The organism is Kribbella sp. NPDC059898, assembly GCF_042730855.1.
Classification (GTDB): Bacteria; Actinomycetota; Actinomycetes; order Propionibacteriales; family Kribbellaceae; genus Kribbella.
Window position 1 is genome coordinate 556,879 of the sequence record NZ_JBHWKR010000004.1, and the last position, 55,489, is coordinate 612,367.

At 69.2% G+C, this 55,489-nt stretch carries 56 protein-coding genes (2 of these 56 running past the window's edge); 26 read left to right on the forward strand and 30 right to left on the reverse strand.

Translation table 11 applies throughout. The features are described from left to right. A protein-coding gene (locus tag ACFV9C_RS16650) for a hypothetical protein (RefSeq protein ID WP_380194478.1) crosses the window boundary here: on the forward strand, positions 1-1,042 show its 3' portion. Its footprint begins 359 nt before the window's first position; only the last 1,042 of its 1,401 coding nucleotides appear in the window; its start codon lies beyond the left edge, outside the window; it ends in the stop codon at positions 1,040-1,042. A gap of 79 nt (positions 1,043-1,121) precedes the next feature. Here the strand turns inward: ACFV9C_RS16650 and ACFV9C_RS16655 are convergent, their stop codons facing one another. From ACFV9C_RS16655 to ACFV9C_RS16665, 3 genes are all read right to left on the reverse strand, one after another. Next, positions 1,122-1,973: a phosphotransferase family protein gene (locus ACFV9C_RS16655; protein WP_380194593.1), complete on the reverse strand. Its 852-nt coding sequence runs from the start codon at positions 1,971-1,973 to the stop codon at positions 1,122-1,124. After that, positions 1,973-3,256, reverse strand: a complete 1,284-nt coding sequence (gene aspS, locus ACFV9C_RS16660) for an aspartate--tRNA(Asn) ligase (RefSeq protein ID WP_380194480.1) — start codon at positions 3,254-3,256, stop codon at positions 1,973-1,975. The genes ACFV9C_RS16655 and aspS overlap by 1 nt, the downstream gene beginning before the upstream one ends. Before the next feature lie 252 nt (positions 3,257-3,508). After that, the gene (locus ACFV9C_RS16665) at positions 3,509-5,962 is read right to left on the reverse strand and encodes a sigma-70 family RNA polymerase sigma factor (protein ID WP_380194481.1); all 2,454 of its coding nucleotides are present in this window, start codon (positions 5,960-5,962) and stop codon (positions 3,509-3,511) included. Between the two features lie 262 nt (positions 5,963-6,224). On the opposite strand from ACFV9C_RS16665, the gene ACFV9C_RS16670 reads away from it, so the two are divergent. Then, a complete protein-coding gene (locus ACFV9C_RS16670; protein WP_380194483.1) occupies positions 6,225-7,037 on the forward strand; it encodes a hypothetical protein in 813 nt (270 codons plus the stop codon). Between the two features lie 61 nt (positions 7,038-7,098). Here the strand turns inward: ACFV9C_RS16670 and ACFV9C_RS16675 are convergent, their stop codons facing one another. Further along, positions 7,099-8,124, reverse strand: coding sequence for an ATP-grasp domain-containing protein (locus tag ACFV9C_RS16675; RefSeq protein WP_380194484.1), 1,026 nt, complete (start codon positions 8,122-8,124; stop codon positions 7,099-7,101). Between the two features lie 9 nt (positions 8,125-8,133). Then, on the reverse strand, positions 8,134-9,342 hold the full coding sequence (locus tag ACFV9C_RS16680) for a pyridoxal phosphate-dependent aminotransferase (RefSeq protein WP_380194485.1): 1,209 nt from the start codon (positions 9,340-9,342) through the stop codon (positions 8,134-8,136). Positions 9,343-9,405: 63 nt separating this feature from the next. On the opposite strand from ACFV9C_RS16680, the gene ACFV9C_RS16685 reads away from it, so the two are divergent. Beyond that, positions 9,406-9,984 carry a winged helix-turn-helix transcriptional regulator gene (locus ACFV9C_RS16685; protein WP_380194486.1) on the forward strand — a complete coding sequence of 193 codons (579 nt, stop codon included), beginning with the start codon at positions 9,406-9,408 and terminating at the stop codon, positions 9,982-9,984. A 136-nt stretch (positions 9,985-10,120) separates the two neighbouring features. On the opposite strand, the gene ACFV9C_RS16690 is transcribed toward ACFV9C_RS16685, so the two are convergent. Further along, complete coding sequence (locus ACFV9C_RS16690) at positions 10,121-10,600, reverse strand: universal stress protein (RefSeq protein ID WP_380194488.1); 480 nt, start codon at positions 10,598-10,600, stop codon at positions 10,121-10,123. Positions 10,601-10,604: 4 nt separating this feature from the next. Continuing rightward, the gene (locus ACFV9C_RS16695) at positions 10,605-11,057 is read right to left on the reverse strand and encodes a MarR family winged helix-turn-helix transcriptional regulator (RefSeq protein WP_380194490.1); all 453 of its coding nucleotides are present in this window, start codon (positions 11,055-11,057) and stop codon (positions 10,605-10,607) included. A 66-nt stretch (positions 11,058-11,123) separates the two neighbouring features. Between ACFV9C_RS16695 and ACFV9C_RS16700 the strand changes: the two genes are divergently transcribed. From ACFV9C_RS16700 to rsrA, 4 genes are all read left to right on the forward strand, one after another. Then, entirely contained in the window at positions 11,124-11,909 is a 786-nt protein-coding gene (locus tag ACFV9C_RS16700) for an SOS response-associated peptidase (protein ID WP_380194491.1), read from the forward strand. Between the two features lie 25 nt (positions 11,910-11,934). Then, entirely contained in the window at positions 11,935-12,576 is a 642-nt protein-coding gene (locus ACFV9C_RS16705; RefSeq protein WP_380194493.1) for an alpha/beta family hydrolase, read from the forward strand. Between the two features lie 104 nt (positions 12,577-12,680). Then, positions 12,681-13,328, forward strand: a complete 648-nt coding sequence (locus ACFV9C_RS16710) for a sigma-70 family RNA polymerase sigma factor (protein ID WP_380194494.1) — start codon at positions 12,681-12,683, stop codon at positions 13,326-13,328. Further along, positions 13,325-13,606, forward strand: coding sequence for a mycothiol system anti-sigma-R factor (gene rsrA, locus ACFV9C_RS16715; RefSeq protein WP_380194496.1), 282 nt, complete (start codon positions 13,325-13,327; stop codon positions 13,604-13,606). The genes ACFV9C_RS16710 and rsrA overlap by 4 nt, the downstream gene beginning before the upstream one ends. 13 nt (positions 13,607-13,619) lie before the next feature. On the opposite strand, the gene ACFV9C_RS16720 is transcribed toward rsrA, so the two are convergent. Beyond that, positions 13,620-16,073, reverse strand: coding sequence for an ATP-binding protein (locus ACFV9C_RS16720; RefSeq protein WP_380194497.1), 2,454 nt, complete (start codon positions 16,071-16,073; stop codon positions 13,620-13,622). 256 nt (positions 16,074-16,329) lie between these two features. After that, positions 16,330-16,404: a 50S ribosomal protein bL37 gene (locus tag ACFV9C_RS16725; RefSeq protein WP_369759046.1), complete on the reverse strand. Its 75-nt coding sequence runs from the start codon at positions 16,402-16,404 to the stop codon at positions 16,330-16,332. Between the two features lie 277 nt (positions 16,405-16,681). On the opposite strand from ACFV9C_RS16725, the gene ACFV9C_RS16730 reads away from it, so the two are divergent. Further along, complete coding sequence (locus ACFV9C_RS16730; RefSeq protein WP_380194595.1) at positions 16,682-18,022, forward strand: HD-GYP domain-containing protein; 1,341 nt, start codon at positions 16,682-16,684, stop codon at positions 18,020-18,022. Between the two features lie 134 nt (positions 18,023-18,156). Continuing rightward, positions 18,157-19,302, forward strand: coding sequence for an HD-GYP domain-containing protein (locus tag ACFV9C_RS16735; RefSeq protein ID WP_380194498.1), 1,146 nt, complete (start codon positions 18,157-18,159; stop codon positions 19,300-19,302). Here ACFV9C_RS16735 and ACFV9C_RS16740 read toward each other — a convergent pair. The 3 genes from ACFV9C_RS16740 to ACFV9C_RS16750 form a co-directional block, all read right to left on the reverse strand. Further along, positions 19,264-19,938 carry a DUF5317 domain-containing protein gene (locus ACFV9C_RS16740; RefSeq protein ID WP_380194500.1) on the reverse strand — a complete coding sequence of 225 codons (675 nt, stop codon included), beginning with the start codon at positions 19,936-19,938 and terminating at the stop codon, positions 19,264-19,266. The genes ACFV9C_RS16735 and ACFV9C_RS16740 overlap by 39 nt on opposite strands. Positions 19,939-20,045: 107 nt before the next feature. Continuing rightward, positions 20,046-21,611 carry a monocarboxylate uptake permease MctP gene (gene mctP / locus ACFV9C_RS16745; RefSeq protein WP_380194596.1) on the reverse strand — a complete coding sequence of 522 codons (1,566 nt, stop codon included), beginning with the start codon at positions 21,609-21,611 and terminating at the stop codon, positions 20,046-20,048. Between the two features lie 62 nt (positions 21,612-21,673). After that, complete coding sequence (locus ACFV9C_RS16750) at positions 21,674-21,940, reverse strand: DUF3311 domain-containing protein (RefSeq protein ID WP_380194502.1); 267 nt, start codon at positions 21,938-21,940, stop codon at positions 21,674-21,676. An 85-nt stretch (positions 21,941-22,025) separates the two neighbouring features. Between ACFV9C_RS16750 and ACFV9C_RS16755 the strand changes: the two genes are divergently transcribed. Beyond that, the gene (locus ACFV9C_RS16755) at positions 22,026-23,027 is read left to right on the forward strand and encodes an endonuclease/exonuclease/phosphatase family protein (protein ID WP_380194504.1); all 1,002 of its coding nucleotides are present in this window, start codon (positions 22,026-22,028) and stop codon (positions 23,025-23,027) included. Between the two features lie 3 nt (positions 23,028-23,030). Here the strand turns inward: ACFV9C_RS16755 and ACFV9C_RS16760 are convergent, their stop codons facing one another. Continuing rightward, complete coding sequence (locus tag ACFV9C_RS16760) at positions 23,031-23,933, reverse strand: DUF2785 domain-containing protein (protein ID WP_380194506.1); 903 nt, start codon at positions 23,931-23,933, stop codon at positions 23,031-23,033. Between the two features lie 105 nt (positions 23,934-24,038). Here ACFV9C_RS16760 and ACFV9C_RS16765 point away from each other — a divergent pair, with 105 nt between their 5' ends. Next, entirely contained in the window at positions 24,039-25,517 is a 1,479-nt protein-coding gene (locus ACFV9C_RS16765) for a sensor histidine kinase (protein WP_380194508.1), read from the forward strand. 50 nt (positions 25,518-25,567) lie between these two features. Here ACFV9C_RS16765 and ACFV9C_RS16770 read toward each other — a convergent pair whose 3' ends face one another. After that, positions 25,568-25,819 (reverse strand): WhiB family transcriptional regulator, encoded by a 252-nt coding sequence (locus ACFV9C_RS16770; protein WP_130383822.1) that lies wholly within the window; start codon positions 25,817-25,819, stop codon positions 25,568-25,570. A gap of 464 nt (positions 25,820-26,283) precedes the next feature. Here ACFV9C_RS16770 and ACFV9C_RS16775 point away from each other — a divergent pair, with 464 nt between their 5' ends. After that, a complete protein-coding gene (locus tag ACFV9C_RS16775) occupies positions 26,284-26,616 on the forward strand; it encodes a hypothetical protein (protein WP_380194509.1) in 333 nt (110 codons plus the stop codon). Positions 26,617-26,619: 3 nt separating this feature from the next. Here the strand turns inward: ACFV9C_RS16775 and ACFV9C_RS16780 are convergent, their stop codons facing one another. The 8 genes from ACFV9C_RS16780 to ACFV9C_RS16815 form a co-directional block, all read right to left on the reverse strand. Next, positions 26,620-27,399, reverse strand: a complete 780-nt coding sequence (locus ACFV9C_RS16780) for an RNA polymerase sigma factor SigF (RefSeq protein WP_380194510.1) — start codon at positions 27,397-27,399, stop codon at positions 26,620-26,622. Continuing rightward, positions 27,396-27,788 carry an ATP-binding protein gene (locus ACFV9C_RS16785; RefSeq protein ID WP_380194511.1) on the reverse strand — a complete coding sequence of 131 codons (393 nt, stop codon included), beginning with the start codon at positions 27,786-27,788 and terminating at the stop codon, positions 27,396-27,398. Before ACFV9C_RS16785 ends, ACFV9C_RS16780 begins: the two co-directional genes overlap by 4 nt. A gap of 96 nt (positions 27,789-27,884) precedes the next feature. Next, complete coding sequence (locus tag ACFV9C_RS16790) at positions 27,885-28,661, reverse strand: amino acid ABC transporter ATP-binding protein (protein WP_380194513.1); 777 nt, start codon at positions 28,659-28,661, stop codon at positions 27,885-27,887. Further along, complete coding sequence (locus ACFV9C_RS16795; RefSeq protein WP_380194515.1) at positions 28,661-29,626, reverse strand: amino acid ABC transporter permease; 966 nt, start codon at positions 29,624-29,626, stop codon at positions 28,661-28,663. The genes ACFV9C_RS16790 and ACFV9C_RS16795 overlap by 1 nt, the downstream gene beginning before the upstream one ends. A gap of 6 nt (positions 29,627-29,632) precedes the next feature. Then, positions 29,633-30,544 (reverse strand): ABC transporter substrate-binding protein, encoded by a 912-nt coding sequence (locus ACFV9C_RS16800; protein WP_380194517.1) that lies wholly within the window; start codon positions 30,542-30,544, stop codon positions 29,633-29,635. A gap of 176 nt (positions 30,545-30,720) precedes the next feature. After that, on the reverse strand, positions 30,721-31,476 hold the full coding sequence (locus ACFV9C_RS16805; RefSeq protein WP_380194519.1) for an amino acid ABC transporter ATP-binding protein: 756 nt from the start codon (positions 31,474-31,476) through the stop codon (positions 30,721-30,723). Then, positions 31,476-32,291 carry an amino acid ABC transporter permease gene (locus tag ACFV9C_RS16810; RefSeq protein ID WP_380194520.1) on the reverse strand — a complete coding sequence of 272 codons (816 nt, stop codon included), beginning with the start codon at positions 32,289-32,291 and terminating at the stop codon, positions 31,476-31,478. The genes ACFV9C_RS16805 and ACFV9C_RS16810 overlap by 1 nt, the downstream gene beginning before the upstream one ends. After that, entirely contained in the window at positions 32,288-33,124 is an 837-nt protein-coding gene (locus tag ACFV9C_RS16815) for an ABC transporter substrate-binding protein (protein ID WP_380194521.1), read from the reverse strand. Before ACFV9C_RS16815 ends, ACFV9C_RS16810 begins: the two co-directional genes overlap by 4 nt. A 202-nt stretch (positions 33,125-33,326) precedes the next feature. Between ACFV9C_RS16815 and ACFV9C_RS16820 the strand changes: the two genes are divergently transcribed. From ACFV9C_RS16820 to ACFV9C_RS16835, 4 genes are all read left to right on the forward strand, one after another. Next, positions 33,327-34,529, forward strand: coding sequence for an NADP-dependent malic enzyme (locus tag ACFV9C_RS16820; RefSeq protein WP_380194523.1), 1,203 nt, complete (start codon positions 33,327-33,329; stop codon positions 34,527-34,529). A 259-nt stretch (positions 34,530-34,788) separates the two neighbouring features. After that, on the forward strand, positions 34,789-35,757 hold the full coding sequence (locus tag ACFV9C_RS16825; RefSeq protein ID WP_380194525.1) for a zinc-binding dehydrogenase: 969 nt from the start codon (positions 34,789-34,791) through the stop codon (positions 35,755-35,757). Beyond that, the gene (locus tag ACFV9C_RS16830; RefSeq protein ID WP_380194526.1) at positions 35,758-36,255 is read left to right on the forward strand and encodes a GNAT family N-acetyltransferase; all 498 of its coding nucleotides are present in this window, start codon (positions 35,758-35,760) and stop codon (positions 36,253-36,255) included. Positions 36,256-36,341: 86 nt separating this feature from the next. Next, positions 36,342-36,656, forward strand: coding sequence for a WhiB family transcriptional regulator (locus ACFV9C_RS16835; RefSeq protein WP_380194528.1), 315 nt, complete (start codon positions 36,342-36,344; stop codon positions 36,654-36,656). On the opposite strand, the gene ACFV9C_RS16840 is transcribed toward ACFV9C_RS16835, so the two are convergent. Then, the gene (locus ACFV9C_RS16840) at positions 36,653-37,879 is read right to left on the reverse strand and encodes a sodium:proton exchanger (RefSeq protein ID WP_380194530.1); all 1,227 of its coding nucleotides are present in this window, start codon (positions 37,877-37,879) and stop codon (positions 36,653-36,655) included. The two genes, ACFV9C_RS16835 and ACFV9C_RS16840, sit on opposite strands and share 4 nt — an antisense overlap. Positions 37,880-37,993: 114 nt before the next feature. Between ACFV9C_RS16840 and ACFV9C_RS16845 the strand changes: the two genes are divergently transcribed. Continuing rightward, the gene (locus tag ACFV9C_RS16845; protein WP_380194532.1) at positions 37,994-38,344 is read left to right on the forward strand and encodes an ArsR/SmtB family transcription factor; all 351 of its coding nucleotides are present in this window, start codon (positions 37,994-37,996) and stop codon (positions 38,342-38,344) included. Here ACFV9C_RS16845 and ACFV9C_RS16850 read toward each other — a convergent pair. From ACFV9C_RS16850 to ACFV9C_RS16865, 4 genes are all read right to left on the reverse strand, one after another. Beyond that, positions 38,341-39,066: an AAA family ATPase gene (locus ACFV9C_RS16850; protein ID WP_380194534.1), complete on the reverse strand. Its 726-nt coding sequence runs from the start codon at positions 39,064-39,066 to the stop codon at positions 38,341-38,343. The genes ACFV9C_RS16845 and ACFV9C_RS16850 overlap by 4 nt on opposite strands. A 13-nt stretch (positions 39,067-39,079) precedes the next feature. Continuing rightward, complete coding sequence (locus ACFV9C_RS16855; RefSeq protein WP_185759093.1) at positions 39,080-39,256, reverse strand: DUF6104 family protein; 177 nt, start codon at positions 39,254-39,256, stop codon at positions 39,080-39,082. Between the two features lies 1 nt (position 39,257). Beyond that, positions 39,258-43,034 carry a multifunctional oxoglutarate decarboxylase/oxoglutarate dehydrogenase thiamine pyrophosphate-binding subunit/dihydrolipoyllysine-residue succinyltransferase subunit gene (locus ACFV9C_RS16860; RefSeq protein WP_380194536.1) on the reverse strand — a complete coding sequence of 1,259 codons (3,777 nt, stop codon included), beginning with the start codon at positions 43,032-43,034 and terminating at the stop codon, positions 39,258-39,260. A 419-nt stretch (positions 43,035-43,453) separates the two neighbouring features. Beyond that, positions 43,454-43,864, reverse strand: coding sequence for a DUF3052 domain-containing protein (locus tag ACFV9C_RS16865; RefSeq protein ID WP_380194538.1), 411 nt, complete (start codon positions 43,862-43,864; stop codon positions 43,454-43,456). 32 nt (positions 43,865-43,896) lie between these two features. On the opposite strand from ACFV9C_RS16865, the gene ACFV9C_RS16870 reads away from it, so the two are divergent. The 4 genes from ACFV9C_RS16870 to ACFV9C_RS16885 all read left to right on the forward strand — a co-directional run bounded on the left by ACFV9C_RS16870 (position 43,897) and on the right by ACFV9C_RS16885 (position 48,772). Next, positions 43,897-44,568: a FadR/GntR family transcriptional regulator gene (locus tag ACFV9C_RS16870; RefSeq protein WP_380194540.1), complete on the forward strand. Its 672-nt coding sequence runs from the start codon at positions 43,897-43,899 to the stop codon at positions 44,566-44,568. Positions 44,569-44,702: 134 nt separating this feature from the next. Beyond that, a complete protein-coding gene (locus tag ACFV9C_RS16875) occupies positions 44,703-44,909 on the forward strand; it encodes a DUF6343 family protein (RefSeq protein ID WP_380194541.1) in 207 nt (68 codons plus the stop codon). Between the two features lie 149 nt (positions 44,910-45,058). Then, positions 45,059-46,639 carry an ABC-F family ATP-binding cassette domain-containing protein gene (locus tag ACFV9C_RS16880; protein WP_380194543.1) on the forward strand — a complete coding sequence of 527 codons (1,581 nt, stop codon included), beginning with the start codon at positions 45,059-45,061 and terminating at the stop codon, positions 46,637-46,639. Between the two features lie 57 nt (positions 46,640-46,696). Beyond that, positions 46,697-48,772: a copper-translocating P-type ATPase gene (locus ACFV9C_RS16885; RefSeq protein ID WP_380194545.1), complete on the forward strand. Its 2,076-nt coding sequence runs from the start codon at positions 46,697-46,699 to the stop codon at positions 48,770-48,772. Here ACFV9C_RS16885 and ACFV9C_RS16890 read toward each other — a convergent pair. Further along, positions 48,749-49,291: a TetR/AcrR family transcriptional regulator gene (locus ACFV9C_RS16890; protein WP_380194546.1), complete on the reverse strand. Its 543-nt coding sequence runs from the start codon at positions 49,289-49,291 to the stop codon at positions 48,749-48,751. The genes ACFV9C_RS16885 and ACFV9C_RS16890 overlap by 24 nt on opposite strands. 54 nt (positions 49,292-49,345) lie before the next feature. Here ACFV9C_RS16890 and ACFV9C_RS16895 point away from each other — a divergent pair, with 54 nt between their 5' ends. Next, complete coding sequence (locus ACFV9C_RS16895; protein WP_380194547.1) at positions 49,346-49,645, forward strand: DUF2218 domain-containing protein; 300 nt, start codon at positions 49,346-49,348, stop codon at positions 49,643-49,645. Here ACFV9C_RS16895 and ACFV9C_RS16900 read toward each other — a convergent pair. Together ACFV9C_RS16900 and ACFV9C_RS16905 are read right to left on the reverse strand one after the other, a co-directional pair. Next, positions 49,616-50,170: a DUF305 domain-containing protein gene (locus ACFV9C_RS16900; protein ID WP_380194549.1), complete on the reverse strand. Its 555-nt coding sequence runs from the start codon at positions 50,168-50,170 to the stop codon at positions 49,616-49,618. The two genes, ACFV9C_RS16895 and ACFV9C_RS16900, sit on opposite strands and share 30 nt — an antisense overlap. A gap of 51 nt (positions 50,171-50,221) precedes the next feature. Further along, positions 50,222-50,599, reverse strand: a complete 378-nt coding sequence (locus ACFV9C_RS16905; RefSeq protein WP_380194551.1) for a DUF6153 family protein — start codon at positions 50,597-50,599, stop codon at positions 50,222-50,224. Positions 50,600-50,722: 123 nt separating this feature from the next. On the opposite strand from ACFV9C_RS16905, the gene ACFV9C_RS16910 reads away from it, so the two are divergent. From ACFV9C_RS16910 to ACFV9C_RS16925, 4 genes are all read left to right on the forward strand, one after another. After that, positions 50,723-52,072, forward strand: coding sequence for a purine-cytosine permease family protein (locus tag ACFV9C_RS16910; RefSeq protein WP_380194553.1), 1,350 nt, complete (start codon positions 50,723-50,725; stop codon positions 52,070-52,072). A gap of 24 nt (positions 52,073-52,096) precedes the next feature. Then, on the forward strand, positions 52,097-53,656 hold the full coding sequence (locus ACFV9C_RS16915) for a hydantoinase/oxoprolinase N-terminal domain-containing protein (RefSeq protein ID WP_380194554.1): 1,560 nt from the start codon (positions 52,097-52,099) through the stop codon (positions 53,654-53,656). A 109-nt stretch (positions 53,657-53,765) separates the two neighbouring features. After that, positions 53,766-54,839 carry a DUF917 domain-containing protein gene (locus tag ACFV9C_RS16920; RefSeq protein ID WP_380194556.1) on the forward strand — a complete coding sequence of 358 codons (1,074 nt, stop codon included), beginning with the start codon at positions 53,766-53,768 and terminating at the stop codon, positions 54,837-54,839. Then, a protein-coding gene (locus ACFV9C_RS16925; RefSeq protein ID WP_380194557.1) for a DUF917 domain-containing protein crosses the window boundary here: on the forward strand, positions 54,836-55,489 show its 5' portion. It continues 456 nt past the right edge of the window; only the first 654 of its 1,110 coding nucleotides appear in the window; the start codon lies at positions 54,836-54,838; its stop codon lies beyond the right edge, outside the window. Before ACFV9C_RS16920 ends, ACFV9C_RS16925 begins: the two co-directional genes overlap by 4 nt.

A 55,489-nucleotide genomic window follows, 5' to 3' on the forward strand; every position in this document is an offset into this window, starting at 1 on the left:
CGGTGCAACCCTCAACCTCGCCGGAGTGACGAACGCGGCGCAGGCCGCGTCGTACCCGGCCAGTTCCTTCAGCGTCGCGACAGTTCAGGACGGGTCGGCGTCGCCGGCAGGCCCCGTCGTCATCGGGGTCGGCGCCGCCGCGAAGCTGGCCTTCACCACGGCACCACCCACAACGGGCACGGCCGGATCTCCGCTCGCGACGTTCAAGGTGTCGGTCCAGGATGCCGGCGGCAACACCGTCTCCACGGCGACCGATCCGGTCACGCTCACCGTTGCGAGCGGGCCTTCCGGGGGCACGTTCAGTTCGGCGCCCGCGACGTACACCAACGTGGCGGCGTCTGCTGGAGTCGCGACGTTCACCGGGGTCGCGCTCAATCTGGCGGGAACATACACGCTGACCGCTGCGCGGAGCGGGCTCACGCCGGCGACCAGCGGCGCCGTCGTCATCAGCGCGGCGACGGGGAGCAAGCTGGCGTTCGTCCAGGGGCCGAGCGGCGGGTTCGCCGGTACGGCGCTGGCGCCGGCGATCACGGTGCAAGTACAGGATCAGAACGGCAACGCGGTGTCCGCCGCCGGTGTCGTCGTCACGCTGACGCCGTCGGCCGGGCAGATCGACTCCGGCGCCAGTGCGACGACCAACAGTTCGGGGCGAGCCACCTTCAGCGGTGTCGTGATCAACACAGCCGCTCTCGGTCTCACGCTCACCGCGTCGGCGAGCGGGCTGACCTCGACCGCGGCCTCGGCGTCCTTCAACGTCACTGTCGCGGTCGCCGGCGGGGCCGCGCTGACCGACACGACGTCTGATGGCAGCGGTTCTGGGGTGAAAGCGGTTGCTTACTACTACTGCACCGGCTACTCCGGGACTTGCAGCAGTTCGACGTGGACGTTGATCGGGTCGTCGACCGATGCCGCCACCGGGTACCAGGTGACCTGGACGTCCACACCCACGCCTGGCGCGTACCGGATCGTTGCCACCAGCACCGACAACGTGACCAACCTGAGCCAATCCACCACCGCCACCCCGGTCACCGTCACCAGCTAGCTTTGCGGAACTTTCTCGTCGCATGGTGCGGACTTCTTTCCGAAGTACGGCGGTCCGGTGCGTCGTCCGGCGGATCCTGTCAGGCGCCGAGCAGCTCGAGTAGCCTGCGGCCGCCTCGGTTGACCAGGTCCTGTGAGTACGTCCCGCGATCGTGGACGAACTCTGCCACGGACGCGAACGCCGAGCCCGCGCAGACCGCGACCGCGGCCCGGCCGCTCGCCCGCAGTCCGGCCTCCAGGAACAGTTCGTCGACGCCGGAGGTGGCGCCGTCGCGGGTCGCGGAGGTGGCCAGTGACACCAGGTCGTACGCCCGGGATCCGCTGCCCGCGGCCTCGATGTCGACGATGCCGGTGATCCGGCCGTCCGACGTCAGCAGGTTGCCCATGTTCAGGTCGCCGTGGACGAAGTCGTTCCGGGGCAGTACGTCCTCGCGGTACGGCGCGCACAGCTCGGCGTACCGGCGTACCAGCTCGGACGCCTCGTCGTCGTACCCGAGCACGCGTTCCCACACGCCGTCCCAGCCGTCGAAGACGACACCGTGCGACCAGCCCGACCAGGTCACCTCATGATCCTCGGGGATCAGGTCCCGTTGCAGCTCACAGATCCCGATCACCTCCCGCGCCAGTGCCTCGTCGAGCACCGGCGCGCGGCCGGGGACCAGTTCCTGCAGCTGATAAGGCGATCCGGCCGCGGTCGTGCCGACGGCCAGCCAGGCGGGAGTCGGGTATCCGGCCGCACGGGCCCGGCGGACGAGCTCGGCCGCCCGCCGGACGCGCGGTGCCCACGCCGGGTCGTCGGTCCACTTCAGGACGACGTCGCCGGTCAGCACGTACGCGGTCGACTGCAGACCACCGGTCAGTTGCCGCACGACCCGATAATCGGTGCCCAGGGCAACGTTCAGTTCGGCGACAACCGACTCGGTGGTCTCCATCACGGGGTCAGGCGATGCAGGTCGCGGGGGAACAGCGTGACCTCGCGGACGTTCTCCGCCTTGGTCAGCCGGGCCACGAACCGCTCCAGCCCGATCGCGAACCCGCCGTGCGGCGGCATCCCGTGCCGGAACGCCTGCAGGTACGAGCTGTACGCCGGTGACTCGGCCGACTCGCCGCGCGCCGCGAGAGCCGCGACGTACTCCGAGTACCGGTGCAGCCGCTGCCCGCCGGTGACCAGCTCGACGCCGCGGAACAGCAGGTCGAACGAGTTCGACCAGCGCGGGTCCGACGGCTGCGGATGCGTGTAGAACGGCCGCTTCACCATCGGGTAGCCCTCGACCGCGACGAACTCGCTGCCGTGCTCGCGCAACGCCCACTCGCCGACCGCACGCTCGTCCGCGGGCGCCAGGTCCGGCTCCTCCGGGTCCGCGCCGGCGATCTTCAGCGCCTCGCTGAAGTGCAGGACCGGTACGTCGACCGGGATCTCCGGCACCGTCACGCCGAGCCGCTCCAGCGCGCCGCCCGCCCGCGTTTGCACCGCCGACAGCATCCCGGCGATCGTGGACCGCAGTACGGCGAGCACGTCGCGGTGGTCGGCGACGAACCCGAACTCCGCGTCCAGCGACACGTACTCCGCGAGGTGCCGGACCGTGTCGTGCGGTTCGGCCCGGAACACCGGGCCGACCTCGAAGACCCGCTCGAACACCCCGACCAGCTGCTGCTTGTAGAACTGCGGCGACTGCGCCAGGTACGCCGGCCCGCCGAAGTAGTCGAGCGCGAAGACGTTCGCGCCGGACTCGGTCGCCGTACCGACGATCTTCGGCGTCTGGATCTCCGTGAAGCCCTGACCGTTCAAGGCCTCCCGGAACCCGTGCAGAGCGGCCGCGGCGATCTCCCACCCGGCCCGTACGACGGGATGCCGCAGCGCGACCGGTGCGTTGTCCAGGACGACCGGCAGCCCCGCGCCGACGGTCGGACGCCACAGCTCGATCGGCGGCGTCTCTGCGGGCTCGGTCAACGGCGTGATCACCGGGTCGACGATCTCCGCGCCACCGGGAGCCTGCGCGTTCGCGGCGACCGTACCGGTCACCTCGACAACAGTTTCCTCGGTCAACGAGTCCAGCTGTTCGGGAGCACCCTTCACGACGATCTGGGCCAGGCCGGACCGGTCGCGCAGGATCAGGAAGCTGACGGCGGCGAGCCGTCGTCTTCGGTGCACCCAGCCGGCCACCGTGACGGTCTGGCCCACTGCTGAGGGGATCTCATGGCTGAGAATGCGCATTGCTGTTTCACCTCCAGGTCATTTCTCGAACCCCGGAGGTGTGGGCGAAGGGGAATCTCGCGGTGCCACCACACCTTCACCGGACCTGACAGGCCCGGCCTCTTGCATAGCAGTCGCTCGGGAGTGTCTTCGCCACCGCCGCACGCATCGCCTTCCCAGCTACCGGCGACTCTCTCGGACGTGCGGTACGGCGCTACTCGGTTCCGTCAGCGCGAACAGCAACCAGCATAAGGGACCGCGGCAACCCGAATTTCACCGGCGCGACTGCGTCGGCGGGATCTGCACGCTGTCGGTGTCCTCCCGGCCGCCGACCCGCGCGTGCACGGTGATCGCGTTGTCCGAGCCGTTGCCCGGGAAGAACGCGTTCCACTCCGAGTTCAGCGGCTTCTTGTAGTTGTCCGTCCAGCAGGTCGCGCGCCGGATGTCGCTGGTCCGGTCACAGGTCCAGCCGAGGTCGAACGACGGCAGGAACACCAGGTTGCGTCCCCACGAGATGTCGAGCTCGACCCGCTGCCCCTGCGCACCGTTGACCTTCAGGAACCTGTTGTAGACAAAGGGATTCGGGTCCTGGCCGGGCGTCGGCGTGATGATCTGCAGCAGCGACTCGTCCTGCCGGATGGCGGGCAGCACCTCGGAGTCGGTGTCGCTGACCAGGTCCGCCTGCGCGGCCACCGTGAACGTCCGCTCGGCCGCCGACGACTTGTCCGGTACGTCGAAGTCCGCTGCCAGCGGAGCCGGCTTGTCCGGGTTGGACGCCGTACACGTCGAGGTCGCCTGCGAGCACGTCCAGCCGGCCGGGTTCGCCGCGATCGGCCACTCCAGTGCCTTGCCGTAGGTGATCTTCAGCGTCACCTTGGTCCGGTTGGCGCGCGGGGCGACGGTGAGGATCCGGTGGTGCACGTCCGGGTCGGCCTTGCCGTCGAGGATCTTCAGCAGGTTCTCGTCGGTGCTCGCCTTCGGCTCCACGGTCGCCGCGTCGGAGTCGTACAGCCGGCCGGTCTTGGCGCTGACCGTGAACGTGCGGTCCGCGGCCGAGCCGCCGGTCGGGGCGTCGAACGTCACCGACATCGGCTGCGGGTTCGCGGAGTTGGCCGCCGTACAGCTGCCGGTCGACTTCACACACGTCCAGCCCGGCGGGTTCGTGCCCAGCGGCCACTCGAGCTCCGCGCCGTACGTGAGCTGAATCACCACTGGATTCGGGTTCTTCGCCGGCGGCTTGATCGTAATCACAAACCGCACCCCAGACCCCGCCGCCTTCGCGGCGCCGGCCCGCGGCGTGCCATCGGCCGGCTGCAACGCAGGCGCCCCTCCGCCCTGTCCCGCCGCGGGCGCACCGCCCTGCTGCGCCGCGGGCGCCCCTCCGCCCTGTCCGGCGGCAGGCACGCCCGCACCCTGCCGCGCCGCCGGCATACCTCCGCCCTGCCGCGTCGTCGGCGCGCCGCCGCTGCGCGGGATGCTGATGGTCACCATGCCGGGGTAGTGGATCGGCGTGGTGGGCGTCGGCTTCGGGGGTGTCGGCTTGGTTGGTGGTGGGGTCGGGGCCGTGGTGGTCTGCGTCGGTGTCGGGGTGGGCGTCGGTGTGCTCGGCGCAGTGGTGGGCGCCGAGGTCGGAGCGGTTGTCGGGTTGGACGCCGGCGGCTGCGTGGGCTGTGTGGCCGGCGGCTTCGCGGTCGGTTTGACCGGTGGTTTGACCGGCGGCTGCGTCGGATTGTTCGTCGGGTTCGCCGGCGGGACCGTCGGCTGGGACGGCTGCGAGGGCTGGTCGATCGCGGCCGGTGGCGTGTGGTTGCCGGTCAGCGCCATCGCCGCGAGCGCCGCGGCGACCGCGACCACCACGACCGCACCGCCGGCGACGGCGGTCCGGGTGCTGTTCTCGGTGACCTTCTTCCAGCCGGTGACGACGAAGCCGACCAGCCCGATCTTCGCGCCGGAGGCGGCGGCCAGGTAGCCGAGGCCCGCGGTGCCCAGCAGGGCCGGGGCGAGCAGCGCCGGCAGCGCGCTGTTGACCTCGACGAGCTCGAGGTACACCGCGGTGCACTTCGCGCACTCGTCCAGGTGCTCGCGGACGTTCTTGTTCTCGCGCTTGGTCAGGCCGCCGCGGACGTACGCCCCGAGGCGCTCGGTCGTCCAGCGGCAACGGTCCCCGGCGACGTCGGCCAGGTGCTGCTGCAGGTACGCCTGCCGCAGGCCCTCGCGGGCGCGGTACGCCAGCGCGGACACGCCGTTCGCGGTCAGGCCGAGCAGCGGCGCGATCGCGGCCGGCTTCTCGCCCTCGACCTCGGTGTGCCAGAGCACCGCCTGCCAGCGCTCCGGCAGACTCGCGAACGCCTTCGCCGCCGCGCCGCTCTCGAACCCGGTCACGGTCGGGTCGTCGAACGTCTCCGGCTCCCGCTCGTACGACGCGATGTCGTCGGTGGACTGCACCTTCTTACCGGAGCGGATCCGGTCGACGTGCACCCGCCGTACGGTCGTCAGCAGATAGGCGCGGAAGGAGACGTCCGGGCCGCCGCCCGCGCGCAGCGCGTCCAGCACCTTCGCGAACGCGTCACTGGCCAGGTCGTCGGCGTCGTTGGCCGGCACCAGCTGGCGAGCCATCCGCTCGGCCGCGTGGTGGTGCCGCGCGTACAGCTCGCCGTACGCCTCCAGGTCGCCGTTGCGGACGCGCGCGATGAACTCGGCGTCACTCGGACCCTCTGGCGTCTCCATCCATCTCCCCGCTAACTCTGTGTACGACGACGTGACGGATCGTCACGTACCGCCGGAGACAAGGCTCCCACGTAGGACGGCTCTGTGCATCATCCATGACGCGGAAACTGTGCCTCTTTCCTTACGACACCGCCAGTGCAGAAGTTACGCCAAAAAAATTTCTGGAAATCCGCGTCATGAACTCATCCGGCCGCTGTCTCTTCGGCGTACGACGCTTCCGGCCGACCGGTCGGGAGACTGACGGGGCTAGTTGAGGAGGACCATGTCGCTGTTCGCGGACATCCGTCGACGGTTCGACCTGCGTCCGGCCAAGTCCCTGAACCTGGCGGGGTCGCCCGCCCGGATCGCGCCGGAGGCGTCGTCCACCGCACCACCGAGCGGGCGGAGGGAACCGCTCGGCACAGCTGGTACCGACCACAGCGCCTATCTCGCGATCGCGGAGGCGCTCCGTGACGGTGCCGATGTCGTGCCTGCGTCGGACGAGACCGGACGCCGCCTCGCGGCCGACGGAGTCTCGCTGGTGGAGGCACTTGATGGGCTGAGTGCGCTGTACCGCTCGATCGCGGGGGGCGAGCCCGCTTTCGCCGCGGTACGCGCACTCAGTTCCAGCTGGGCCGAGGCATCTCTTGTCTACCTGCACTCGCTGTCCTGCGAGGACCCGCTGACCGGGCTGTCCAGCCTGGCGCACCTGCGGTCCCGGCTCGGAGAGCTCTACCGAGAGGCGGAATTCCGTGGAACTTCCGTACCGCAAACCCACGCACTGGTGGTTGTCGAACCGCTCACTGCGGAAGGCACATCGCCGTTCGACCGCGAGCTCCGGCTCGTCGACGTCGCGGAATGCCTGCGGATCGTCTTCTGCGGCGGTGACGTACTGGGCCGCGTCGGCTCACGCCGCGCGGCGGCGCTCGTCGGCCGCGAGCCGAACCTGCCGGAGCAGGTCGCGACGGTACGAGCCCTGATCACCCAGTGGCGGCTGGACGCCGACGTACCGCAGCTGGCCCGGATCTGGATCGAGGGCCTGCCCGGTAGCGACGCGATGGCCGGGAGGCTCCTCGACGAGCTGGCCAGAACCTGAGACCTGCGTCCGGCCGCCAACAGGGGGGCGGCCGGGCGCACTTTGACCGGCGGCGGATCGCCTAACACGGGGTGGGCGATCCGCCGCCGCTTGCCGTCAGCAACCGTTCGACGAGCTCGGCGTACCCGATCCCGGCGCCCTTCGCGGCGACCGGGACGAGGCTGCCCGGTGTGAGACCGGGGAGTGCGTTGACCTCCAGGCAGTACGGCGTACCGGACGCGTCGCAGCGGAAGTCGGCCCGGGAGTACGTCGTACCGAACCCGAGTGCCCGGTGTGCGCGGAGCGCGAGCTCCTGCAACTGCTCCGCGAAGTGCGTGGGGATGTCGGCGGGGCAGACCTCGCGGACCGCGCCAGGCTGGTACTTCGCCTCGTAGTCGAACACCGGCGTGGTCAGTTCGATCTCGACCACGGGCAGGGTCGTCGCACCGATCACCGCGACGGTGAACTCGCGACCGCTCAGGAACGGCTCGACCAGCACCTCGCCGTCGGCGCGCAACTCCTCCAGCGCATCGACCTTGCGTACGGCGACACTCGACCCGTCGGCGACCGGCTTCACCACCACCGGTCCGCGGGCGAGCAGATCCTTGACCGCGACCGGCGGCTCGGGCTGCTCCGCCGCGTTGTAGAGCACGCGCGGCGGCACCGGAATCCCGGCCGCCTCGAGTACCGCCTGGCTCCGGCCCTTGTGCCAGGCAACCGCACAGACGTCGTGGCCCGCTCCGGTGAACGGAACTCCGGCCAGCTCGAGCAGCGCCTGGACGTGACCATCCTCACCCCAGCCACCGTGCAGCGCGACGAACACCCGATCGGCCCGCCGAAGCTCCTCCAGGACACGCCCACCGGTCAAAGCGGCGTACATCCGCTCCCTGAGGGCGGCCCGCTCCGCCGCCGACGGTGGCACGGACGGTACGGGTACGGCGGCATCGTCGACGGACACGCGCTCCGCCAGCACCGGCTCCGGCGCCGCCGGGTCGATCAGCATCGCCTGGTGGCCGCGCTCGGTCAGCGCCTTCGCGACCGCCCAGCCGGACGACCGGGACACGTCCCGCTCGGAGCTCTCCCCGCCGCAGAGGACCACGACTCGCATGACGTCTCCTTACTGCTCGTAGCTGTCGAGGAACCGGCCGATCCGGCGGATCGCCACCTCCAGGTCACCAGCTTCGGGCAGCGTCACGATCCGGACGTGATCGGGGTCCGGCCAGTTGAAGCCGGTGCCCTGGACGATGTGGATCTTCTCCCGGAGCAGCAGGTCGAGCACGAACCGCTCGTCGTCCTTGATCCGGTGCACCTCCGGATCGATCCGCGGGAACGCGTACAACCCGCCCAGCGGTTTGACGCAGGACACGCCGGGAAGTTCGTTCAGCGTCTGCCAGGCGGTCGTCCGCTGCACCTCGAGCCGGCCGCCGGGGCGGACCAGTTCGTCGATCGTGTTGTCGCTCAAAGCGGCCTCGATCACGTGCTGGGCGAGCGCGTTCGGGCAGAGCCGCATTCCGGCCAGCATGGTGAGGCCTTCGAGGTAGCTGGCCGCGGCCGCGCGGGGACCGGAGACGATCAGCCAGCCGGCCCGGAAGCCCGCGATCCGGTGGCTCTTCGACAGCCCGCCGAACGTCAGGCAGACCAGGTCGGGAGCCAGCGCGGCGAAGTGGTGGTGCGTCGCGCCGTCGTACACGATCCGCTCGTAGATCTCGTCGCTGAAGACCATCAGTTCGTGCTTGCGGGCCAGCTCGGCGATCTGCCGCAGGACGTCGGGGGAGTAGACCGCGCCGGTCGGGTTGTTCGGGTTGATCACCACAATCGCCTTCGTCCGCGGGGTGATCTTCGCCTCGAGGTCGGCGAGGTCGGGCTGCCAGCCGGAGTCCTCGTCGCAGCGGTAGTGCACCGGGACGCCGCCGGCGAAGCGGGTGACCGCGGTCCAGAGCGGGTAGTCGGGGCTCGGGATCAGTACCTCGTCGCCGGTGTCGACCAGCGCCTGGATCGCCATCCCGGCCAGCTCGGACACCCCGTTGCCGAGATACACCGAGCGCTCGTCGATGCCCTGGAAGCCGCGGTCGGCGTAGTACGCCGCCACCGCCTGCCGGGCCGAGCTGATGCCGCGGGCGTCGGTGTAGCCGTGGGCCTGCGGGAGCCGGGCGATCAGGTCCGCGAGGACCGCGTCCGGAGCGGCGAACCCGAACGGTGCCGGGTTGCCGATGTTCAGCCGGAGGATGCTGTGGCCGGCGGCCTCGAGTGCGTTGGCCTGCTCGACCACCGGGCCGCGGATCTCGTAGCACACGCCGGTCAGCTTGGTGGACTGCCTGAACTCCATGGACCGCATCGTACTTGGTTATTCCAAGTACGTGCTTGGGAGGTCCAAGCTATGGTGGACGGCATGCCTCGCCGGAGCTATGCGCAGTACGACGCCGTCGCCCGTGGTCTCGACGTGATCGGCGAACGTTGGACGCTGCTGATCGTCCGGGAGTTGGCCTTCGGCCCGCGGCGGTACACGGATCTGCACGCCGACCTGCCCGGGATCAGTACCGACGTACTCGCGGCCCGCCTGAAGGAGCTGGAGGCCGACGGGGTCGTCGAGCGGCGGAACTTCGCGCCGGCCGCACCCGTCCGGGTCTACGACCTGACCGATCGCGGGCGCGAACTGGTGCCGGTGGTGACGGCGCTGGCCGCGTGGGGGAGTCCGCTGCTGGCGGCGCACCAGGAGACGGACGCGGTCCGGCACCACTGGTACCTGCTTCCGCTGGCCGCGCTGGTGCGGGACCTGGGCGGGGTGGTCGAGCTGCGGGTCGAGGGGAGCAGTTGCCGGATCGACCTGGCGTCGATGACCGTCGTACCGGAGGCTGTGCCGGATGCCGTGGTGACGATCCCGGCGAAGGCCGCCGACGAACTGCTGGCCGGCCGGACAACGCTGGCCGCCGCGATCGACGACGGCCAGGTGACCGTTCAGGACTCCTGAACCGCCGGCACCGCTTCCGCCTGCGGCTCCAGGTGGACGCGAACAGGCTGCCGACCGGCGGCTGGTTTCCGATGCCCGCGGCAACGGCCTGCGGTACGCCGTGCGCGTGCAGGCCGTCGGTCAGCGTCCGCGACGGTTACGGCACGACTACGACGACCGGGGCGTCCTTGCGGCAGGTGAGCCGGTGACCGAGGGAGCCGGTCAGCCGGTGCCAGCGCTTCGCCGACCGGCCGACCACGACCAGCCGCGCGTCAACCTCCCGGGCGACGTCGGACAGGGTTCCGAGCGCGTCGCCGAACTCACTCACGAAGCTCAGCTGTACGCCGACTTCCTGCGCGCGGCGTTCCGCCTCCGCCTCGATCTCGGCGGCCAGTTGCCGGCGGTTCTCCTGTGCGGCGCCGTAGTCGTACGGAACGCCGAGGGCGGCGGTGGGATCGGCGTACGGCATCACGTAGACCGCGACCAGGCGGCCGTTGGTGCGCAGCGCCTCGCCGGCCGCCCAGGCGAAGGCGTCCCAGCTGGTGCCGGAACCGTCCAGGCCGACGACGATCGCCGGTTCTCCTAGATGACGGTTTTGCGGGAGGGGAGTGCGCCGGGCTTCGGCGTCGTAGTTCATGTGGTCACCTCTTCGGCAACGGGGTACGGCTGTCCTGGTCCTCGCCGGCCAGCTGGATCAGGCGGAGGAGTGCGGGGGTGGCGTCGTGCAGGGCGGCGGCGTCCTGGTCGTCGAGCTTGTCGATCAGGTCGGCGATCGTGACCGCGCCCTCGGCCCGCATGTCGCGGAGTCGGCGACTGCCGGCGGCGGTGATCGCGACGAGCACGACCCGCGCGTCGGCGGCGTCCCGGCGGCGCTCGGCCAGGCCCTGGTCGGCGAGCTGGGTCACCAGCGCGGTCATCGACGGCTGGGTCACCTCTTCGCTGACGGCCAGGTCGGTCAGCCGCCGCGGGCCGGTGCGCTCCAGTGTTGACAGCACCGACGCCGCGGTCAGGCTCAGCGTCCGCGGCCGGCGCCGGATCGCGACCGTGGCCAGCCCGAACAGCGCCTCGCCGATCGTGGCGGTCCGAGTACTCATACGATAAGTATAGGCACAGTTATATAGATCGGACTATGTGATCTGGCCCGGTCTAGGCTGGGCGTCATGTGCGGTAGGTATGCCTCCAGCCGGTCTCCGTCCGACCTCGTCGCCGAGTTCGAGATCGAGGCCGGCAACGTGCGCGAGTCGGTCGAGGAGCTCGGCGAGAACTACAACGTCGCCCCGACCAACCAGGTGATCGCCGTGGTCGAGCGCAAGGACCGCGAGCAGCCGGACACCACGGTCCGGAAGCTGACCACGGTCAAGTGGGGGCTGGTGCCGTCCTGGGCCAAGGACACCTCGATCGGGAGCCGGCTGATCAACGCGCGGATGGAGACCGTCGCGGAGAAGCCCGCGTTCAAGAAGGCGTTCGCCACCCGGCGCTGCATCCTTCCCGCGGACGGGTACTACGAGTGGTACACCGCCGAGGAGAAGGTGAACGGCAAGCCCGTCAAGCAGCCGTACTTCATCCATCCGCCGGACGGCAGCGTGCTCGCGATGGCCGGGCTGTACGAGATCTGGCGGGACAAGTCGGTCGCCGACCCGGAGCAGGACGCGGCGTGGCTGTGGACGTGCACGGTGCTGACCACGTCGTCCACCGACGACCTGGGCCGGATCCACGACCGGATGCCGTTGCTGGTCGAGCGCGAGCGGTACGACGCTTGGCTCGACCCGCTGTCGTCGGATCCCGACGACCTGCTCGAGCTGCTCGTCCCGGCGGCGCCCGGCCGCCTCGAGGCGTACGCCGTCTCGAAGGCGGTCAGCTCGGTGAAGAACAACGGCCCGCACCTGCTCGACCCGCTGCCACCCGACGGCGAGGACCCACAGGACACCCCGACCACACTGTTCTGAGTTTTCATGCGGTCCTGATGACAGGATGGGGCGGGTGACCGACGAACGGATTGTGGGGACGCCGCACGGTGAGGCCCGGATCGTGGCGCACCGCGCCCGCCGCCCGGTGGCGACGCTGGCCCTCGGTCACGGTGCCGGGGCCGGGATCGAATCGGGCGACCTGGCCGCGCTGGCCGCACGGCTGCCGAAGCAGGACATCAACGTGTTCCTGATCGAGCAGCCCTGGCGGCGCGCCGGCCGCAAGCTCGCGCCGGCGCCGAAGGTGCTCGACGAGGCGTGGATCGCGATCATCGGGCAGCTCCGGGTCCGGACGCCGCTGGTGATCGGCGGCCGCAGCGCCGGCGCTCGGGTCGCGTGCCGGACCGCGAGCGGCCTCGGCGCTTCCGCCGTACTGGCGCTGGCCTTTCCGCTGCATGCCCCCGGGAGGCCGGAGAAGTCGCGCGTCGACGAACTGCGCGGCGCCGGCCTGCCCACCCTCGTCGTGCAGGGGGAGCGGGACCCGTTCGGTACGCCGGAGGAGTTCCCGCCGCTGACCGAGATGGCCGTCGTACCGGACGCCGACCACTCCTTCAAGGTGCCGAAGCGCGCCGAGCTGGACCAGCAGGAGACGTACGACCTGCTGGTCGAAGCTGTGTTCGAGTGGGTCGGCCGCGAGGTGTCCGGGTAGCACCCGGGAATGCCCCCGTGGCCGGGCGTGTTGTGACGAACATGATGGCGACGAGAGAGGCTCCGGCGAGGACTTCTGGGAAGACCCCGGTATTCTCGATCACGATGCCGACTCCCACCACGACCGAGACACCCGAGCAGCGGACCGCGCGGTTCGAGCGCGAGGCGCTGCCTTTCCTGGACCAGATGTACGCCGCGGCGATGCGGATGACCCGTAATCCGTCGGACGCCGAGGACCTGGTGCAGGACACCTTCGCGAAGGCGTACAGCTCGTTCCATCAGTTCACGCCGGGCACCAACCTGAAGGCGTGGCTCTACCGGATCCTGACGAACACCTTCATCAACGGATACCGGAAGCGTCAGCGGCAGCCGACGCAGTCGCCGACCGAGGAGATCGAGGACTGGCAGCTGACCGCTGCCGAGTCGCACACTCCCGGCGGCCTGAAGTCTGCCGAGGCGGTCGCCCTCGAGCACCTGCCAGACTCCGACGTCAAGTCCGCCCTGCAGGCCATCCCGGAGGACTTCCGGCTGGCCGTGTACCTGGCCGACGTCGAAGGCTTTGCCTACAAGGAGATCGCCGAGATCATGGGCACCCCGGTCGGCACCGTCATGTCGCGGCTGCACCGCGGCCGGCGCCAGCTGCGCGACCTGCTCGGCGACTACGCCCGGGATCGCGGCCTGATCCCGCCGGACGACAGCACGGACGCAGGCCCGTCGGCCCCCGACGCGACCGCGGAGAAGGAGGAGTCGTGAGCTGCGGCGAGCCCCACGACGTCGACTGCGGAGAGATCCTGCAGCGGGTCTACGTGTTCATCGACAACGAACTCGAGGACGCGAGTTCCGACGAGATCCGCCAGCACCTCGAAGAGTGCGCCCCCTGCCTCGACGAGTACGACCTGGAACGCTGCGTCAAAAAACTGGTCCACCGCTCCTGCGGCTCCGACCACGCCCCCGACGCCCTCCGCCAAAGAATCCTCCTCCGCCTCACCCAAATCCAAATAGAAACCACCACCATCACCACCACCGACTGATTTGACAATCGGGTCAGATCGCGAAGGTCGTGATCTCGTAGTCCGCGTTTTCTCCACGGTGGAGTTTTTCCAGTAGCCCGCGTGCGTCCGTCAGGTAAACCTTGGGCGAGTTCTGCAGCAGCGTGGCGGCCTTGTTCAGGTGCTCGATTGCGGACCCGGCGTTGTTGCGTGCGGCCTCGATTCTCGCCAGCTCGACGTACAGGCGCCCTTCTCGCTCAAGATCGTGAGTGATCAGCGTGGTCCGCAGGCCGGCCTGGACGTGGTTGACGGCGTTGCCGAAGTCTCCCTGGCCGGCGTGTGCGATCGCGAGAATATGGTGCGCCTCGGCCTGGAAGGTCGCGTCGCCCGCCTGCTCGACAAGAGCCAGGCCGGCGAGACCCATCTGGACTGCCTCCTCGTGCCGCCCGACCTGCACGTGCGCGAAGGCTGCATTGGCGTACCGTTTGAAGGCTGCTCGGGTATCACCGGCGCGCTCGGCCAAGGCGATGCCCTGGGCGAAGGCCTCGTCCGCCCGGTCGAAGTCTCCGGTGCGGTCGTAGAGGCTGCCGACGGCGATCAGAGCTACTCCCTCCAGAGTCGAGTCATGAATCGTTCGGCTCAGGGAGAGGGCGATCCTCCCGTACGCCAGCGCGTCGTCGATCTGCCCCTCCATGCCGAGCAGATAGGCGAGGGACGAGCAGCACCGAGCCTGACCGAAGAGATCGTCGATCCCGGCGAACATCTGCAGAGCGACCTGGATGGTTGCGATCGCCGCGCCGACAGCACCGTTCTCGGCGTCCGGGATGGCGCTGTCGTGCTGCAGCCAGGCAGCCACGGCGGACCGGCCGTGCCGGCGGGCGAGTTCCACGGCGCCGGCGCTCAGCTCGCGCATCTCCTGCCAACGTCTTCGGGACTCGAGATAGCCGAAGAGCGCAAGCGGCAGCTCGGCGAGCAATGCACTGTCCCTGCTGGCAGACTGACGGATCTGCCGGTAGCGGTCCATCACATTGCGCTGCTCCGCGTCCAACCAGCGCATGGCAAGTTCCCGGCGGCTGAAGCTCGGAAGCAGCCCACTGACTCCAACAGTCGCCAACGGCAGCCGTGGGCTGGTCGGATGCGTGAAGGCTTGTGCTGCCCAGCCTGCCTCGACGTAGTACCGCAGAACTCGGTCAAGCGCGTCGTCACGCTCGGCCGGTGTCCCACTGCGCTCGGCGATCTCCCGACCGTAGGCGCGAATGAGGTCATGGAAGCGGTAGCGCGCGGGGGTCAGAGACTCCACCAGATTCAGGTCGACCAGGCGTTCGACGATGGCCCCCGCCCGGCCGAGAGGAACCTTGAGGAGTGCGGCCGCAACTCCGGTGGTGATGTCTGAGCCGTCCGGAATCGCCAGCCAGGGCAGGGCGGCGGCGGCCTGGCGGTCGAGGTCTCGGTCGCTGATTTCGAGGAAGTGCACGGAGCTGGCGATGCTGGCGCGTACGCCGGTCTCGTCGGAGCCGAGGCTGTCGAGGCGGCGTTCCTCGTCCTTCAGGAGGTCGACGAAGTGCTGGATCGGCCAGGTCGGCCGGGTTGCGAGGCGGCCGCCGACCAGGCGGATCGCCAGCGGCAGCCGGCCGGCGTACCGGGCGAGGACCTGCGTGGCGTCGGGCTCGGCGACGACTCTGGTCTGACCGATCACACCGGCCAGCAGGTCGACCGACTCCGATTCCGACAAGGCGTCGAGGAGGATCTGCCGGGCGGCCGGGAGATTCGCGAACGAACCCCGGCTGGTGATGATCGCCGATGATCCCGCATGTCCTGGCAGCAACGGCAGCACCTGTGTGACGTCCGCCGCGTTGTCGAGCAGCATGAGCACGCGCCGGCCGGCCAGCTGGCTGCGCAGCAAGGCCGTTGCCTCGTCGACGTTGTCGGGGATCGAGGCCACATCGGAACCGAGCGAGCGCAGCAGGTGACGCTGGGCGTCCGTCGGAGTCATCGGCTCGCCGGGGCCGTAGCCGCGGAGGTTCAGATAGAGGTGGCCGTCGGGGTAGCTGTCGGCCAGTTTGTGCGCGGCGTGGACGGCCAACGTCGTCTTGCCGATGCCGCCCATCCCGGTGATCGTGACGAGCCCGACGGACGACGGATCCCGAAGTACAGAAAGGATTGCGCTGATCTGCGCGGTGCGGCCGGTGAAGTCCGGGGCGGCGGGCGGCAGTTGCCAGGGCGTCGGCGCCTGGTCGGTCGCCGGATCCTTGGGCGGCGTCCGTGGCGTGCCGAGCTTGCCGCGGGCAACGGTGCGGAACTGGTCGGCTTCGATGGGTGTCAGGGCGAGTGCCTGGACGAGGGCGCGGACGGTGTCGGCGCGTGGGCGGCTGCGGGTGCCGCGTTCAAGGACGCTGATCGCCTGCTCGCTCAGGCCGGCGCTTTCGGCGAGGGCGGCCTGGGTGAGGCCGGCGCGGGTACGGAAGGTACGGAGCAGCTCGCTCAGGGTCGGCGTAGCCGGCTCGTTCACTCCCACCCTCCTCGATATCGGTCAGTACCGGAAACTTCCGGAGCTAACTCTAGGGGGGATCCGCCACCGCGTGCTGGCGGTTGTCCACAGGGAGCTACCGAAGGCCCAACGATCGTTTGAAAGATCGCATTCAGTATGCGGCCGAAGACTCTCCGAATACAGGACCTCTGATTAGCTGGTCTGGTGTAAACCTGTGACCAAATCGCAAAGACCCCGGATTTCTCCGAGGTCCTCGCTGTCTGTAGCCGCCTTGCGTTCAGGCGTTCGGGCGCTTGCCGTGGTTAGCGCCCTTCTTCTTGCGTGCACGGCGCTTCCGGCCGGTCTTTCCCATTCCTAAGCCTCCTTGAAACAACTCCAAAGAGTCACAGTCTCTCATACCTGCTCCGTCTCTGCCTGTCGGCGGCGGCGAACCGTCTGCCTTACAGTGTTTCGGCGTAGCCATGCTGAGCAGAATTCAAGTCGAGTCAGCGATGTGCTGTCTGCCCCCTGCGTTCCCACATTCGGGAGCGTATGACTCCTGCACGCTGATCGGAGGTGACATAGCATGTTCGGCGATGAATGGGACTGGTGACCGACCGCGAAGGCACCTGACGCCGGCCTCTCGCCGCGTGGGGTTGCGCCTGTTCGTCTGGGTCGTAGCCACTGTCGCGCTGGGCGTCTGCGTTGTGGTCGCTTTCACCCTGTCCGACTACCTCACGGTGGTCGGCCTCTGCTTCTTGGTTCTGTTCGGGAGCGCGTTGCGCTCATCGCACGGCCCGGCACAAGGCGCCTCGCTGGGATCGATCGTGCTGATGGCGGTTTACATCATCGCCGGGCCTGCGGCCGCCGTGGTTGTGGCGGGTGTGGGCTCGCTCGCACAGGCCAAACGAGTTCCGCCGATGAAACGTGTCTTCAACAGCGGGCAACGTATCCTCTCCGCGGCCGGCGGCGCAGTTGCCTTCGTCGCCGTTCACGGCCCAGTCGGTGAGTCGGCCCTGCGCGACGTACCGCGAGCCGTCCTCGCGGTGACATTGACCGGAATCGCGTACCACGTCGTCAATGCTGTGCTGCTGTCGGGTGTCCTGTGGCTCGAGCGCGGCGCCACGGTTGTGCGCGCGTTCCTTCGGGAGGCCGTCCTGGCAACGGCGCTGCCGATGCTGGGCTACGGCTATCTGGGCTTGATCATGGCATTCATGTGGCTTGGTGGCCTGGGGCTGGTTGCCGGCATCCTCACCCTGGTGCCCCTGGCCGTCGCTCGCTGGGCGCTCTCGCAGGATGCTGCTGAGCGCGCCGCTCAGGCAGCGACGATGCGGGCGTTCATTCAGGTGATCGAGACGAAGGACCTCTACACCCGGGGGCATTCCGAGCGGGTCAGCGAAGGCGTCGGGATGCTGGGGCGGCACTTGGGGTTGCCGGCCCCGCGGCAGCAGGCGCTCGAGCACGCCGGCTTGCTGCACGATGTCGGGAAGGTCGGCGTACCAACGAGCATCATCCGAAAACCTGGCCGGCTGGACGACTCCGAGATGGACGCGATCCGGCTGCATCCGGCCCGCGGGGTCGAGCTGATCGGCAACATCCCGTTCCTGGAGGAAGTGAAGTCCGCGGTTCTCCATCACCACGAGAAGTACGACGGAACCGGCTACCCGGCCGGACTGAGCGGGACCAACATTCCGTACTTCGCCCGGATGATCGGGATTGTCGACGCGTTCGACTCGCTGACTTCGACCCGTTCGTACCGGCCCGCGCGCAGTGTCGAGGAAACGGTGGCGATTCTGCTGCAGGACCGCTACACACACTTCGATCCCGACCTCGTGGACGCCTTCGTCGAAGTCGTCCGGCGGGACGGATGGCAGCCCGCGGCGGTCGAGCAGCCGGCGCCGAATGCGCAGCTCGAGGCGCCGATCGACCATGACGATCTCAGCCTCGGCAGTGGTGGCGGTGCTACCGGTTCTGCTGCTGGACCGACATGAGCATTCCCCGCGAGGCGGAAGGGGCCCAACCGCGTAGCTCGGGCAGCGGCGTGGTGATCCAGATCGCAGGCGCTGTCCTCGGTGTCACGGCACTCATCCTGACAGTGAGGCGCGGGGTCACGGGGTGGCCGTTCGTGCTCACGTTCGGGGTCTTGATCGCGGTCGGAGAGATGGTTCAGTTCCGGGTCGATCGCTCGCGTAACCGGGCTCCGATCGCCACGAGTGCCGCCTTGGGCTACTGCCTGCTGCGCGGACCGCACGTCGCGATACCCCCGGATGTCGCCCAGGTAGTTGCCGTTACGGCGGCGGCGACCGCCATCGGCGTACTGCCGCGGATCCTGGCGGGGCTGTGGTGGGACGCAGTGGTCTCGTGCCGGCGGCTGTTGTCGGTGGGGGCGGCCGCTGTGGTCTTCGCCGCGATAGCGCCGAACCACCTGTACTGGAACGGTACGGCATCGCATGCGGTGCCGTTGGGCGGCGCGATGTTGCTCGCGGTTTCCACTGCCGCGGCGCTGGATGCGATCGTCGGTGCCGGCCAAGCGACGGAACAGTACAGCAGGCCGTTCCCCGCGGCTGTGCGGGACGAGTTGGGGGTCACGGCGCGGATCGGGATGGCGATGGCGATCAGCGGCATGCTGCTTGCCGCCGGGACGTCGATCGCCGGGCTCTGGGGGCCACCGCTCGTCCTTGTGCCGTTGTTGTTCACGCAGTTCGCGTTCAGGAGGTACTCGTCGGCGCAGCGGACTTATCGGACTACGGTGCGGTCGATGGCTCGGAGTACGGAGATTGCGGGGTTCAGTAGTCCGGGGCAGAACGCGCGGACGGCGGCGCTGGCGGTGGCGATCGGGAACGATCTGGGGTTGACGCCGGCGCGGATGGAAGCGTTGGAGTATGCGGCGCTGCTGTCGGGGGTGGGGCAGTTGGCGTTGGCGGATCCCAGTCCTGGTGGGGCTTCGTTGTTGCGGACGCGGGCGGAGCGGCAGCGGGCGGCGGAGATCGGGGCGGCGGTGATCGAGCGGTCGGGGGTGCTGGATCATGTGGCCGAGATCGTGCGGCACTCCAACGATCCGTACCGGCACGGGCGGGCGAACGACTCGTCGATTCCGGTGGAGAGCGGGATCGTCAACGTTGCGCTGGCGTACGAGCAGCTGGTGGGGGAAGGGTCGGGGCAGTCGCCGGACAAGGCGATGGAATCGATCGGGCTGGGGATCGGGGCGGAGTACGACCCGGTCGTCGTGGAGTCACTCCGGCGGGTGATCGGGCGCGGCTTCCGCTTCTGACGGTTGGCGGCCGGCTTCTGCGGAGGAGAGTTCGCGGCCGGCCTTGGGGGAGAGCTGGAGCAGGGCCGGCGTACCGGCGCAGGGTTCCAGGTCGTCCCAGACCGGGGCGGTCGAGGCGGGGACGCGGCCGTTGGCGCCCATGCCGGCGTACAGCAGGAGGCCGGCGCCGGCGGCGATCAGTACGTCGCCCGGGCTGATCGCCTGACCAAGACCGGGCAGGGCCACGGGTACGACGTCTCCCAGCCAGGGCAGGCGGGTCGACGTACCCGCGATCTCGTGGCGGGCGTCGGTGATGGCCGCGTTGCCGACCCCGGCGCGTTCCAACGCGCGCAGGGAGACGGGCATCGCGCCGTTCAGGGCAACGACGACCGCGTTGCTGAAGAAGCCCAGTGCCAGCAGGCCGACGCCGGGGTGCCGCAGGTTCAGGCGGAGGAAGACCGCGATGCAGACCGCGGATCCGATCAGCCCGACCGGGTACGCCGTACCGCCGAAGAGGGCGCCGAGGAGTTGGCCGATCGCCGCCGCGGCGAGCCAATGGATGCCGGTCACCGTGTTGCCGGCCAGGTTGCCGAAGCGGCCGCCGGTCGCGAGTGCTGCCCCGCACGCGAGCATCATGACGAGGAGGACCAGCAGCACGGGGGTGATTCTGCCGAATCAGCGGCCCGAAACCGGGCAAGCTGACCCCGCAGCGTGTCGATTTAACCGCAAATGGTGACGGCAGCCGAAGCTGCCGTCACCATCGCTCACGACTTGGCGGGTTCGATCACCTCGGCGACACCGGGGTCGCCCCGGTCCGCGGTGTAGTCCGACGGGTGCGTGGTGTCCTGCCCGTCCGCGACCTTCAGGGCGCGCAGTACGAACGTCAGCACCACGACCACGATCACGTTGATCACGAACGCGGTCAGCGCGATGTACGCCGGCGTGTTGGTGAACGGGATGTTCGCCAGCGATCCGCCGAAGTGCTTCTTCGTCGCTGGGTTCACCACGTTGTACGCCGAGATCGTGCCGAACACCATCGCCACCGCCCAGCCGGCCAGCAGCGCCCACTTGTGGAACCAGCGGGTGTAGAGCCCGACCACGATCGCCGGGAACGTCTGCAGGATCCAGATCCCGCCGAGCAGTTGCAGGTTCAGCGCGATCGTCTTGTCCATCCCGAGCACGAACGCCAGCGCGCCGACCTTCACCAGGAGGGACGCGAGCTTGGACACCTTGGCTTCCTGCGCCGGGGTGGCCTCGGGCTTGATGAACGCGCGGTAGATGTTGCGGGTGAACAGGTTGGCCGCCGCGATCGACATGATGGCCGCCGGCACCAGCGCGCCGACCGCGATCGCCGCGAACGCGATGCCCGCGAACCAGGACGGGAACTCCTGGTCGAACAGCCGCGGGATCGCCAACTGCGGGTTCGCCAGGCCGTCGAGGCCCTTCACGTTCACGTTCGCCTTGATCGCCATGAAGCCGAGCAGAGCCAGCAGCCCGAGGAGCAACGAGTACGCCGGGAGGATGGCGGCGTTGCGCCGTACGACGTTGCGCGTCTTGGTGGACAGCACCGCGGTCACCGAGTGCGGGTACATGAACAGCGCCATCGCGGAACCGAGGCCGAGCGTCCAGTAAGACACGTAGCCCGCGTCGCCCGGGATGAACGACCCGGTCGGCTTGCCGGTGACCGGGTTCGGTTTCGCCATCTTGTCCTGCGCCGCCTTGAAGATCCCGTCCCAGCCGCCCAGCACGTGCGGCAAGTAGAAGATCGCGACCAGGATCACGACGTAGATCAGGAAGTCCTTGACGAACGCGATCATCGCCGGCGCCCGCAGACCCGACGAGTACGTGTACGCCGCGAGAACGGCGAACGCGATCAGCAGCGGGAGGTCCTTGGCCAGCGTGTTGTTGCCGCCGAGGCCCATCGTCTCGAACACGGCCTGCATACCGACCAGCTGCAAGGCGATGTACGGCATCAGCGCGAGGATGCCGGTGACGGCGACCGCCAGCGAGAGCAGCTTGCTCCCGTAGCGCCCCTGCACGAAGTCCGCCGGTGTCACGTACCCGTGCCGGTGGGACACCGACCACAACCGGGCCATGAAGATGAACACGATCGGATACGCGACGATCGTGTACGGCACCGCGAAGAACCCGCTGATCGCACCGGTGGCGTACATCGCGGCCGGTACGGCGATGAACGTGTACGCCGTGTACAGGTCACCGCCGAGCAGGAACCAGGTGATGAACGTACCGAACCCGCGGCCGCCCAGACCCCACTCGTCGAGGTTGTCGAGCTGGCCGGTACGGCGCCAGCGGGCCGCCATGAAGCCCATCACGGTGACGCCGGCGAAGATCACGACGACGATGGTCAGCTGCACCCAGTCGACCTTGGTGTTCACTGGTCACCGTCCTTGTCCGGGTCGCCCAGGCCCTGCTCGGCCCGGCGCCGGCGCTCCTCGGCGCGGAGCAGGCGGTAACTGATGCTGACCAGGATCGCGGACAGGAAGACCCAGAGCAGTTGGTACCAGTAGAAGAACGGGAAACCCCACAGGTGCGGGTCCTTCTTGGCGTACGTCGGCACCAGGAGCGGTACGACGACAGCCACCACCAGGAGCACACCGGAGATCCAGTACGCGGGTCTGATCGCGGACAATCGGGACACTGCAAACCTCCTCGGAGGGACATACAGGCGCAACGGAGCACGCTACCGTTCGTCCGGACAAGCGACCAGACCATCGGGTGTGTGCATGCGTAACACTGCGGTACCTATTGTTCGTTCGCTGCGCTCACGAAGGGCATGGTTCGTACGGCGGCTCGTGCTGTCCGTGCTGTTCCTCGTCGTCGTTGCCGTGCCGCTGTTCCCGGAACTGTTCGGGCTCGACGAGCTGACCCCGTTCACGCAGGTCGCGGCGTTCCGCCCGCAGGCCCTGGTGGTCGTTCTGGTGCTGGCCCTGGTGATGCTGGTACGCCGCGGTTGGCGGATCGCGTCGGCGTTGATCGGCGTACTGGCGTTGATCGGTGCGGCCCTGTCCGCGCCGCGGCAGTTCTCGTCCGCGCGGCCGGCGCCGGCCGGGGCGCGGGTGCTGACGATCATGGTCGCGAACGTCTTCGGCGGTGGCGCCCGGGTCGCGGACGTGGCGCAGCTGATCCGCGACCGGAAGCCCGACCTGGTGTCGTTGCCCGAGGCACAGGCCGACGTCCGCGAGCGAATCCGCGCGTTGCTGCCGGACCAGCAGTACAAGGGATACACGGACCAGACGAGCAGTGCCGCACCGAGCGCGACGAGTGTGCTGGTGTCGCCGGCGCTCGGCGACGTGACGTTCGCGTCCGAGACCGGTACGACGTTCGGGAACATCGTCGTGACGGGTGGGAACCTCGGGGACATCCGGCTGATCGCGTACCACGGCTACCCGCCGCTACCGGACGCCGTGGCGACCTGGGCGCACGACCTGCTGAAGGTCCGCGAGTGGTGCTCGCAGGACCCGCCGACGGTGATCGCGGGCGACTACAACGCCACCGTCGACCACGCGGACTTCCGGGCCGCGCTCGGCGGTTACTGCCGCAGCGTCGGCCCGTCGGTCGGCGGCGGGCTGCAGGGCACCTGGCCCGCGGATCAGCCTGCCGTACTGCGGACGCAGATCGACCACGTGGTGGTGACGCGACAGTTCGAGCCCGGGGACTTCGCGACGTACCCGATCCGCGGCACTGACCACCGCGCCGTGGTCGCGACGGTCACGCTGCGGCCCTAGGCCCTAGGAGGTCGTCGCGGGCCGATAGATGTACGGCTGCGAGGCCTGCACCGCTTCGGTCAGCATCAGCAGGAGGTCCGCGCGGGCTTCGATCGGGCGGCCGAACAGTTCGTCGTCGCCCGGGATCGGGAAGCCCTTCACGCCGATCGCGAGCTGGCTGAGCAGCACGTGCAGGACGCCGCGGGCGTTGAACACATTCGGCGACGGCCACTCCGGCAGCGTCTCGTGCATCAACGGCTGCTGGCCCGCTGTCGCGGCGATCGGCTTCAGCCAGCGCTCGAGCTCGTCGCTGGTCAGCATGTTCCGGTGCAGGACCGTCATCACCGCGTGCGCGACCCGGTCGTGCTCCTCGTGCACCCAGCGGTACGGCGTGTCCTTGACGATCCGGTCCGCGAGCACGTCGAGCAGCGCCCGCAGCACGCCCGCGTCGCAGTGCCGGGACCGCGCCAGCGCACCGATCGCGTCGGCGCCGTGGGCAACGGCATGCGCCCACCCGCAGTCCTGCACGTAGCCGCGGAGGTCGCGCTCGCGCAGCAGCCAGGTCGCCAGCCGGTCGCCCCAGCGCATCACCACCTCGTCGTGCACCAGGAACTCGGCGTTGTCGCGGTGGATCACCTCCGCCAGCGTCAGCGCGGTGAACGAGCGGCGGAAGACCGTGTCGGTACCGTCCTCACCGAGCCCGTAGTTCAGGCCGGCGCACAGGCCGTCCCCGAAGCCGGGCAGCAGATCGTCGTACACCCCACGCTCGAGCCAGGTGGCGAGCGTCGGGTAGGCGAGGGCGTCCCGGACCTGCGGATTGGTGCTGGCCAGGCCGCGGACGAGCTCCTCGGTGAGATCGGTCAGCGTACGGTCGTGCGGTACCGCGTAGTCCGCGGCCATCACGTCCTGCCAGTACGTCGACTCCACCCGAGCATCCTTTCATCTGTCGCCGTTCAATCAACACCCACACACGCCAACTTGTCGAGCGGACCACCGATCGCCCTGGTATAAGCCGATCGATACCATCGGGGCGTGCCGTCTTTGACCGATGTGGCGCGCAACCACACCACGCTCGACCAGGCCGACCTGGACCGCCTGCAACTGCTCGTCTCGGACTGGCAGATGCTCGCCGACCTGTCGTTCGCCGACCTGGTGCTCTGGCTCCCGGACACCGAGGGGCTGGGCTTCTGGGCCGGCGCGCAGATGCGCCCGACCACCGGGCCGACGGCGTACCTCGACGACATCGTCGGCAGCTTCATCCCGCGCGGCCGCCGGCACCTGCTGGACCAGGCGTACGACGGCGGCCGGATCTGCCGCGAGGGCGACCCGGAGTGGCGCGACGACGTACCGGTCCGGGTCGAGACGATCCCGGTCCGCCGGGGCTCCCGGGTGATCGCGGTGATCGCCCGGAACACCAACCTGCTCGGCGTCCGGACCCCGTCCCGGCTGGAGATCGCGTACCTGCAGAGCGCGACGGACCTGGCCCGGATGATCACCGACGGCATCTTCCCGTACGGCGGCGAACGGCTGCTGTCCACCACCCCACGGGTCGGTGACGGCTGTATCCGGGTCGATCGGCACGGGATGGTGACGTTCGCCAGCCCGAACGCGTTGTCGGCGTACCGGCGGATGGGGCTGGTGACCGATCTGGTCGGCTCCCGGCTGAAGGACGTCACCGCGGAGTTGCTGCATTCCGGACGCAAGGTCGACGACGTGCTCGCGTCGGTGGTCACCGGGCGGGCCGCCAAGGAGATCGAGATCGAGAACGCCGACGCGACGCTGTTCCTGCGCGCGATCCCGTTGCGCTCGGACGGTCAGCACGTGGGGGCGCTGATCCTGCTCCGGGACGTGACGGAGCTGCGCAGCCGGGAACGGGAGCTGGTCACCAAGGAGGCGACCATCCGGGAGATTCATCATCGCGTCAAGAACAACTTGCAGACGGTCGCCGCGTTACTCCGGATGCAGGCCCGGAGGATCACGGTGCCGGAAGGACAGGACGCGCTGGCCGAGGCGGTCCGCCGGGTCGGGTCGATCGCGATCGTGCACGAGACGCTGTCGGAGTCGTTCGACGAGCACGTGGACTTCGACGACGTCGCGGACCGGGTCGGGGCGATGGTCGCGGACGTGTCGACCGTCGCGACCACGGTGGAGACCCGGCGTACCGGGTCGTTCGGCGTGCTGGACTCCGAGGTCGCGACGCCGTTGGCGATGGTGCTGACCGAGCTGATGCAGAACTCGGTGGAGCACGCGTTCGGGGCCCGGGACTCCGGCGCGGCGAGCGGGACGATCGAGCTGGTCGCCGAGCGGGCGCTCGGCCGGCTGCACATCGACGTACTCGACGACGGCAAGGGTTTGCCGACGAACTTCGACACCGAACTGTCCGGCAATCTCGGCCTGTCCATCGTCCGCACCCTGGTGATCGGTGAGCTCGACGGGACCCTGGAGTTCGGCCCGCGGCACGACGGCAAGGCGGGCACCCAGGTCACCCTGGACATCCCGGTCGGGGACTAGAAACACAAAGGCCCCGCGGTGCGTTCCGCGGGGCCCCGAAGAGGACTTGCTCAGGCGGTGCGGATGCGTTGCCGGGCGTTGCGGCGCTTCAGCGCACGACGCTCGTCCTCGCTCAGGCCGCCCCACACACCGTGGTCCTGGCCGGCTTCCAGCGCCCATGCCAGGCACTGCTCACGCACGTCGCAGCGTCGGCACACCTGCTTGGCCTCCTCGATCTGCATGATCGCGGGCCCGGTGTTGCCGATGGGGAAGAACAGTTCCGGGTCCTCGTCGAGGCATACGGCCCGGTGGCGCCAATCCATGGCGGATCCCATCTCTCTCAGTAGTTGACGTATGCTGCCGGGTAGGTCTGTGCCCGATCAGCGGTGCTGTACTCGTCGGTTCGTGAGGCACGGGGGTTTGGTGCCGCGTCTGTTGTGAACGCTTTCACGAACGAGACCATGTTCCCAATCTTGGCGGATCGAAACAAGGGTTATTGAGTTGTCGATCCGATCACAACGCTTCCTTAACACTCCGAACCGGCACACAGCGGCTCTCTCCATCCGGTTATCGGACGAAGCGGCCCATCTGCAAGTACCCGTTCACTGCAGGTAACCGTTCCAACCATCTTTTGGTTACGCAGAACCTCAAATCCCTGTGGGGCCGGGGTTTCGCGTGCCGCCCGGGACGACGGCACTAAGCTGATGAAGTGCCGACCGACTCCCCAGTTGCCGCAGTCCCGAGACCGCTCAAATTAGCGGCGGCAGTGGTCGCTGTGGAAGGGGTTGTGCTCATCGTTCTCGGAATTGCCCAAGCCTTGACGGTCGACAGCTCCCGCCTGGTGCTCGGGCTCACCACCACCGGCTTCTTCCTGGTGTACGGCGTGGGCCTCGTCTTCGTCGCCGTCCGTGGTCTCTGGAAGGCCGCGCGCTGGAGCCGCGGGCCGACAGTGTTCACGCAACTGATCCAGCTGCTGATCGCGTACAGCCTGTGGGACGGCGGTTCCAAGGGCGTCGCCGCCGGCCTCGCTGTCCTCGCCGTCGCGATCCTGGTGTGCGTTTTCCAGAAGGCGTCCACCGAGGCCCTGACCGCTGGTGACTCCAACGATCACGTGCTCTAGCCCTTACTCCTTGAGCAGGCCGCTGCGGAGCTCGGTGAGGGTGCGGGCGAGCAGCCGGGAGACGTGCATCTGCGAGATCCCGATCTCCTCGGCGATCTGCGACTGCGTCATCCCGCGGAAGAACCGCAGCGTCAGGATCCGCTTCTCCCGGGTGTCCAGCTGGGCCAGCAACGGCTTCAGCGACTCCCGGTACTCGACGCTCTCCAGCGCCTCGTCCTCGCCGCCGAGCCCGTCCAGCACCGTGGTCGCGTCGGTCTCGTTCTGATCGGGAGCGTCCAGCGACAAGGTGTTGTACGCGTTCGCGGACTCCAGGCCCTCGATCACCAGGTCCGGCGACAGTCCGAGCCGGTCGGACAGCTCCGCCACCGTCGGCGCCCGGCCGAGCTCCTGGGTCAGCTCCGCGGTCGCGGCGGTCAGCGACAGCCGCAGCTCCTGCAGCCGCCGCGGCACCCGGATCGCCCAGCCCTTGTCCCGGAAGTACCGCTTGATCTCGCCGAGGATCGTCGGCGTCGCGTACGTCGAGAACTCCACCCCACGGTCGGAGTCGAACCGGTCGATCGCCTTGATCAGCCCGATCGTCGCCACCTGGACCAGGTCGTCGTACGGCTCGCCGCGGTTGCGGAACCGGCGGGCCAGGTGCTCCACCAGCGGCATGTGCAGCGCCACCAGCCCGTCGCGCGCCGCCGGATACCCCGGATCCTGCGAACCGGCCGCCATCTGCTGGAAGAAACCGGCGGTGCGGGTCCGAAGATCAGGCGATTCCTGGGCCTGTTCCTCTGTCACAGGCTCTCCGTGGCGGAGGCGGTGGCCGTCACGGTGATCGTCAGCCGGCCGTCGATGGTCTCCGCGGCGGCGGACTCGACCAGCGCGGTCAGCACGGTCCAGCCGAACGACGTGGTGTCGGGGCGCCAGCCGTTCGGTACGACGGCGCTCGTCCGCACCGTCAGCTGCGGCGGGGCGATCTGGAACACGCACTCCAGCACCCCGTCCGCGGACTGCGGCAGCAGCAGCGCGCACGCCTCGTCGACCGCGATCCGCAGGTCGTCGATCGCGTCCAGCGTGAAGTCGTTGCGGGCCGCGAGGTTACCCACCACCGACCGCGGTACGGCGATGTACGCACTGTCCGCCGGGATGCTCAGGCGAACCTCGGCGGCTCCTCCGGTGCTACTCACATCGTCTCCCTCGATCGACCCCACTCGCGGTACATCATCCAACCTCAACGGGTTTGATGCACGGCGAACGGGGGTCGATCGAGACGAGACGGCGTCCTACGGGTGTTCGTGCTCCGAGCGCAGCCGGGCCAGGAACGTCTGGGTGCGGGAGTGCTGCGGGTTGCCGAGCACGTCCTTGGGCGGGCCGGCCTCGACCACCACGCCGCCGTCCATGAACACGACGGTGTCCGCGACGTCGCGGGCGAACGCCATCTCGTGGGTGACGACGATCATCGTCATCCCGTCCAGCGCGAGCTCGCGCATCACCGCGAGCACCTCGCCGACGAGTTCCGGGTCGAGCGCCGACGTCGGCTCGTCGAACAGCATCAGCTTCGGCTGCATCGCCAGCGCCCGCGCGATCGCGACCCGCTGCTGCTGACCGCCCGACAGTTGCGCCGGGTACGCGTTGCAGCGGTCGGCGAGGCCGACCCGGTCGAGCAGCTTCATCGCCCGCTCCTTGGCGCCCTTCTTGGATTCCCGCCGGACCTGGGTGGGCGCCTCGATGATGTTCTCCAGCGCGGTCTTGTGCGGGAACAGGTTGAACCGCTGGAACACCATCCCGATCTCGCGCCGCTGCGCCGCGATCTCCTTGTTCTTCAGGCGGTACAGCTTGCCGTCGCGGTCGGCGTACCCCATCAGCTCGTCGTCGACCCAGATCCGGCCACCGTCGATCGTCTCGAGCTGGTTGATGCAGCGCAGGAAGGTGGTCTTGCCCGACCCGGACGGGCCGAGCAGACAGACCACCTGGCCGCGTTCGACGTCCAGGTCGATGCCCTTCAGCACCTCGTTGTGGTGGAAGGACTTGGTCACGTTGACCGCGTGTACGAGCGGCATCAGGCCCCTCCCGCCCCGGCCGGGCGCGCGGCCCGCGGCGCCTTGGTGGTGCCGAACCCGCGGCCGAAGTGCCGCTCCAGGAAGTACTGCCCGACCATCAGCACACTCGTCGCGGCCAGGTAGTACAGCGTGGCCGCGACCGCGATCGGGAACGTCTTGTAGTAGTTGCTGCCGATCGACTGCAGCTGGTAGAACAGCTCGCCGATCACCGGTACCGCGACCAGCAGCGAGGTGTCCTTCAGCATCGCGATCGTCTCGTTGCCGGTCGGCGGCACGATCACCCGCATCGCCTGCGGCAGCACGACCCGGCGCATCACCTTGCCGCTGTTCATCCCGAGCGCCTGCGCGGCCTCGGCCTGGCCCCGGTCCACGCTCATGATCCCGGCCCGGGCGATCTCGGCCATGTACGCCGCCTCGGACAGCCCGAGCCCGATCACACCGGCGACCAGCCCGGTGAACACCTGGTTCGCGTCCAGGTTCAGGAACCGCCAGTCACCGGACAGCCCGAACCAGCCGATCAGCTTCCAGTCGAACGGGAACCCGAACGAGATGCCCTGCGGGAACAGGATCCCGAGCGTGCCCATCGTGAACAGCAGGATGTACCGCGGGATGCTGCGGAAGAACCAGGTGAACACCCAGGAGACGCCCGACAGGATCGGGTTGTCCGACAGCCGCATCACCGCCAGCAGGACGCCGCCGCCCACGCCGACGACCATCGACAGCGCGGTGACCAGCAGGGTGCCCTTCAGGAACCCGTTGATCACCGGCTGCTGGTTCATCGCCTGGAAGACGAACTTCCAGTCGAAGGCGCTGTTGGTCACCAGCAGGTGCAGCAGCATGGCCGTCAGGACCGCGATCGCCGCGATCGCGACCCAGCGGCCCGGATGCCGCACCGGTACGGCGACGATCGCACCCGGCCGCTCCGGAGCGGCGTCCTGCGGCCGGGTTTCGGTCTCAGTGCTCATGAGCGATCACGGGTTGACGGCGAAGTCGGTGATGGCGCCGGAGTCGTTGTTCCACTTCTGCAGGATCGACTTGTAGGTACCTTCGGTGTTCAGCGCCTGCAGCGCCTGGACGATGGCCTGCGCGAACGCGGTCTCCGACTTCGGGACCACATAGCCGTACGGCGCCGCGCCGTAGATCTGGCCGAGCTGCTCGAGCTGGCCGTTGGTCTGCTTGATCGCGTCCAGGACGACGGGGGAGTCGGCCAGCATCGCGTCCGACTTGCCCGACACGAGGTCGGCCGTGGCCTGGTCCTGCTTGTCGCGCGGCAGTTCCTTGAAGGCCGGCTTGCCCGCCGAGGTGCACTTCTTCAGGCGGACCGGCAGGTCGTCCTGCTGCTGGGTCGTACCGGTCTGGACGCCGATGGTCTTGCCGCACGGGTCGTCGGCGTTGACACCCTTCGGGTTGCCCTTCTTCACCGCCCAGAGCGTGCCGGCGCTGAAGTAGCTGACCATGTTGACCTGCTTCTTGCGCTCGGCGTTGATGGTGAACGACGAGATGCCCATGTCGTACTTGCCGCCCTGGACACCGGTGATGATCGTGCTGAACGTGGCCGGCTGCCATTCGACCGTGACGCCGAACTTCTGCGCCACCGCGTCGAACAGGTCGACGTCCATGCCGACGACGTTCGTACCGCCCTGCAGGAACTCGTTCGGCCGGTAGGTCGCGTCGACGCCGACGACGATCTTCTTCGCGGCCTTGATCTTCGCCGGCAGCGAGCCGCTCAGGTCCGGCCCATTGCTCGACGGTGCGCTGGAGGGGGCGCTCGACGGAGCAGTCGACGGGGACGAGCCCCCGTTCTCGAGGGAGTTCGAACCGCAGCCGGCGGCCGCGAGAACCAGGACGCCGGACAGCACCAGCGCCCTACGCAGGACAGACATCTAGGTCCTCCAAAACCGGGCACCGTTCGGCACGGTGCCGTGTGTCCGCATCTTGACACAGCGGCCTGCGGACAGCGCACGGACCAACCCGGAACAGAGACCTATTCGTAGTCTGACCGCCGGGCCTGCCGCGTGTCCGGCGTACGACCGGACACGCAGCGTCACTGAGAGTGCTCTCAGTCGACCGGTTCCACGTGCGTCGGATCCAGCACCCGGCGCAGGAAGGTCCGGGTGCGCTCCTCCCTCGGGGCGCCGATCACGTCCGCGGGCGGGCCCTGCTCGACGATCACGCCGCCGTCCATGAACACCACCCGGTCCGCGACCTCGCGGGCGAACGCCATCTCGTGCGTGACGACCAGCATCGTCATACCGTCCAGCGCGAGCTTGCGCATCACGGTCAGCACGTCGCCGACCAGCTCCGGGTCGAGCGCGGACGTCGGCTCGTCGAACAGCATCAGCGCCGGGTCCATCGACAGCGCCCGGGCGATCGCCACCCGCTGCTGCTGACCGCCGGACAGTTGCGCCGGGTACGCGTCGATCTTGTCGCTCAGCCCGACCCGCTCCAGGTTCGCGCGGGCGACCCGGTCGGCGTCCGCCTCGGTCCGCTTCAGAACGGTGCGCTGGGCAACGGTGCAGTTCCCCAGCACGGACAGGTGCGGGAACAGGTTGAACTGCTGGAACACCATCCCGATCTGCTGCCGGGCGGCGTCCAGGTGGCAGTCCGGGTCGGTGATGTCCTCGCCGCGGACGATCACCTGACCCTCCTGGGGCGTCTCCAGCAGGTTGACGCAGCGCAGCAGCGTGGACTTGCCGGACCCGGACGGGCCGATCACGCACACCACCTCGCCCTGCTCGACGGTGAAGTCGATCCCGCGCAGGACGTGGTTGCTGCCGAACGACTTGTGCAGATTCTTGATCTCTACCAGTGCCATCAGCGCGTCCTCGCCGTACGGGCTTCGAGCCGGCGGGCGAGGATGCCCAGCGGCAGGGTGATCACCAGGTAGCAGAAGCCGCAGACCACGATCGGCGTCAGGTTCGAGTCGGTGTTCGCCAGGTCCCGGCCGAAGCCGGTGAGCTCGTACCCGTCCGCGGCGACGCCGATCATGAACACCAGCGAGGAGTCCTTCACCAGCAGGATCAGGTCGTTGGTCAGCGGCGGCAGCACGATCCGGAACGCCTGCGGCAGCACGATCTTCCGCATCGCCAGCCCGGCCGGCATACCCAGCGACCGGGCCGCCTCGACCTGCCCCTTCGGGACCGCCTGGATGCCGGCCCGGATGACCTCGGCCATGTACGCCGACGCGACGATGCCGAGCGCCAGCCACACCACGCCGTACGGGTCCCAGGGGATCGTCAGCCCCGGGAACGCCAGCGGCAGCAGGCTGAACGCGATGAACACCACGATCGCCGGCAGCCCGCGGAAGAACTCGATGTACGCCGTCGCGATCCAGCGGTACGGCGCCACCTGGCTGAGCTTCATCAACGCCAGCAGGGTGCCGCCGGTCAGGCCGATCACGAACGCGCCGGCGGTGTACTCGAGCGTCTTCACCAGCGCCAGCAGCACGCCGTTCTCGAACGTCGACCTGATGAACGCCGGCCGGAAGAACACGCTGGCGATCTGGTGCCAGTTCGCGGCGAACACGGCGGCGACGATCAGCGCGACGAGGATCGCGTACTGGATCCAGCGGGAGCGCTGGGCCCGCTGCCGCGGGCTCAGTCCCTTGCGTTCAACGGTTTGGGTACTCACTTCTTCGGCTCAACCCCGAACCACTTCTTGTAGATCTCGGTGTACTTGCCGTCGGTCTTGGCCTTCTTCAGCAGCTCGTTGAACTTGGCCACCAGCTTCGGGCCGCTGCCGTCCTTCAGCGCGCCGAACCCGTACTGCTCGCCGGTGTTGAACTCGGCGACCACGGCCATGTCCTGGTTGTCCTTGACGTAGTCGTACAGCACGCCGTTGTCGTTGATCGCGGCATCGACCCGGCCGGACTTCACGTTGTTCTCCTGCAGCGCGAGGTCGTTGAACGGGATGACGGTGTAGCCGTTCGCCTGGGCGTTCTTGTCGGCGTACGTCTTGCCGGTGGTGTCGGCCTGCGCGCCGAGCTTCTTGCCGCGCAGGTCGGCCAGCGACTTGATGCCGGAGTCCTTCTTCGCCAGCAGCACCTGGGTGGCGTCCATGTACGGGTCGGTGATGCTGATCGCGGCCTGCCGGGCCGGCGTGATCGTCATCGCGCCCATGCCCATGTCGCACTTCTTCGCCTGGAACGCGGCGCCCGAGGTGACCTGCGCCCACTCGATGTTCACCACGTCGTACTGCACGCCGAGGTCCTGGGCGACCAGGTCGAGCAGGTCCACGTCGAAGCCGACGACCTTGGTGCCGTCCTTGTACTGGAAGGGCTTGTACGGCAGGTGTGTGCAGATCGTGAGCTTGCCCGGCTTCACCAACGTAATGCCGGCAGCCTTCGCCTTGTCGTCGGATCCGCTGCTGCCGGAGCCGCCGCAGGCGGTCAGCGCGAGCGCGAGTACGGCGACCGAGGCGACGGCCTGCGCCCGGCGCTTGCGGAGAGTGGGGACGATGTTCATCGCGGATTCTCCTCGACAGGGGTTGTGAATCCCCGCATCCTGGCACACGCCGGGACGATGTGGGGCCCCTCACAGCAGACCAGTTGGCGCTGTGGTTTACTCGTGGCAGACGGGTGACCCCCTGGCAACGGCGCCGTTCGACGCACCCTCATCGAACGCCCACACTTCACGTTCCGCTCGCTCTTTCCCGAAGGGTCCCCGCATGGTCGCCCAAGCTGTTGAGCCCGTTGTCCCCTCTGATCCGTACGCCGGTGACGCCGTCTTCGAACTGCACCGCGGCGGCAAGATCGAGGTCACGTCATCGATCCACGTCCGCGACGCCGACGACCTCTCCAAGGCGTACACGCCCGGCGTCGCGCGGGTCTGCACCGCGATCGCCGAAGACCCGTCGCTGGTCCGCCGGTACACCTGGAAGTCCAACGTGGTCGCGGTCGTCACCGACGGCACCGCCGTCCTCGGGCTCGGCGACATCGGGCCGGCCGCGTCGCTGCCGGTGATGGAGGGCAAGGCCCTGCTGTTCAAGGAGTTCGGCGGCGTCGACTCGGTGCCGATCGCGCTGGACTGCACCGATGTGGACGAGTTCGTCGAGACGGTCGCGCGGATGGCGCCGACGTTCGGCGGGATCAACCTGGAGGACATCTCCGCGCCGCGCTGCTTCGAGATCGAGCGCCGGCTGAAGGAACGGCTCGACATCCCGGTCTTCCACGACGACCAGCACGGTACGGCGGTCGTCGTACTCGCGGCGCTCCGGAACGCGCTCCGGGTGACCGGCAAGGCCATCTCGGATATCCGGGTGGTGATCTCGGGGGCCGGTGCCGCCGGCGTCGCGTGTGCGCGGATCCTGCTGCAGGCGGGTGTCGGCGATCTCGCGGTGGTCGACAGCAAGGGCGTCCTGCACGAGGACCGGTCCGACCTCAACCCGGTGAAGTTGTCGTTGGCCCGTGACACCAACACCGGCGGGCTGTCCGGCCGGTTGGTGGACGCCCTCGTCGGTGCCGACCTGTTCCTCGGGGTGTCCGGCGGCACGGTCCCCGAGGAGGCCGTCGCGCAGATGGCTCCCGACGCGATGATCTTCGCCCTCGCCAACCCGAACCCCGAGGTCCACCCCGACATCGCCCACCGGCACGCCGCGGTGGTCGCCACCGGCCGCTCGGACTTCCCGAACCAGATCAACAACGTCCTGGCCTTCCCCGGCATCTTCCGCGGCGCCTTCGACGCCAACGCCAGCCGCATCACCGAAGGCATGAAACTCGCCGCCGCCAACGCCCTCGCCGACCTGATCTCCCCCGAGGACCTTCGCCCGGACTACATCATCCCGTCCCCCTTCGACCCCCGAGTAGCCCCCGCCGTCTCCACCGCGGTGGCCCAAGCCGCAGCCGCGGACGGCGTAGCCCGCCCCGCCTGACCCACCCACCCCACGCGACCGACCCACCCACTCCCGCGGCCCCACCTACCCCGCGCGACCCACCCACCTTCGCTGGCGGCTTGCACCTCAAGGTGGTGGGTTGCCCCCTGATATTTCGAGTGGGCAACCCTCCACTTCAGGGGATGCCCCTTGGAGTGGAGGGTTCGCTCTTGGTTGGGTGGCGGGTGGGCTGGCGGGGTGGGTTGGTGGGTGAGGTCGGTAACTGACGTGGGGTGGACCAGCGCCTAGGGTGGTTCGCATGCTTGCTGCTTATGCTGCGAAGTTCGACGCCGAGGATCCGATCGCCGCGCTGGAGGTGGGGGAGCGGCCCGAGCCGACCGTGCCTGACGGGTGGGTGACGATCGACGTACGGGCGACTGCGCTCAACCACCACGATCTGTGGTCGTTGAAGGGTGTCGGGCTGGCCGAGCAGAACCTGCCGATGATCCTCGGCTGTGACGCGGCCGGCGTGGACCCGGACGGGAACGAGGTCGTCGTCCACGCGGTCGTCTCGGACCCGGCGTGGAAGGGTGACGAGACGCTCGACCCGAAGCGGTCGCTCCTCAGCGAGCGGTACCAGGGCACCCTCGCGCAGAAGGTCGCCGTACCGGCCCGGAACGTCGTACCGAAGCCCGCCGGTCTGTCCTTCGAGCAGGCGGCGTGCCTCCCGACCGCGTGGTTGACGGCGTACCGCATGCTCTTCACGCAGTCCGGCCTCAAGCCGGGCGACACCGTGCTCGTGCAGGGCGCCGGTGGTGGTGTCGCGACCGCGCTGATCACGTTGGCGCGTGCCGCCGGGATCCGGGTGTGGGCGACCAGCCGGGACGAGGGCAAGCGGGCCAAGGCGCTCGAGATCGGCGCGCACGACGCGTTCGAGTCCGGCGCGCGGCTGCCGGAGCGAGTCGACGCGGTGATGGAGACCGTCGGCCAGGCGACCTGGTCGCATTCGCTGAAGTCGCTCAAGCAGGGCGGCACGCTGGTGATCTCCGGCGCGACCAGCGGCCAGGCGCCGAAGTCCGCCGAGCTGAACCGGATCTTCTTCCTGCAGCTCCGCGTCCAGGGCTCCACGATGGGCACCCGCACCGAGCTCGCCGAGCTCGTCCAGTTCATGGCGAACGCCGGCATCGCCCCGCACATCGACACCGTGCTCCCGCTCGCCGACGCCCGCACCGGCTTCGAGAAAATGAACAAGGGCGACGTCTTCGGCAAGATCGTCTTTACTGTCTGAGTGCAACCCGAGATCCGGCCCGCCACGGTCGACGACGCCGAGGCGGGGGCGTGGTGTCATCTGCTGTGCTGGCGGGAGGCGTACGCCGGTCTCGTGCCGGCCGGCCTACTACTTGAGCGAACGTCTGACATCGACCGGCGCATCTCCCGGTGGCGTGCACACCTGAGTGAGGGCCGGACACGGTGGATCGCGGTGAATCCGGCAGTGCCTGTCGAGGATCGCGTCGCCGGCTTCGTCGGCACCGGTCCGGGGCGGGACGACGACGCGCCGGTCCCGTTCGAGCTCGAGGCGATCTACACTCGCCGGGCGTTCTGGAAGACCGGTCTCGGCACCCGCCTGCTGGACGTTGCTGTCGGCAAGCAGCCCGCGTTCCTCTGGGTCTTCGAGGGCAACGCCCAGGCGCGCGCCTTCTACCAGCGCCACGGCTTCACACCCGACGGCACCGCGAAGTACGACCCGTACTTCGGCCTCCAGGAGATCCGCATGGTCCGTCACTAAGTTTCATGCCTGAAACATTGGCGTCGCACCGAGGCAACGAGCTGGGGTGAGGCTGTTCCTACCGCCTGAGCGACGAGGAGCAGCTGATGAGGCCTACTTTGACGGTGATCGTTGACCCGGCCGACAACTGGATGGCCAAAGCCGCGTGCGTCGGGCAAGCGCCGTCGTACGACGAGACGGCCAGCCAGTGGGAGCAGCGGAAGGCGCAGGCGATCTGCCTGACGTCCTGCCCGGTGATCGACCAGTGCCGCGAGTGGGCCCGCCGTACCAAGTTCACCGGCACCGCGGCCGGCGAGAAGTTCCTCGCGGGTCGCCGTCGCGGTCGCCCCGGCCCGCAGGAACGCCGTACCCGCCCGCCGGTTCTGACCCCCGACATCCTCGGCGACCAGCAGGCGAGCTAGACCTCGACGAGCTCGCGGTCCTCGGCGACCTCGGGGGTACGGCGGAACGGGGCCGTCACGGTGGGGATGAGCTGCTTGCGGTTGTGGACGGCCGCGCCGATTGCGAGCAGCAGGTAGATCGCGCTGATCACGTAGCGGCCCGTCTGACCGGGTACGGCGAACTGGACGGCGAACAGGCCCAGCAGCGTGAAGGCCGCCCAGCGGGGGAAGCGCAGGTTGAGCAGGATCGCGATGCCGAGCAGGGTCTGCGTCGCGGTCAGCAGGAACTCCTCGATCTGCCGTCCGTCCAGGTGCAGCGCGGCGCCACCGCCGCCGATGCCGTACGCGATCGGCAGGCTGCCGATCAGCAGGGTCCACTGATTGACCTTCGCGGAGATCAGTAGGCCGAGCGCGGCCGCGCCCTTGCCGCGCCAGGCGAACAGGATCGCGACGATGAACTCCGGCGCCTCGGACGCCAGCGGCGCCAGCCACTGCACGAGCAGGAACTGGTCGATCCCGAGCGTCTGACCGCCCGCGACCAGCGAGTCCGCGAACGGCTCCGCGGCCGCCAGGATCACGCCGGCGGAGACCAGGAACATCGCGGTCACCAGGATCCGGCGCTGCAGCTGCGGCAGCGCGCCGATCGTCGCGGCCGGCCCGATCAGGTCCGGCTCGTCGTCGTGATCGGCGGTCGCCGCGCGGTACAGGTAGAACGCGAAGAACGCGAGCAGCAGTACGCCGAGCACCAGGTGGATCTGCCCGGTCAGCGGGATCACGAACGCGACCACGCCGGCGACCGCGAGGAAGCCCAGCTCGCGCCGGTACCCGGACTCGAGGACCAGGGCCTTCACGGTGCGCCCGCTGCGCCGCGAGGCGACGTACAGGCTGATCAGTACGACGACGGACCAGCCGAGGCCGAGGAGCAACCGGTTCGAGCCGGTCATGTTGGCGGCGGCGTACTGCACGTAGTCCGGGTTCGAGCCGGCGGTGTGCGCGAAGTACAGGTCCACGGCGTACTCGGGGAGGACCGCGATCACCGCGAGCAGGGCGATCGCCAGCCCGCCCGAGATGTCCATCTCCGCCGCTTCGGCGGCCCAGGCGAGCACGAACGACGCGGCGACCACGGCGAGGCCGAAGATCGCGATCGAGGCAGCTGCCGGGGGATGGGTGCCGGTGAGGCGCAGGACGACCGCGGGGATCGCCACCAGGAGCAGCAACAGCACGGGGCGGATCGCTCGGAACATGGTTCCATCCTGCCTCGGTTTTGATACTTTCGCAATTGCGAAAGTGTGAGACCGTCCTCACCTCGGCCCGGCGCGCTGTCCGGACAGCGGTCCAGCGGTCACAATGACTGCGCGATGACGAACCCTGAACCGACGAAGGCGCAGCTCGAATCCGCCGCGGGCACCTTCGCCATGCTCTCCGCCCCGGTCCGGCTGCACCTGGTGTCGCTGGCCGCGCAGGGGGAGTACGACGTCGGAACCCTGGCGGACCGGGTCGGCGTGAGCATCGCCACCGCGAGCCAGCACCTCGGCAAACTCCGCCTGGCCGGCATCATCACCGCCCGCCGCGAGGGCCGCCGGCACATCTACACGGTCGACGACCCGCACGTCCTCAACATGGTCGACCAGATCTTCGAACACATCGCCCCCGACGGCTCCCTGGCGCCGGACCCGCCGCGCCGGGTCCCGCCACCACACACCGACTAAAGCACGTGCCGCAGGTACCTTTCGGGGGCCTGCAGGTACGCCTTCCAGTTCTGGACGAGTCTGAGGTCTTCCCAGATGGTGCGGCGGATGCCCCAGTCGCCTACCTCGAGGATGGTGGCGTTGGGGAGAGCGGCGATGACGGGGGAGTGGGTGGCGCACAACACCTGCGAGCCGGATTCGGCGAGGCGGTTGAGGACGCCGACGACCGCGAGGCTGCTGGAGAAGGAGAGGGCGGACTCGGGTTCGTCGAGGCAGTAGAAGCCCTGGCGGGTGAATCGGTCGCTGATGAGGGTCAGGAAGCTCTCGCCGTGGCTGAGCTCGTGGAACGCCGCGTCAGGTGGGCCGGAGGTCCGAGGGTTCTGCTCGAGGTAGGTGTAGAAGCCGTGCATCGTCTCCGCGCGGAGGAAGAACCCGGCGCGTTTGGCGCCGACGCCGCGGGTCAGTTGGAGGTCGGCGGCGAGGGGAGACTCCGTGGCGCGCGTGGTCAGGCGCGCGCCGGTCGAGCCGCCCTCCGGTGACAGGCCGAAGGCCATCGCGACCGCCTCCACGATGGTGGACTTGCCCGCGCCGTTCTCCCCGACGAGGAACGTCACGCCCGGCTCCAGGTCCAGCCCGTCGGTCAGCAGTTGGTGTACGGCGGGAATCGTGTGCGGCCAGGCCCCGGAAACGCGAACGCCCTCCGCCGCGGCGACCCGTCGTACGGGCTGCGTGGCGAAGGGCATTCGCTCAGGATAGCTACTCGTCCTCGTCGTCCAGCCGAGCCAGCCAGGTGGCGAAGCGCTCGACGGGCGTCTCGAACTCGGGGTTCAGGTCGACGAACTCACGGAGCCGCTCGGCGACCCACGCCAGCGTGACGTCCTCCTCGCCACGCCGCTTCTCGAGCTCCTCGATCCCGCGGTCGGTGAAGTACATGTCAGCTGAAGGCCTGCTTCAGCAGCGTCGCCTGCTCGGTGCCGTGCACACCGTGCGAGCCGACCGCCGGAGCGGACATCGCCGGCCGGGACACCCGGTAGAACGGCTTGCCGCCCAGGTGTTCGGTCAGGTTCAGCGCCATGAACGGCCACGGACCCTGGTTCGCCGGCTCGTCCTGCACCCAGCGGATCTCGGTGGCGTTCGGGTACTTCGCCAGCTCGGCGACAACCTCGTCGGCAGGCAGCGGGTACAGCTGCTCGACCCGGAGGATCGCGGTGCTGATCTTGTCCGGCTCGACCTTCTTCCGCTCGGCGAGCAGGTCGTACACGATCCGGCCCGAGGCCAGGATGACCCGCTCGACGGCGGCCGGGTTGGCCTCCGCCTCGGAGTCGCTCAGCACCGGCCGGAACGTGCCGTGGGTCAGCTCCTCCGGCTGCGACACGGCCTCCTTGCGCCGCAGCAGCTGCTTCGGCGTGAAGACGACCATCGGGACGTGCTCCTCGCCGAGCGTGTGCCGGCGGAGCAGGTGGAAGTACGACGCCGGAGTCGACGGCTGCGCCACCGTCATCGCGTCCTCCGCGCACAGCGCCAGGAACCGCTCGATCCGGGCCGAGGTGTGGTCCGGGCCCTGGCCCTCGTAGCCGTGCGGGAGCAGCAGCACGACACCGGACTTCTGGCCCCACTTCGCCTCACCGGACGAGATGTACTCGTCGATGACCGACTGCGCGCCGTTCACGAAGTCGCCGAACTGCGCCTCCCAGAGCACCAGCGCCTCCGGCCGCGCCACCGAGTACCCGTACTCGAATCCGAGCGCGGCGTACTCGCTGAGCAGCGAGTCGTAGACGAAGAAGCTCGCCTGGTCGGCGTCCAGGTGCTGCAGCGGGACGTGGTCCTGGCCGTTCACCCGGTCGATGATCGCGGCGAACCGCTGGACGAACGTACCGCGGCGGCTGTCCTGGCCGGCCAGCCGGACCGGACGCCCGTCCAGCAGCAGCGAACCGAACGCGGTGATCTCCGCGCTGGCCCAGTCCAGCGGGCCCTCGGTGATCGCGTGCGCCCGGCGCTGCAGCTGCGGCTGCACCTTCGGGTGCACGGTGAAGCCTTCCGGCAGCGTGGTGTACGCGTCGGCGATCTTCTTCAGCACCTCCGGCGTGATCGCGGTCGCGTCCGGACCCTCGGGCTTGTCCGGGTACTCCGGCGCCGTCACGTACGGCGGCGGGGTGTCCGGCTCGTTCTTCGCGTCCCGGACCTCGGCGAACACCCGCTCGAGGCGCTGCTGGAAGTCCTGCATCGCCTGCTCGGCCTCTTCGATCGTGATGTCGCCACGACCGATCAGGGCCTCGGTGTACAGCTTCCGGACCGAGCGCTTCTGCTCGATCAGGTCGTACATCAGCGGCTGCGTGAAGCTCGGGTCGTCGCCCTCGTTGTGACCACGGCGGCGGTAGCAGACCAGGTCGATGACGACGTCCTTGTTGAACGCCTGGCGGTACTCGAACGCGAGGTCCGCGACCCGGATGCAGGCCTCGGGGTCGTCGCCGTTCACGTGGAAGATCGGCGCCTGCACCATCCGCGCGACGTCGGTGGAGTACATCGACGAGCGGGACGAGGCCGGCGAGGTGGTGAAGCCGACCTGGTTGTTCACGATCACGTGGATCGTGCCGCCGGTGCGGTAGCCGCGCAGCTGGGACAGGTTCAGCGTCTCCGCCACCACGCCCTGGCCGGCGAACGCCGCGTCACCGTGCACCAGCACCGGCAGCACCGGGAACGCCGCGCCGCGGTCCAGCAGGTCCTGCTTGGCCCGGACGATGCCCTCGAGCACCGGGTCGACGGTCTCCAGGTGCGACGGGTTCGCCGCCACCGAGACCTTGATCTTGTCGCCGAACTCGGAGACGAACTCGCCCTCCGCGCCCAGGTGGTACTTGACGTCGCCGGAGCCCTGCACGGTCCGCGGGTCGATGTTGCCCTCGAACTCGCGGAAGATCTGGCCGTACGACTTGCCGACGATGTTCGCCAGCACGTTCAGCCGGCCGCGGTGCGCCATCCCGATCGCGACCTCGTCCAGCCCGGCGCCGGCGGCCTCCTCGCAGAGCTCGTCGAGCAGCGGGATGGTGGTCTCCGCGCCCTCCAGCGAGAACCGGCGCTGACCGACGTACTTGGTCTGCAGGAAGGTCTCGAAGGCCTCGGCCTCGTTCAGCTTGGCCAGGATCCGCAGCTGCTCCTCGCGGGGCGGCTTGGTGTGCGGGCGCTCGACCCGCTCCTGGATCCACTTGCGCTGCTCCGGGTCCTGGATGTGCATGTACTCGATACCGGTGGTCCGGCAGTACGAGTCGCGCAGGATGCCGAGGATCTCGCGGAGCTTCATGAACCGCCGGTCGCCGCCGCCGAACGAGCCGGTGGCGAACTCGCGGTCCAGGTCCCACAGCGTCAGGCCGTGGGTGGCGACGTCCAGGTCCGGGTGGCTGCGCTGCTTGTACTCCAGCGGGTCGGTGTCGGCCATGATGTGGCCGCGCACCCGGAACGCGTGGATCAGCTCCAGGATCCGGGCCTGCTTGCTGATGTCCTCCTCGTGGCTGTGCGGGAGGTCGGCGGCCCAGCGGATCGGCTCGTACGGGATCCGCAAGCTCTGGAAGATCTCGTCGTAGAAGCCCTCGCCGCCGAGCAGCAACTGGTGGATCCGGCGCAGGAACTCACCCGACTGGGCGCCCTGGATGATCCGGTGGTCGTACGTCGAGGTCAGCGTCATCACCTTGCTGACCGCGAGCTTGGCCATCGTCTCCTCGGCCGCGCCCTGGTACTCCGGCGGGTACTCCATCGCGCCGACGCCGATGATGCAGCCCTGGCCGGTCATCAGCCGCGGCACCGAGTGCTGGGTGCCGATGGTGCCCGGGTTGGTCAGGCTGATCGTGGTGCCCTGGAAGTCCGGCAGCGCGAGCTTGTTGTCCCGGGCCCGGCGGACGATGTCCTCGTAGGCCATCCAGAAGTCGGCGAAGTTCATCGACTCGGCGGCCTTGATCGACGGCACCAGCAGCTGCCGGGTGCCGTCCGGCTTCTGCATGTCGATGGCCAGGCCCAGGTTGATGTGGGCCGGCTGCACGTGCGTCGGCTTGCCGTCGGTCTCGTCGTACGACGCGTTCATCTCCGGCAGCGTCTTCAGCGCCTTGACCAGCGCCCAGCCGATCAGGTGCGTGAACGAGATCTTGCCGCCGCGGGCGCGCTTCAGGTGGTTGTTGATCACGATCCGGTTGTCGATCAGCAGCTTGACCGGCACCTGCCGGACGCTGGTCGCGGTCGGGACCGTGAGGCTGGTCTCCATGTTCTGCGCGGTGCGCGCCGGGGCGCCGCGGAGGATCTGCCGCTCGGCGTCCGCGCTGGTCGCGGGGGCCGGCTTGGGCTGGGCGCTGGGCGGCTGGTTCACCGTGCCTCCGGTCGGAGCGGCGGCCTTCGCGGCCGGGGCCTGAGCTGCTGGAGCGGCCTGCGCGGGGGCCGGTGCCGCGGGCGTTGCCGGTACCGCGGGGGCCGGGGCGGGCGCGGGGGTGGTTCCGCGGCTCGGCGCCTCCGGGGTCTTGTTGTCGGACACCGCGTCCGGTCGGGGAGCGTCGGCCGGGGTGGTCGTCACCGGCTTCGCTGCACCGTCGGGGTTGTACGTCTTGAAGAAGTCGTGCCACGCCGGATCCACCGAATTCGGGTCCTGCTGGTACTTCTCGTACAGCTCGTCGACCAGCCATTCGTTCGCACCGAAGGCTGCTAGGGGATTGGTGTCTGATGGCTCGGTGGCCACTTGGCAGTTCGCCTCTTCCGATTTCGGGTCCGGTACCACTGGTGGTTAATGCTGATGTTATGGGTGGTGTCCCAAGCAAAGGCTAATAGCACGCGGAGTACTTCCACAGCCGGGGACCACCGGACCAGTGTGTCGAGTGGTCGGGCCTCGGTGGCACGATCCATCGGCGCCTGAAACACTGCCCACAAAGGTGTTTCAGGCCACACGCCCTCCGCTCACCCCGCCCGGATGCGGAGAGCGACGGTCATAGCTCCGGGACGCCTTGCAGTGGTGGCTTTCCGGCGCCCGGTCCGGGATCGCCGCGGCGGCCCGCTGAGCGCGGTTGCCCACTGTATGCAGCTGTGCACTCGCCGCCCGTGATGATCGGAGGTGTGGTCAATGTCACGCTCCGAATCAGTCCACCTGGGCATGATTGGCCTTCATCGGTTGCTGAGCCGGCGGACCAGCTTGAGGCCCGACCAGGTCGCGTCGATCGCGCAGACCTTCACGTCGACGACTCCCAGCGGCAGGGCCAGCTCGCGGATGCCGTTCTCGTCCAGGTCGGTCGGCACGCCGGAGGACCGCTTCGGCCAGGCGGCCCAGATCATCCCGGCGGTGACGGTCTTCGGGAGCAGTACCGGCAGCCGCCTTGCCAGCCGGGTCCGGTCGGGGCAGAACATCAGGACCACGTCGTACGGCGCCCGCCCCGGCCGGCGCGCCACCGTCGTACCGTCCGGCAGGCCCTCGACGACGAAGCCGGCCGGGGCGTTGTCGAGCAGGACCAGGTGAGCAGCCGTGATTCCGAGCTTGGCGGCCAGCGGCTTCCCCGAGTAACCCGGCGTCGAGGTCATCCTCGGATGCTAGCTGGCGGCATACTTGGGAAATGGCGCTGACGGATGAGGCGATCGTCAAGATCAAGGGGATGATCACCTCGGGGGAGCTCGGACCGGGGGATCGGCTGCCGAAGGAGGCGGACCTGGCCGCCCGGCTGGGGCTGTCCCGGAACTCGCTGCGGGAGGCCGTCAAGGCGCTCACGCTGGTCAACGTGCTGGACGTCCGGCACGGCGACGGGACGTACGTGACCAGCCTCGACTCGGCGCACCTGCTGGACGCGCTGAGCTTCATGGTCGACCTGCACCGCGACGACTCGGTGCTGCAGTTCTTCGAGGTACGCCGGTTGCTCGAACCGGGCGTCGCCGCCCTGGCCGCGACCCGGATCAGCCCCGAGCAGGTGACCGAGCTGCGGCTGCTGTGCAGCGACCTCGCGCCGGACGCCGGGGTCGAGGAACTGGTCGCGAACGACCTGCGGTTCCACCGCGGGATCGCCGAGGCGACCGGGAACCAGGTCGTCTGCTCGCTGCTCGACGGCGTCTCCGGCGCCACCCAGCGGGCCCGGATCTGGCGCGGCGTCACCCAGGCCGGCGCGGTCGAGCGGACGCTGTCCGAGCACGCCGCGATCCTGGACGCGATCGAGAGCGGCGACGCCGAGGCGGCCCGGGCCTGGATGACCGCCCACATCGCCGGTGTCGAAACCTGGCTCCGCAAGGCCCCCTAGGGCTAAACCGGAGGTATGGCAGTACTGATGCCACGCCTCCGGCGCGGCGGGTCATGGGGCTGTAACTCCCGTCCTTCCCTCGTCGCTCCGGTCGCTGCGCTCCCTCCGCTCCTCAGTCCAGGACGGGAGGCCCCATGACCGGGCCACCTCCACCCCGCAGTGCGCTGACGTTGCGGATCGTGCTGTCGGTGTTCGGGGTGGCGGTGTTCGCGGCGGCGACCGTGCTGGCGGTCGGGTTCGGGCTGCCGTTCGGGTGGGTGGTCGTGTTCGGGCTGCTCACCGGGGTCGCACTGGTCGATCTCGTGGTCGTTGCCTGGCGCAAGCACTCCGAAAACGGTTGAACGGTCCGGCCGGAATCCGTAAGCTTTCGGTGTCACATTCCCGACGACAGGGGTTCGAGTTGTCGAACTGAGGTCCTCTCCGTAGCCGATCGATCGCCGCCGTTCTGGCGTGCGGTCTCGTCCGAGACCTCAGTAGGAGTCGACACCTCATGAGTTTTTCCCTGTCCTGTACCGACCTGTCCTTCGCCTGGCCCGACGGCGAGGTGCTGTTCGACGGCCTGACGTTCGTGGCCGGCCCGGTCCGCTCCGGACTGGTCGGCCGCAACGGCGCCGGCAAGTCGACGCTGCTCCGGCTGATCGCCGGGCGGCTCACCCCGCAACGCGGGGCGATCCGGGTCGCCGGCGAGCTCGGGTACCTGCCGCAGGACCTGACCCTGGACACCTCGCTGCGGGTCGACCAGGCGCTCGGCATCGACGCCGTACGGCGGGCCGTGACCGCGATCGAGTCCGGTGACGCGTCCGAGCAGAACTTCGCGATCGTCGGCGACGACTGGGACGTCGACGAACGCGCCGAGGCGCTGCTCGGCAAGCTCGGCCTGGGCGCGATCGGCCTGGACCGCAGCGTCGGCGAGCTGTCCGGCGGCGAGACGATCCTGCTCGGGCTCGCGGCCGAGCTGCTCGGGCGTCCCGACGTACTGCTGCTCGACGAGCCGACGAACAACCTCGACCTGCGGGCGCGGCGGCACCTGTACGACGCCGTCGACCAGTTCCGCGGTGCGCTGCTGATCGTGTCGCACGACCGGGAGTTGCTCGACCGGGTCGACCAGATCGGCGACCTGCGCAAGGGCGAGGTCACCTGGTACGGCGGCAACCTGAGCGCCTACGAGGAGGCGGTCGCGATCGAGCAGGAGGCCGCCGAGCGGATGCTCCGGGCGGCGGAGGCCGACGTACGCAAGCAGAAGAAGGACCTCGTCGAGGCGCGGATGAAGATGGATCAGCGCCGGGCCCGGGGGCAGCGGGCCTTCGAGCAGGGCGGCATCCCGAAGATCATCGCGGGCGGACTGAAGCGGTCGGCGCAGGTGTCGGCCGGCAAGCACCTCGGGATGCAGTCCGAGCGGCTCGAGTCTGCGCAGGAGGCGCTCGCGGACGCGGAGGACAAGGTCCACGACGACGACGCGATCCGCGTCGACCTGCCGAAGACCGCCGTACCCGCGGGCCGGATCGTGCTCCGGCTGGAGGATCACGGACTGCGGACCGGGGCGCACGTCGACCTGGAGATCCGCGGGCCGGAGCGGATCGCGCTGACCGGGCCGAACGGTGCCGGCAAGACCACGCTGCTGCAGTCGATCGTGGCGGGGGAGCTGCCGGTGGTGCCGTTCCGGTACCTGCCGCAGCGGCTGGACCTGCTCCGGGAGGACCTGTCGATCGTCGACAACCTGGCGCTGCTTGCGCCGGCGACGGAGAACCAGGAGCGGCGGGCGCGGCTGGCGCGGTTCCTGTTCCGCGGGCGGTCGGCGGATCAGCTGGTCAGTACGTTGTCGGGCGGGGAGCGGTTCCGGGCGACGCTGGCGGCGTTGCTGCTGGCGGAGCCTCCGCCGCAGCTGCTGATGCTGGACGAGCCGACCAACAACCTCGACCTCGCGAGCGTGGGGCAGCTGAAGGACGCGCTCGCGTCGTACAGCGGGGCGCTGGTGATCGCGAGCCACGACGTACCGTTCCTGCGCGAGATGGGGATCACGCGCTGGGTCGAGCTGACACGGGAGGGGCCTGCCGACATCGATCCGCTCTAGCGGCCGTGCTCGTCCGCGCTCTTGAATCTGATACCCCCTAGGGGTATGATTCACGGCATGGACGAGCACGAGCAGCATCAGCACGGTGGTCACGAGGACCACCTGAGTCATGGCGGGCACGAGGCGCACGGTGGTCACGGCGGGCACGGGGATCATGCGGCGCAGTTCAAGGACCGGTTCTGGATCAGCCTGGTGCTGGCAGTGCCGGTGGTGTTCTTCAGTCCGATGTTCTCCGACCTGCTCGGGTACATGCCGCCGGAGTTCCCCGGGTCGGCGCTGATCGCGCCGGTGCTCGGCACGGTGATCTTCCTGTACGGCGGGCAGCCGTTCCTGACCGGCGGCTGGAGCGAACTGAGGACGCGCCGCCCCGGGATGATGCTGCTGATCTCGATGGCGATCACGGTGGCGTTCGTCGCCTCCTGGGTGACGACGCTGAAGCTCGGCGGGTTCGACCTGGACTTCTGGTGGGAGCTCGCGCTGCTGATCGTGATCATGCTGCTCGGGCACTGGCTGGAGATGCGGGCACTGGGTGCCGCGTCCGGTGCGCTGGACGCGCTCGCCGCGTTGCTGCCGGACTCGGCCGAGAAGGTGACCGACGACGGCGTGGTCGAGGTGTCGCTGCACGAGTTGCAGGCGGGCGACGTCGTACTCGTACGGTCCGGCGGACGGGTGCCGGCCGACGGTACGGTGGTCGACGGGCAGGCCGAGGTCGACGAGTCGATGATCACCGGCGAGTCGCGGCCGGTGTCGCGTGCCGTCGGCGACCCGGTCGTCGCCGGGACCGTTGCCACCGACAACGCGCTGCGCGTCGAGATCACCGCGGTCGGCGACGACACCGCGCTCGCCGGCATCCAGCGGCTGGTCGCCGAGGCGCAGGCCTCGTCGTCGCGGGCGCAGGCGCTGGCCGACCGGGCGGCGGCGTTCCTCTTCTACTTCGCGTCGATCGCGGGACTGATCACGTTCGTGGTGTGGACGCTGCTGGGCAAGCTGGACGAGGCCGTCACGCGGACCGTGACCGTGCTGGTGATCGCCTGCCCGCACGCCCTCGGGCTGGCCATCCCGCTGGTGATCGCGATCTCCACGGAGCGGGCCGCGCGGGCCGGCGTACTGGTGAAGAACCGCTTGGCGCTGGAGCGCATGCGGACCATCGATGCGGTCCTGTTCGACAAGACCGGCACCCTGACCAAGGGCGAGGCGGCCGTCACCGGAGTCGCCGCTGTCGGTGCAGTCTCTCAGGACGAGTTGCTGGAACTGGCCGCGGCGGTCGAGGCGGACAGTGAGCACCCGTTGGCGAAGGCAATCGTTCGGGCGCATGCCGAGCGTGTGCCGGTCGGTGCTGGACGTGTGGTGGCCACCGAGTTTCGGTCGTTGACTGGGCGGGGGGTGCAGGCGGTGGTGAACGGGGCTGAGGTTGCGGTTGGTGGGCCGGCGTACCTGCGGGAGAACGGGCTGACCGAGCCGGCCGTGCTGGAAGCCTCCGTAGCGGAGTGGAAAGAGCGGGGTGCCGCGGTGCTGCATGTGGTGCGGGACGGGGAGGTACTCGGGGCGGTCGCGCTCGAGGACGAGGTCCGCGAGGAGTCCCGGCAGGCGGTCGCGGCGCTGCACAAGCGCGGCGTGAAGGTCGCGATGATCACCGGTGACGCGCACCAGGTGGCCGACGCGGTGGCGCGGGAGCTCGGGATCGACGAGGTGTTCGCGGAGGTGCTGCCGCAGGACAAGGACGCGAAGGTCGCCGAGCTGCAGGCCCGCGGGCTGAAGGTCGCGATGGTCGGCGACGGCGTGAACGACGCGCCCGCACTGGCCCGGGCCGAGGTCGGGATCGCGATCGGCGCCGGTACGGACGTCGCGATCGAGTCCGCCGGAGTGGTGCTGGCCGCGGACGACCCGCGGGCGGTGCTGTCGGTGATCGACCTGTCCAAGGCGAGCTACCGCAAGATGTGGCAGAACCTTGTCTGGGCGACCGGCTACAACGTCATCACGGTCCCGCTGGCCGCCGGCGTACTCGCCTTCGCCGGGGTGGTCGTCTCACCGGCCGTCGGTGCACTGCTGATGTCGATCTCGACGATCGTCGTCGCACTCAACGCCCAGCTCCTCCGCCGCCTCGACCTCTCACCGCGCCGACTCGTCCCGTAGCCCACTCAGCGTCACCGCCACCAGGCGCCGTACCGCCGCTTTCGACGGTACGGCGCCTGCGGCGTCGAGGGCATGTACGGCGTACGCGGCGAGCTCCTTCTTCGGTACGTCGCTCCGCACGTCCCCGAGGCGCTCCGCGACGAAGTCGATCAGGTGGTCGCGGGCGTGGTCGACGTGCTGCTCCCGGTGCAGGGACGGGGCTGCCGTCGGCGGGTGCTCGTGACGGATGAAGGCGTACGTCTCCAGGACGTCGTCGATCCGGTGCGTGCGCTCCCACACGTCTTCGAGCTGCTGCAGATGCGCGGTCACCTGTCGCCGATGCCAGGCGGACAACACCGCGTCGACGTCGCCGTAGTACTTGTACAACGTCGCCCGGCCGACTCCTGCCCGCTGTGCCAGCTCGGCCATGCTCACCCCGGTCAGTCCGCGCTCGCCGACCAGCGCGGCGGCCGCGTCGAGGATCGCTTCGTGGACCGCGGACCGGTGCGCGGCGATCGTGTGCTCCCACAACTTAGGCATAGCTGGATTGTATGCCTATGATCGAGACACAGTGTCTCGAAAAAGGAGTCCGTCGTGTCAGCTCTCGAAGCCCACGTGGAAACCCCACGCGCCGACCGTTACCGCACCCAACTCACCAGCCACCTCTCTTACGGCCCTGGCGGACTCCAGGTGCTGTCCGAGTCCGCGGACGAGCTCGTCGTCGACCTCGGCACCGCGACCTGGACCATCCGCTCCACTCCCGAGCAGCTGATCCTGCGTCTGGACGCGAGCGACCCGGGCGCCCTCGAACAGCAGAGCACCCGGGTCGCGCAGCGGATCGAACAGCTAGGTCACCGCGACGGACTAACCGTTCGCTGGGAGTCTGCCGAGTAGCTGCTGCATGCTGGTGATCTCGGTCGTCTGAGCCGCCTCGATCTGCTTCGCGAGGGCTACGGCCGCCGTGTCCTTGCCTGTTGTTTCCTCGGTCTTGGCCATCGTGACCGCGCCCTGGTGGTGCTTGATCATCATCGTCACCCACATGCGGTCGTACATGCTGCCGGTCGCCTTCGTCAGGTCGTCCATCTCCTGCGGGCTCATCATGCCGGTCATCGTGTGACCGGCATGTTCGCCGGGTGTCGGGACGGGCTTGCCCCAAGCGGTCAGCCAGCCCGACATCAGCTTGATCTCCGGGTCCTGGGCCGCCTTGATCGCGGTCGCCAGCTTCTTGACCTCCGCATTGGTTGCCTTCCGCAACGCCCCGTCGGCCATCTCGACGGCCTGCTGGTGGTGCGGGATCATCTGCGACGCGAACATCACGTCCGCGTCGTTGTGACTCGCCTCAGGCGCTGCGGACTTTCCACAACCGACGGCGGTCAGCAAAAGAAGTAGTACAACGGTCGTTCGATAGACGTGCGTCATCACATTCCTTGGTTTGTGGTGTAGGTACGGCGGAACAAGGCGCACGTCGGCCTATATCCGCAGTACTCCCAAGGAAGACAGCACCACCCGCGGCGGCGACCGCTCGCCCAGCACCCGCGTCAGCCGGCAGGCCGGCAGGCCGACCGCGCGCCAGACCAGCAGACTCCGCAGCCCGAGCAGGAGCGACAGCAAGAGGACCAACCCGGTCAGCACGGCCAGGCACGCGCCGCCCATGTCCGGCATCTCGTCGCCGGGCAGCACCTGCACCTCGGCCGGATGCTCCATCGCGACCATCGACGGACCGGGCATCGCCATCGCGGCGTCGTGGTGGGAGGTCAGGCCGTGCATCGCGAACACCCCGGCGACCACGGTGAGTACGCCGAGTATCCGGAGCAGTCGCGCTCCGCGGTCGTGTATGCGTCCGGCCATCGCGACAAGAGTACCGACCTGGGCGAGATGCACAGTCAGCACGCGCCGGGTGTGCACACTGGACGGTGAGGCGGGCCGCCGGCAGTCGTACGTTCGGTGAAATCCCAGAGCTGGAGGTCCACGATGGCCGGTTCTTCTGTTGGTGCTGACGACTACGCGCTCGCCCGGGTGCCCGAGCATGCGCGCTACTCCTGGTGGTCCGTGGCGACACAGCGGTTCGGGCAGATCTCGGCGCTCAGCCAGTTCCTGCTCGGCGCGACGCTCGGGTTCGGGATGAGCTTCTGGCACGCGTTCTGGGCGCTCACGCTCGGCGCGGTGATCCTGGAGCTGGTCGCGATCCTGATCGGCGTGATCGGTGCGCGGGAGGGGCTGCAGACGTCGGTGATCGCGCGCTGGACCGGGTTCGGTCAGGCGGGGTCGTCGCTGATCGGGCTGGCGATCGGGATCAGCCTGATCGGGTGGTTCGGGATCCAGTCCGCGGTGTCCGCGGCCGGGCTCAGCCAGCTGATCGGCGTACTCCCGACCTGGGGCTGGTCGCTCGTCTTCGGTCTCGCGGTGACGCTCGTCGTACTGCGCGGCTTCCATTCGATGGCGTGGGTCGCGTACTTCACCGTCCCGGCGTTCCTGCTGCTCGTCGGCTGGTCGATCATCAGCGAGCTGTCCAACCACAGCCTCGGGTCGCTGGTGAACGCGGCCCCGCCGGGTCCGCACCTGAGCCTGCTGGCAGGTACGACGCTGGTCGCGGGCGGCTTCATCGTCGGCGCGGTGATCACGCCGGACATGACCCGGTACAACCGCACGGTCGGCGACGTGGTCAAGCAGACGATCCTGGGCGTGACGCTGGGGGAGTACGTGATCGGGCTGGTCGGCGTACTGCTCGCGCATGCCGTTGGTTCGGCCAACGTGATCACGATCGTCACGTCGTCGGTCGGCTGGGTCGGCACGCTGGTGATCATCCTCGGCACGCTGAAGATCAACGACTGGAACCTCTACAGCTCCGGTCTCGGCGTGGTGAACTTCATCGGCACGGTGTTCGGCCGGCGGGTCAACCGGGCGGCCGTCACGCTGGTGGTCGGCGTCCTCGGCAGTGTGCTCGCGGCCGGCGGGATCCTGGACAAGTTCACCGAGTTCCTGACCGTGCTCGGGGTCGCGTTCCCGCCGATCGCCGGGATCATGGTCGCGGAGTACTTCGTGGTCAAGCGCTGGCGGCCCGACCTGGACGCCTCGCGCGCCGGCGGCACGCTGCCCGCGACCGCGCCCACGTGGGTGCCTGCCACGATCGTGATCTGGGTCGGCGCCGCACTCATCGGCAAGTACGTCGCCTGGGGCCTGCCGAGCATCAACTCGCTTCTCGTCGGCTTCCTCGCGTACGTCGTCGCCGGCAAACTCGGCCTGATCCGCGGCATCGGCACCAGCCGCACGATGGAACCCGAACCCACCACCGACCCCACCGCCCTGCCTGCAACCAACTGATCTGCCCCAACGGGAGGAACCGGAATGCGTATCGGTATCGATGTCGGTGGGACCAACACCGACGCCGTGCTGCTCGACGGCACCAGCGTGCTGGCGGCGAACAAGTCCGCGACCAGTGCGGACGTGACGGCCGGCATCATCGACACCCTGGACCGGCTGCAGGCGGAGCGATCCTTCGACCCGGCGCAGGTGCAGGCCGTGATGATCGGCACCACGCACTTCATCAACGCGCTGATCGAGGCCCGCCGGCTCGCCCCGACCGCGGCGCTGCGCCTCGGTCTCCCGGCGACCGCGTCCCTGCCCCCGCTGGTCGACTGGCCCGAGCGGCTGGTCGGGGCGATCAGCGGGCGGAGCTACCTGGCGCACGGCGGGCACGAGTTCGACGGCCGGCACATCGCGGAGCTGGACGAGGACGAGCTGCGCCGGCACGCCGACGACATGCGGCAGCACGGCGTACGGTCGGTGGCGGTCTCGTCGGTGTTCTCGCCGGTGAGCAACGAGTTCGAGCTGCGCGCCGCCGAGATCCTGCGCGCCGAGCTCGGCGACGACGTGGCGATCTCGCTGTCCCACGAGATCGGCCGGATCGGTCTGCTGGAACGCGAGAACGCGACCATCATCAACGCCGCCCTCCGCGAGCTCGCCGCGTCGATCGTCGACGGCTTGGCCGGCGCCGTCAAGGGTCACGGCATCTCCGCTCCGCTGTACCTCAGCCAGAACGACGGCACGCTGATGGACGTCGACTTCGCCCGCCGGTACCCGGTCGCCACGTTCGCGTCCGGCCCGACGAACTCGATGCGCGGCGCGGCGCTGCTGTCCGGGCTGGACACGTGTGCGGTGGTCGACGTCGGCGGGACGACGAGCGACGTCGGCGTACTCACCCACGGGTTTCCGCGGGAGGCGACCACCGAGGTCGACGTGGCCGGCGTCCGGACGAACTTCCGGATGCCCGACGTACTCAGCATCGGCATCGGCGGTGGAAGTTTGGTGGCCGACGGCAACGGTCAGGTGACGGTCGGGCCGCGGTCGGTGGGGTACCGCCTGACCGAGGAGGCGCTGGTGTTCGGCGGGAAGACGCTGACCGCGACGGACATCGCGGTCGCGGCCGGGCGGGCCGAGGTCGGTTCCCCGGGCGCGGTCGCGGACCTCGACCCGACGCTGGTGAAGGCCGCCCTCGCCCGGGTGGCCGCGGACATCGCGGACGCGGTGGAACGGATGCGTACCTCGCCGGACCCGCTGCCGGTGGTGGCGGTCGGCGGCGGGTCGATCCTGCTCCCGGACGACCTGCCCGGCAGTCTCGCCGTCCACCGGCCGGAGAACTTCGCGGTCGCGAACGCGATCGGCGCCGCGATCGCGCAGGTCGGCGGCGAGGTCGACCGGGTGTACGCGATCGACCCGGGCCGCCGCGACGCGGTCGTCGACGAGGCCCGCCAGGAAGCCGTCGACCGCGCGATCGCGGCCGGCGCCGACCCCGCGGCCGTCCGCATCGTCGACTTCGACGAGGTCCCGATCCCGTACCTCCCCGGGAACGCCACCCGCATCCGCTGCAAGGCCGTCGGCGATCTGCGCCTGGGAGAAACCCGATGACCGCGAATCTGCAGCCCATCACAATCGCCACCCAACCGCCCGCCCCCACGGGAGGCGCGGCCGACTCGACGATTGTGATGGCCCTGGGATCCGGAGTGGAGTGGTTGGGATGAAGTTGCGGGCTGAGGATTTGGGCGCGCTTGCGCGCGGGGCTGCTGTGTTGGGGACCGGGGGTGGTGGGGATCCGCATATCGGGCGGTTGCTGGCGCAGCAGGCGTTGAAGGAGCATGGGCCGGTGGAGGTTGTTGCTCTCGGCGACCTTCCGGACGACGCGTGTGTGTTGCCGGTCGCGATGATGGGTGCGCCGACGGTGATGGTGGAGAAGCTGCCCTCGGCCGACCAGATCTCGGTCGCCGTGCAGACTCTCGCGAAGTACGTCGGGAAGACGCCGACCCACCTCGCCTGTATCGAGGCCGGCGGCGTGAACTCGACCGTACCCGTCATCGCCGCCGCCCAACTCGGCCTGCCGCTGGTGGACGGCGACGGGATGGGCCGCGCGTTCCCCGAACTGCAGATGGTGCTGCCGACGCTGGCCGGGATCGAGGCGACGCCGATGGCGATCGTCGACGAGAAGGGCAACCGCGGAGTCTTCGACACGGTCACCAACGAATGGGCCGAACGCCTCGCCCGTTCCGCGACCGTCGACATGGGCTGCTCGGCGATCGTCTCGCTCTACGCGATGACCGGCGCCGAGGTCCGCGACTCGTTCGTCGCCGGCACGCTCAGCAAATGCGTCACGATCGGCCACGCGATCGAGAAGGCACAACGCGCACACACCGACCCGGTCGCGGCGGTCGTGGACGAGCTCGGCGGCCGCCTCCTGCACGTCGGCAAGGTCGTCGACGTGCAACGCCGTACGACGACCGGCTTCGCCCGCGGCGACGCGGCCGTCGACGGGCTCGACGCCTCCCACGGGCGGTTGCTGACGCTGCGCTTCCAGAACGAGCACCTGGTCGCGGAGCTCGACGGTACGGCGGTGGCGACCACGCCGGACCTGATCATCGTGCTCGACACCGAGTCCGGCGAACCGATCACCACCGAGGCGCTCCGCTACGGCCATCGCGTCAGCGTGCTCGCCGCGCCGTCCGACGAACGCTGGCACTCGCCGGCAGGCATCGAGCTGGTCGGCCCCCGGTACTTCGGCTACGACCTCGACCCCATCCGTGCCCTGGAGACCGTATGAGCTGGCAACTGGGCATCGACCACCTGCGCGACCTCGCCCGCGGCGCGGCGATCCTCGGCACCGGTGGTGGCGGCGACCCGCTGATCGGCCGGCTGCTCGTCGAGCAGGCGATCCGCGAACACGGGCCGGTCACCGTCCTCGACCCGGACGAGCTCGACGACGACGCGTTCGTGATCCCGACCGCGCAGATGGGCGCGCCGACCGTGATCGTGGAGAAGATCCCGCGCGGCAGCGAACCCGTCGGCGCGCTGCGGGCGCTGGAGAAACACCTCGGCCGCCGCGCCGACGCCACGATGCCGATCGAGTGCGGCGGCATCAACTCGATGATCCCGCTGCTGGTCGCGGCCCGCACCGGTCTCCCGGTCGTCGACGCGGACGGGATGGGGCGGGCGTTCCCGGAGCTGCAGATGGAGACGTTCTCGGTGTACGGCGTACCGGGGTCGCCGATGGCGATCGCGGGCGAGCACGACGAGACCGTGGTGATCGACACCGCGACCGACAACCGGCAGATGGAGTGGCTGGCGCGCGGGATCACGATCCGGTTGGGCGGGGTCGCGCACATCGCGGAGTACTCGATGACGGGCGCCGAGGTGAAGCGGACCGCCGTACCGCGGACGTTGTCGCTCGGGCTGTCGATCGGCCGCGCGGTG

Coding starts and splice junctions, on each gene's coding strand:
- ACFV9C_RS16655 (WP_380194593.1), bottom strand. CDS start 1,973: ATGGAGACCACCGAGTCGGTTGTCGCCGAACTGAACGTTGCCCTGGGC.
- aspS (WP_380194480.1), bottom strand. CDS start 3,256: ATGCGCATTCTCAGCCATGAGATCCCCTCAGCAGTGGGCCAGACCGTC.
- ACFV9C_RS16665 (WP_380194481.1), bottom strand. CDS start 5,962: ATGGAGACGCCAGAGGGTCCGAGTGACGCCGAGTTCATCGCGCGCGTC.
- ACFV9C_RS16670 (WP_380194483.1), top strand. CDS start 6,225: ATGTCGCTGTTCGCGGACATCCGTCGACGGTTCGACCTGCGTCCGGCC.
- ACFV9C_RS16675 (WP_380194484.1), bottom strand. CDS start 8,124: ATGCGAGTCGTGGTCCTCTGCGGCGGGGAGAGCTCCGAGCGGGACGTG.
- ACFV9C_RS16680 (WP_380194485.1), bottom strand. CDS start 9,342: ATGGAGTTCAGGCAGTCCACCAAGCTGACCGGCGTGTGCTACGAGATC.
- ACFV9C_RS16685 (WP_380194486.1), top strand. CDS start 9,406: ATGCCTCGCCGGAGCTATGCGCAGTACGACGCCGTCGCCCGTGGTCTC.
- ACFV9C_RS16690 (WP_380194488.1), bottom strand. CDS start 10,600: ATGAACTACGACGCCGAAGCCCGGCGCACTCCCCTCCCGCAAAACCGT.
- ACFV9C_RS16695 (WP_380194490.1), bottom strand. CDS start 11,057: ATGAGTACTCGGACCGCCACGATCGGCGAGGCGCTGTTCGGGCTGGCC.
- ACFV9C_RS16700 (WP_380194491.1), top strand. CDS start 11,124: ATGTGCGGTAGGTATGCCTCCAGCCGGTCTCCGTCCGACCTCGTCGCC.
- ACFV9C_RS16705 (WP_380194493.1), top strand. CDS start 11,935: ATGGGGCGGGTGACCGACGAACGGATTGTGGGGACGCCGCACGGTGAG.
- ACFV9C_RS16710 (WP_380194494.1), top strand. CDS start 12,681: ATGCCGACTCCCACCACGACCGAGACACCCGAGCAGCGGACCGCGCGG.
- mctP (WP_380194596.1), bottom strand. CDS start 21,611: ATGGGCTTCATGGCGGCCCGCTGGCGCCGTACCGGCCAGCTCGACAAC.
- ACFV9C_RS16755 (WP_380194504.1), top strand. CDS start 22,026: ATGCGTAACACTGCGGTACCTATTGTTCGTTCGCTGCGCTCACGAAGG.
- ACFV9C_RS16770 (WP_130383822.1), bottom strand. CDS start 25,819: ATGGATTGGCGCCACCGGGCCGTATGCCTCGACGAGGACCCGGAACTG.
- ACFV9C_RS16790 (WP_380194513.1), bottom strand. CDS start 28,661: ATGCCGCTCGTACACGCGGTCAACGTGACCAAGTCCTTCCACCACAAC.
- ACFV9C_RS16795 (WP_380194515.1), bottom strand. CDS start 29,626: ATGAGCACTGAGACCGAAACCCGGCCGCAGGACGCCGCTCCGGAGCGG.
- ACFV9C_RS16800 (WP_380194517.1), bottom strand. CDS start 30,544: ATGTCTGTCCTGCGTAGGGCGCTGGTGCTGTCCGGCGTCCTGGTTCTC.
- ACFV9C_RS16805 (WP_380194519.1), bottom strand. CDS start 31,476: ATGGCACTGGTAGAGATCAAGAATCTGCACAAGTCGTTCGGCAGCAAC.
- ACFV9C_RS16815 (WP_380194521.1), bottom strand. CDS start 33,124: ATGAACATCGTCCCCACTCTCCGCAAGCGCCGGGCGCAGGCCGTCGCC.
- ACFV9C_RS16820 (WP_380194523.1), top strand. CDS start 33,327: ATGGTCGCCCAAGCTGTTGAGCCCGTTGTCCCCTCTGATCCGTACGCC.
- ACFV9C_RS16825 (WP_380194525.1), top strand. CDS start 34,789: ATGCTTGCTGCTTATGCTGCGAAGTTCGACGCCGAGGATCCGATCGCC.
- ACFV9C_RS16835 (WP_380194528.1), top strand. CDS start 36,342: ATGAGGCCTACTTTGACGGTGATCGTTGACCCGGCCGACAACTGGATG.
- ACFV9C_RS16840 (WP_380194530.1), bottom strand. CDS start 37,879: ATGTTCCGAGCGATCCGCCCCGTGCTGTTGCTGCTCCTGGTGGCGATC.
- ACFV9C_RS16845 (WP_380194532.1), top strand. CDS start 37,994: ATGACGAACCCTGAACCGACGAAGGCGCAGCTCGAATCCGCCGCGGGC.
- ACFV9C_RS16850 (WP_380194534.1), bottom strand. CDS start 39,066: ATGCCCTTCGCCACGCAGCCCGTACGACGGGTCGCCGCGGCGGAGGGC.
- ACFV9C_RS16855 (WP_185759093.1), bottom strand. CDS start 39,256: ATGTACTTCACCGACCGCGGGATCGAGGAGCTCGAGAAGCGGCGTGGC.
- ACFV9C_RS16865 (WP_380194538.1), bottom strand. CDS start 43,864: ATGACCTCGACGCCGGGTTACTCGGGGAAGCCGCTGGCCGCCAAGCTC.
- ACFV9C_RS16870 (WP_380194540.1), top strand. CDS start 43,897: ATGGCGCTGACGGATGAGGCGATCGTCAAGATCAAGGGGATGATCACC.
- ACFV9C_RS16875 (WP_380194541.1), top strand. CDS start 44,703: ATGACCGGGCCACCTCCACCCCGCAGTGCGCTGACGTTGCGGATCGTG.
- ACFV9C_RS16880 (WP_380194543.1), top strand. CDS start 45,059: ATGAGTTTTTCCCTGTCCTGTACCGACCTGTCCTTCGCCTGGCCCGAC.
- ACFV9C_RS16885 (WP_380194545.1), top strand. CDS start 46,697: ATGGACGAGCACGAGCAGCATCAGCACGGTGGTCACGAGGACCACCTG.
- ACFV9C_RS16890 (WP_380194546.1), bottom strand. CDS start 49,291: ATGCCTAAGTTGTGGGAGCACACGATCGCCGCGCACCGGTCCGCGGTC.
- ACFV9C_RS16900 (WP_380194549.1), bottom strand. CDS start 50,170: ATGACGCACGTCTATCGAACGACCGTTGTACTACTTCTTTTGCTGACC.
- ACFV9C_RS16905 (WP_380194551.1), bottom strand. CDS start 50,599: ATGGCCGGACGCATACACGACCGCGGAGCGCGACTGCTCCGGATACTC.
- ACFV9C_RS16910 (WP_380194553.1), top strand. CDS start 50,723: ATGGCCGGTTCTTCTGTTGGTGCTGACGACTACGCGCTCGCCCGGGTG.
- ACFV9C_RS16915 (WP_380194554.1), top strand. CDS start 52,097: ATGCGTATCGGTATCGATGTCGGTGGGACCAACACCGACGCCGTGCTG.
- ACFV9C_RS16920 (WP_380194556.1), top strand. CDS start 53,766: ATGAAGTTGCGGGCTGAGGATTTGGGCGCGCTTGCGCGCGGGGCTGCT.